A 57,671-nucleotide genomic window follows, 5' to 3' on the forward strand; every position below is an offset into this window, starting at 1 on the left:
CAGCTGAAGGACCTCACCGGCTACAGCATCGAGGAAGTGCTGGGAGGCACCGACGGCTGGAACCCCGTGAAGAACGGAAATGCGCTGGTGAGCGTGAAACGCTGATGCGTGGTGCATGGTATCAGGAATTGGAAAGGAGGGTGTGTCGTCATGAGCGATGCACCCTTTTTACATAAAAGGGCGGTATACATTTCGGACACACCCGCCAGACATTCGTGTTTGACTGGGCAAACACAAGTCTTTGACCGGGTAAACACAAGCGTTTGACTTGTCAAACTCATTAGTTTGATAGGGGTAAGTATCATACTTAGCTTGGAAAGGTATCATACTTAGCCTGGAAAGGTATTATACTTAGACCCCCTAAGTATAATACTTAGGCAGCCTAAGTATTATACTTTGGTCTATTAAACTACTATGTTTGTCAGGTCAAACGCTTGTGTTTGGCAAATCAAACACTTGTGTTTCATCCGTCGGACAATTGTGTTTGCCGGGGGAAAGTCATGTATGAAATTGAGCGAAAGATAATTCATAAATGAAGAATAAAGTGTAAGTTTGTCAATGTATAGACCTTTTCTCTAAATACGGAATGAAAACAACAGTTTAAAAGAACATATATGAACTATAAGCATTTATTATTGACCGTCGGCTTACTCCTGGGAGTCTGTTCCATGACCCGTGCCGGCAATTATGTCAAACAGGGCAATACGGTGACAGTGACCGTCACTTCCCCACAGGACAAGGGTGCCCGAAAGGTACGGCTTCAGGTGATTGGCGACAAGATTGTCCGGGTGGAAGCTACTCCGGAAGCAGACTTCCCGGTGAAGCAGAGCCTGATGGTCGTCAGTCAACCGGACTTCAATGATTTTCAGGTCACCGAGACCGAGGATGCCGTGCAAGTGAAGACACGTGCCGTCTGTGCTACCGTCAGTAAGACCGACGGACGGGTGGTGTTCCGTGACGGGAAAGGACATCTGCTGCTGGCAGAGACAGCCCGGGGAGGAAAAGTCTTCACGCCCTTCCGGGTACCGGAGCGGGAAATCGGAGTCGGCACGTTGACCGAACAGCAACGCAACGCCTGGTCGTGGCAGATGAAGTTTGACAGTCCCGTCGATGAGGCTTTCTACGGACTGGGACAACACCAGTCGGGAGAGCTGAACATGAAGGGAAAGAATGAAGACCTGTTCCAATATAACACGAAGGTGAGTGTACCGTTTGTGGTGAGCAACCGGGGCTACGGACTGCTCTGGGACAGCTATTCCTACTGTCGCTTCGGCAATCCGGAAGACTACCTGCAGCTGAACCGCGCCTTTACCTTATATGATAAGAACGGGCAGGAGGGAGCGTTGACAGGAACCTATACGGATAAGGCGGGACGGACGTTGGTACGTCGGGAAGACAGCCTCTATTTCGAATATGCTTGTCCGGAGACGTCGGAGCTGTGCCGGAAATACGACCGTGGCGGTCTTGCCAACCTGCCGCAAGGTTTCCAGCTGGACGGGGCAAAGGTCGTCTATGAAGGCTCGTTGCTGGCGGAGGGAGACAGTCCGTCCGCAACCTTTCACTTTATCCTTTATTATGCCGGTTACATAAAGGTGTTCGTCGATGGCAGGGAAGTGGTTCCGGAACGTTGGCGCACGGCGTGGAATCCCAATGCGTGGAAGTTCGCCTGCCGCCTGCGTACGGGAGTGAGAATCCCCGTCCGGATTGAATGGAGACCCGACGGCGGCGTCAGCTACTGCGGACTGCGTGTCGCACAGCCGCGCAGTGAGGAAGAACAAGGCAAGCTGAGCGTATGGAGTGAGATGAGCCGCGACATGGACTACTACTTCATAGCCGGCGATAACCTGGACGAGGTGATAGCAGGCTACCGTGCCCTGACGGGAAAGGCACAGGTGATGCCCCGCTGGGTCATGGGGTTCTGGCAGAGCCGGGAACGCTACAAGACAAGCGACGAGATTGTCCGTACCCTGGCAGAGTTCCGCCGCCGTCACATCCCGGTAGACAACATCGTGCAGGACTGGAACTACTGGCCCGAAGATGCATGGGGAAGCCATGAGTTCGAGTCCGTCCGTTACCCCGACCCACAGGCAATGCTCGACAGCGTGCATGCCCTGCACGGGCGCTTCATGATTTCCGTCTGGCCCAAGTTCTATTGTTCCACAAAGAATTACCAGGAGCTTGACGCTCACGGATGGATGTACCGTCAAGCCGTGACAGACTCCATCAAGGACTGGGTCGGACCGGGCTATGTAGGCTCGTTCTATGATGCCTATGCCGAAGGAGCGCGGAAGATGTTCTGGCAGCAGATGGATGAGAACCTCTATTCCAAGTACCAGCAAGGCATCGATGCCTGGTGGATGGATGCCTCGGAACCCAATGTCAGGGACTGCACGCCCATGTGGTATCGCAAGGCGTTGTGCGGACCGACGGCGTTAGGTTCTTCCACCGAATACTTCAATGCGTACAGCATCGTCAATGCCGATGCCATATACAACGGACAGCGTTCCGTGAATCCGGACCGACGGGTGTTCCTGCTCACACGCAGTGGCTTTGCCGGAGAACAGCGATACGGCACAGCCACCTGGAGCGGTGACATCGCGACCCGTTGGGAAGACATGCGTGCCCAGATGACTGCCGGCATGAACTTCTCGCTCGCCGGTATCCCGTTCTGGGGAATGGACCAGGGTGGCTTCTGTGTAGAGAAACGTTACGTGGCTGCTCAGAAACTGTTTGACTCGACCGGGCAGGAGAACGAGGACCTGAAGGAGTGGCGTGAGCTGCAGACCCGCTGGCATCAGTTCGGTTGCTTTGTCCCCTTGTTCCGTACACACGGACAGTGGCCCACGCGTGAAGTGTGGAACATTGCTCCCGAGGACCATCCCGCTTATCAGAGCATTGTCTGGTATGACCGTCTGCGCTACCGGCTGATGCCTTACCTCTACAGCCTGGCAGGAGCCGTCCACTTCAGGGACTATACGATGATGCGTGCCCTCGTGATGGATTTCAATGGCGATGCAAACGTCTATGACATCAAGGACCAGTGGATGTTCGGTCCGTCGTTGATGGCTTGTCCCGTCGGGTATTATCAGGCACGTTCCCGCCGCGTCTATCTGCCGGAGCAGTGTGGCTGGTATGATTTCTATACCGGACGTTACCATGCAGGCGGGCAGACCATTACGGCTGAGGCACCTTACGAGCGCATCCCGGTCTATGTCCCTGCCGGGAGCATCCTTCCTTTCGGTCCGGAGATGGAGTGGAGCGATGAGAAGCCTGCCGAGTTGATAAACCTGTATGTGTACACCGGACGTGACGCTTCGTTTACGCTTTATGAGGACGAGAATACGAACTACGGTTACGAGCGCGGACATTATGCGACCATCCGCTTCAGCTACAACGAGGCAACGGGGGAACTGACCATTGCTGACCGGAAGGGCCGTTTCGACGGCATGTTGCAACGGCGCCGCTTCAATGTGGCCGTGGTGAGTCCGGCAAAGGCACAGCCACTGGACCTCGATGCTCCCCAAGGCACGATGGTGGACTATGACGGAAAGGCCGTAACGGTGAAAATTGTAAAGTGAACCGATGATGAACACATGGAATCTTGGATTACGGAAGGCACTGCTGCTGATAGCCGCCTTCTGTTCGGTGGCGTGTCAGGCACGCGATGTCAGGCTCTTTGACGAAGGCTGGCTGTTCCTGTTGGGCGACGAGCCGGAGATGGCACAACCCGGTTATGACGACAGCCGGTGGCGTCAGTTGTCGCTGCCGCATGACTGGGCGATAGAGGGTGACTTCTCGGCAACGAACCCTTCGGGAGTGGGAGGCGGTGCCTTGCCCGGTGGCGTCGGGTGGTATCGCAAACATTTCAGGTTGCCTGCAACGGAAGGGGAGCGCCGTTACTATCTCGCGTTCGACGGGGTATACATGAACTCCACCGTGTATGTCAACGGACATGAGGTCGGTTCCCGTCCCTACGGTTACAGTTCGTTTGAGTATGACCTGACGCCCTACGTCCGTCGGGACAGCGACAACGTGGTGGCGGTCAGGGTGGATAACAGCGACCAGCCCAATTCCCGTTGGTACAGTGGCTGTGGCATTTACCGTCATGTCTGGCTGACGGCAACGAGTCCCTTGCACATTGCCCGCTGGGGTGTCCATGTGGTGACAGACGTCGGAGGTACCGTCGATGTGGAGCTTGCCGTTTCCGGCGATGCGGACGGTCAGCACCGGCCGGTGTTCCGTCATACCCTTCTTGCCCCTGACGGACGTACGGTCGCCGTGACGTCGGCAAAGTCGTTGCGGCAAAAGCTGCGTGTAAGGCATCCGTTACGGTGGTCGGTCGACAGCCCGCATCTCTATACCCTGAAGTCAGAGGTGCTGGTCGATGGAGAAGTTGTCGATGCCGTGACCACGCGGACCGGGTTCCGTGAGTTCCGCTTTGATGCCGCGACCGGTTTCTGGCTCAACGGACGCAATCTGAAAATCAATGGCGTGTGCCTGCATCATGACCTGGGCTGTCTGGGAGCGGCGGTGAATGAAGACGCGATGTGCCGTCAGCTGGTGAAATTGAAAGCGATGGGGTGCAATGCCATACGGTGCAGTCACAATCCTCCTGCGCCCGAACTGCTGGACCTGTGCGATGAGATGGGGTTCATCGTGATGGACGAGAGCTTTGACATGTGGCGTCGTCGGAAGACCCGGAATGACTACGCCCGTTTCTTTGACAAGTGGCACGAACGGGACCTGTCGGACCTGCTCCTGCGGGACCGTAACCATCCCTCTGTCCTGGTGTGGTCCATCGGAAACGAGGTACTGGAGCAGTGGAGCGGTGTCGGTGCCGATGAGCTGACGCTCGAACAGGCGAACCTCCTTCTGAACGCCGGACACGATGGCTCCACGCTGGCACACGGCGAGGAACTGACTCCCAACTCACTGCTGACCCTGCACCTGGCAGGGATTGTGCGGAAGTATGACCGTACACGTCCCGTCACGGCAGGATGCAATGAACCGTCTCCCGACAATCACCTCTTCAAGAGCGGTGCACTCGACCTCATTGGTTTCAATTACCATCGTGAGTGGATCAAAGATGTTCCGTGCAATTTCCCCGGCAAACCGTTCCTGCTCACCGAGAGTGTCTCTGCCCTGCAGACACGCGGCTATTACCGGATGCCGTCGGACAGCCTGTTCATCGCTCCGGAACGTTGGGACAAACCCTATACGGACCCGTCGATGATGTGCTCGTCCTATGACAACCAGCACGTCCCGTGGGGCTCGACCCACGAAGAGACCTGGGACATTGTCAAGCATACGCCCTATTGTGCCGGGCAATTCATCTGGACGGGCTTTGACTACCTTGGCGAGCCGACTCCTTACGGCTTTCCTGCCCGTAGCAGTTACTTTGGCATCATCGACCTGGCGGGCTTCCCCAAAGACATCTATTATATGTATCAGAGCGAATGGACCGACCGTCCCGTGCTGCACCTGTTCCCTCACTGGAACTGGACGGAAGGACAGACGGTGGACCTCTGGTGCTATTACAATGACGCCGATGAAGTGGAGCTGTTTGTCAATGGCAAGAGCCGGGGCGTACGCTCCAAAAAGGACAGCCATCAGTACCACGTAGCCTGGCGGGTCGCCTATGAGCCCGGTGAAGTGAAAGTGGTGGCGCGTAAAGGCGGACAGGAAGTGCGTTCCTCGTCCATCCGTACCGCAGGAGCACCTGCCCGCATCCGGCTTGAAGTGGACTATGAAGGCGAGACGACCGTCTTTGTCAATGCGTATGTCACGGACGAAGCCGGCAACCTCTGCCCCTGGGCGGAAGATGACTTGCGGTTCAGCGTATCCGGAGGGACTGTCATCGGTGTGGACAATGGCTCTCCGACCAGTATGGAACGTTTCAAGGCTGACCACCGCAAAGCCTTCTTCGGCAAGGCACTGGTGGTTATCCGGAAAGATAAAGATGCCGGACCAATCCGGCTGGAGGCTGTAAGTCCGATGCTTGCAGCCGGACAACTTGTAATCACGAACAATTAGCTATATGAGTACTATGAAACGATTGAAGATGATGGCAATGGCCCTAATGATGGGAGCCTCTGCCCTGGCGCAGGTCCCTGCGTATCTGGATGACTCACAACCGCTCGAAGTGAGGGTGCAGGATGCGCTGAGCCGCATGACGACACACGAGAAAATACAGCTTCTGCATGCACAGAGCAAATTCACTTCGGCAGGAGTGCCCCGTTTGGGTATCCGTCAGCTGAACATGGACGACGGACCTCACGGGGTACGTGAAGAGTTGGAATGGAACACGTGGAAGCCGGCGCGGTGGACCAATGACTCGGTGGTAGCGTTCCCGTCGCTGACGTGCCTCGCTGCCACATGGAACCCGGAGCTGTCGGCAGTCTATGGCAATGCAGTGAGCGAGGAGTTTGCCTTCCGGGGCAAGGACGTGATGCTGGGCCCCGGCGTGAACATGGCACGTACACCGCTCAACGGACGCAACTTTGAATACATGGGGGAGGACCCGTACCTGGCAGGACACATGATTGTGCCTTACATCCGGAGTGCGCAGGCAAACGGGGTAGCGTGCTGCCTCAAGCATTTCGCATTGAATAATCAGGAGATTGACCGCTTTGCCGTCAATGTCAATGTGGACGAGCGTACGCTGCATGAAATCTACCTGCCGGCATTCAAGGCTGCGGTGCAGGAAGGCGGCGTGTGGACGGTGATGCCGTCGTATCCTCTTTGGAACGGGATACATTGCTGTCAGAATGACTCGTTGCTGAACGGCATCCTGAAACGCGACTGGGGCTTTGACGGAGCAACCATCAGCGATTGGGGCGGCACGACGGACACCTGGCAGGCGGCTACCGGCGGACTGGACATCGAGATGGGAACCTTCACCGACGGGAAGGTGAAGGAGGCAGAGTTCGGTTACGACGACTATTACCTGGCAGACAAGTTCGAGAAGCTGATTGATGAAGGCAAGATACCGATGTCGGTACTTGACGACAAGGCTACGCGAGTCCTGCGTACGATTTTCCGAACGTCGATGAATCGACAGAAGGTCATTGGCTCACTGTGTTCCGAGGCGCACTATGATGCCTGTCTGCGGATTGGTGAGGAAGGTATCGTGTTGCTGAAAAATGCGGAGGACATGCTGCCCTTGGATTTCAATCGGTATGAGCGTATCCTGGTGGTGGGCGAGAATGCCGTGCGTTCCCTGACGAAGGGAGGCGGTTCTTCGGAACTGAAGACCCTGCACGACTGGTCTCCGTTGGAGAGTCTGCAAAAACGGTTTGGAGCAAAGATTGATTATGCCCAAGGCTACAGTTCGGGCAGAGCCATGTATGACAAGGTAGACCCGGTGGACCCGGCGTTGAGCCGTCAGCTGAAGGCAGAGGCGCTGGAGAAGGCCCGTCAGGCAGACCTCATCCTCTTCATTGGCGGCATGAACAAGAACTGCCGGCAGGATTGTGAAAACTCCGACCGGGAGAACTACCACCTGTCTTTCGGACAAGATGAGCTGATTCAGGAACTGGCAGCCATCCAGAAGAACATCATTGTATGTACCTTTGGCGGCAATGCATTTGCGACCCCTTGGATTGACGAGGTGAAAGGATTTGTCCATGCCTGGTACCTGGGTTCCATGGCAGGAGAAGCCCTGGTCCGTGTGCTCGATGGTACGGTGAACCCCAGTGGCAAACTGCCCGTCACTTTTGCCAGACGTCTCGAAGACTATCCTTTTATGGAATATGGAGCGGAAGCCTATCCGGGCGTAAATAAGCAGGTTTACTATAAGGAAGGCATCTTCATGGGTTACCGTCACTTTGACACTCGCAAGGTGAAACCGCAGTTCCCTTTCGGCTACGGATTGAGTTATACGACGTTTGAGTATGGCAAGTCACGCCTCTCCTCCAAGACCCTTTCGGATGGCAAGATTGTCCTGTCCGTGGACATCACCAATACAGGCAACCGTGCCGGTAAAGAGACGGTGCAGTTGTACATCGGACAGCGCAAACCCTCGGAAGTACGTCCTGTCAAAGAGCTGAAAGCCTTTGAGAAGGTCGAGTTGCAGCCCGGTGAGACGCGGACCGTCGAGTTCTCCATTGACCGGTCGATGCTGTCCTTCTTCTCGGCAAAGAGCCATGACTGGGTGGTAGAGCCTGGACGTTTCGATGCCTATGTCTGTGCTTCCTCAGCCGATGTACGCGGACAGGCGGACTTCCGGGTAGAGTAAGGTAACTTCCCAATCGCATCAGACTTCGGGAGTTCTGTGTTTGCAACCAGGCAGGACATCGAGTAGTCTGGTGCGATTTTGGGTTAAGAAGTCATTCGGAAAGCGAAAGACAGCGGAGAATTCAGGAGTGATACGGACGTGAAGAAAGCGGCGGTCCTGTTCCGGCAGATGTTTTTCGGGCTGTCTTACGAGCAAGCGTTCCTGAACGGTCGTTCAGAAGTGAATGCTTTTATCTTATCTTTGTGCGCATGGAGCAAAACTCTGCGACATGGATAAGGCTCAGCAACAACAGGGTCGCATCGTTCTTTTCAAGGAAGAAAAGGATGGTACAGCTATTAGAGATTAGGAAACACACCTGCCGGGTGTCGGTTATCGAAATATCCTACACCTAAAGGTGCATTTATTAATACATTATCGTCAATTATTAAAAATATAATCAAGCCGTGATATATAATAAATCTTTTACAGTCGTTTTAGATGATTTATCAGAGTATATAGATACCCATGATAAGCTTCTGCTCAAAGAAGATATGCTTCAATTAGCATATAAAAATTATATCATTGATGTTGGATTTTACTCTAAAGGATTTATTCTATATGTGATACAAGACCACAATTGGGATATCCCTATAAGAAAAGAGTTTATCCAAGAGAATGATATTATAAATAGAATAAACAAGGCTTGTATTGAAGTCTTATCTATTCGTAATGAACGATAACAAGGTCGAGATAACAGCTTAACGCTGTTCCTCCCCCAAACCATTAGCATTAATGTGCGACTTAAAAAAGTAAATATGAAGATAATAAATTGGACATTACTTTTTCTTGCAACGTTTTTTTGTTGCTTTGATAGCGTGAAAGCAAGCACATTGCTGCAAGATACTATACGGGATGTAACCTATCAACTTTATCCGTTGGGGGTTGCCTGCCGTGATAATGATATGGCAACCATAAAACGGTTGCTGGCAGCAAAAGATGAACCTATGGCAATGGGTAACGATTTTTATGAGTTTGACATATTCTATACGGCAATTTACTTTGACAAAGAGGATGTACTGACGTATGCTCTTACCAGGTATAAGGACATTAATAACAGATTATATAGTGACGAATACGGGCTGACGCTCCTGACATACGCCTGTAAATTGTCTAATGTGAAGTTAGCCCGCATATTGCTGGAGCATGGCATTGATGTAAACGGTTACCAAAGTCCATACGATATATACAACGTATATCCGATTATGGAAGCCATTGCCAATAATAACATTGAACTGGTAAAGTTGCTTTTAGAATATCATGCAGATCTTAATATAAAAGATAGTAACGGCAACACCCCTCTTGCTTTAGCTAAGGAAACAGGTGCTAAAGAGGTAGAAGATTTACTTTTACAATGGATGAAATTCCCAGGAAAATAAACTGAGCCCTCGCTTGGGAGGCTTATTGTCTGTTACAAAAAGAGCCTGAGTTTCTAAAACTCAGGCTCTTATCAGCGGAGAGACAGGGATTCGAACCCCGGGTACCTCTCGGTACAACGGTTTTCAAGACCGCCGCAATCGACCACTCTGCCACCTCTCCAAACTCCTTTGCAGAAGTACTTCCTTTCAAAAGCGTTGCAAAGGTAACGCTTTTTTTGAATACTGCAAAGGTTTGGCGTAAAAAATGTGCAAGGAAGTGCCTTTTTCCGTCAAAAGGCTTTATCTTTGTCATCATTCATAATCTCAAATACGATGAAAACAACGTTTCAGATTCATTATCGTACGGTCTGGGGAGAAAGCCTGAAGGTCGTTCTGCCTGACAGGAACGTCGACCTGCATACAGATGACGGTTCGCTTTGGACCGGGGATGCAGAGCTTCCGAAGGGAGGCAAGCCTATACCTTATTATTATTGTGTGTTTGCCGGCGGACATTGCACACGCCGGGAGTGGCATCTGGCGCCTCATTACCTGATGCCCGGTGTGGCAAAGACCTGCCGGGTGTTTGATGACTGGCGCGACATCCCGTCGGATGCCTATTTTTTCACCTCGGCATTCGTTGCCCGTCAGGGAGAGGTTGAGGAGAAAGTCATGCTTCCCGGTGGGACAAAGCAGGTGGTCTTCCGTGCCACTTGTCCCATGTTGCCGGCTCCCGGGTGGCGGATGAAACTGGTCGGTAGTCACCGAGTGCTGGGAGCCTGGGAGGTATGCCGTGCCGTGGAGATGCACCAGTTGGCCCCTCATCTGTGGGTGGCTGCTGTCCCGGCAGACGAACTGACCGTGCCTTTTGAGTACAAGTTCATTCTGGTCAGTCCGGAGGGCGAAGTGCATTGGGAGCAGGGCAACAATCATCAGTGGCAATATTTGCCGGGACAGGGGGAAGGCTTGGTCCTGCCCGAGTCCGAAATACCGTTCGACTTGCCGCTCCTCCGCCTGGCGGGAACGGCGATACCAGTCTTTTCACTCCGTTCGGAACAGAGCTTCGGAGTAGGGGACTTCGGCGATCTGAAACGTTTGGTCGATTGGGCGGTACTGACCCATCAGCAGGCCATCCAGATACTTCCTATCAATGACACCACCATGACTCACCGGTGGACAGACTCTTATCCTTACAAAGCCATTTCCATCTATGCGCTTCACCCGATGTTCATTGACCTGAATCAGCTGGGCAAGCTGGCGGATGCCGGAAAGAATGCCGGGTTCGAGCAGTTGCGTGTCGAGCTGAATGCATTGCCCGATGTGGACTACGAACGGGTAAACCAGGCGAAGTGGGAGTACGTTCGTCTGAAGTTTGCGGAAGAGGGGGCAGCGATCCTGAAGACAGAGGCTTACCGGAAGTTCTTTGCCGACAACGAAGACTGGTTGCGTCCCTATGCGGCATTCTGCTACCTGCGTGACAAGTTCGGGACGCCCGATTTCTCGGAATGGGGAGATTATGCCGTCTATAGTCGGAAAGCCATCGAGAAGTTGGCGGCTCCCGGCAGTGCCGCTCATGATGAGATTGCCCTCATTTACTACATGCAGTACCAGCTCCACTGCCAGTTGCTGAATGTGAGCGATTATGCACGTTCGCACGGTGTCATTCTGAAGGGCGACATTCCCATCGGAGTCAGCCGGGTCAGTGTGGAGGCATGGACGGAACCGCATTACTTCCACCTGAACGGACAGGCAGGTGCGCCGCCTGACCCCTTCTCGGTGAACGGACAGAACTGGGGACTCCCTACGTATGACTGGGAGCGGATGGCACAGGACGGCTATCGTTGGTGGGTGCGCCGGTTTAGCAAGATGGCGGAATACTTCACGGCATACCGCATCGACCACGTCCTGGGATTCTTCCGTATCTGGGAAATTCCTTCGCATGCCGTGCACGGGCTTTTGGGACACTTCGTCCCGGCACTCCCGCTTTCGCCGCAGGAGATTGAGAGCTTCGGACTGCCTTTCCGTGAAGACTTCTATACGAAACCTTACATCGACGACGAGCTGCTGAACCGGACGTTCGGCAATGATGCCGTCATCGTGAAGGAAGAGTTTGTCCATCCCAGCTGGGACGGGCGGTATGAGCTGTATCCCGAGTATGCCACCCAACGTCAGGTAGAGGCATATTTTGCCGGGAAGGAGGATGCCCGCAGTCTGCGTCTGCGTGACGGACTGTACGCCCTGATCAGCAACGTGCTTTTCATTCGCGACACGTACCAGCCGAACCGTTTCCATCCGCGCATCCAGGCACAGGACGACTATTTCTACAGCCGTCTCAACCGCTATGAGAAGGGCGCCTTTGCACGGCTGCACCATCATTTCTACTACGAACGTCACAACGACTTCTGGTATCACGAGGCGATGAAGAAGCTGCCGCTGCTGACACAGTGCACCCCGATGCTTTCCTGTGCGGAGGACTTGGGAATGATTCCGGCATGTGTGCCCTGGGTGATGGAGCAGCTGCGCATCTTGAGCCTGGAGATTGAACGGATGCCGAAGACTCCCGGCTTGGCCTTTGCCGATGTGCCGCATTATCCCTACAGCTCCGTCTGCACGGTGTCGACCCATGACATGACAACCTTGCGGGGGTGGTGGCGTGAGACGCCTGCCCTGACGGATGACTATTGGCACTGGGTGCTGCAACGTCAGGGCTCTGCCCCGTCGGATGTGGATGGGGCGACGTGCGAGGCTATCCTGAGACGTCAGCTGGCTTCCCCGTCGATGCTGTGCATCCTGAGCTGGCAGGACTGGATGTCGACCGACGAACAGTTGCGCTGTCCGGATGTGGAGCGCGAACGCATCAATGTGCCTGCCAACCCGCTCAACTACTGGCACTACCGCATGCACCTGACGTTGGAAGAGCTGATGCAGGCTGATGAGCTGAATGCACGCATCCGTCGGATGATCGACGAGTCGGGCAGAAGCTGCTGACGTGGAATAGGTCCGAGAGAGAGGACTACAGACTGAAGACGCCGGTAACACGCTTCCCTTTGCAAAGGCAATCGGATCGTGTTACCGGCGTCTTGTTGTATCCGGACGGTGTGTGCGGCAGTGGGTTACTTCAGTCCCAGTTCGTAGAGGCAGGCTTCCGTTTCCTGGTCGCTGCCCATGTGCTTGCCCAGGTCATCGGAGAGCTTGACACACTCTTTCCACGGCTGGTTGACATTCATCTTGCAGCGGGCGAGCTTCATCACGATGTTGGAAGGTTTGTAGCCCGTGTCGTTGGTGAGGTTGGTGCCGATGCCGAACGAGCAGCGTATCTTGCCGCGGCAGTAGTCCTGTATCTGGAGTGCCTTGTCAAAGTCGAGGGCGTTGCTGAAGATGATGGTCTTGGTCGTCGGGTCGACTCCCAGCTCGCGGTAACGGGCAATGAGGCGGTCGGTGAAGAGGAATTCGTCACCGGAATCGCAGCGGACGCCGTCGAAGAGCTTGGCCTGCTTGCGGCTGATGTTGCTCAGGAAGATGTCTGACGTATAGGTGTCCGACAGGGCAGTGCCCAGGTCGCCGTCGTAGACATTGACCCAGTTCTCGAGTGCCATGTAGTTGGCATGTTTGTAGCCGAACTGTGCGCCGTGGAACATGAACCATTCGTGGGGATGCGTCCCCAGCGGTTTCATGTTGTATTTCATGGCGAAGTAGCAGTTGGAGGTTCCGGCGCAGTAGTGCGCATTTTCGTTGAGGTAGCTGATGACGGCGTCCTGCACGTTGAAGGAGAAGCGACGCCGTGTCCCGAATTCCGAGAAGGTGAGTTTGTGCTCGTCCGAGAGCTGCACCTTTTCTGCCAGTTTGGAGCAGATTTGTTCCATGTTGGCTACGTTGCCGAAGAACCGGTTGCGCAGTTCGGAGATGATGGCGAGCAGAGGGACTTCATAGAGGGTTACCTTATACATGAAGTCGCTCACCTCTACGTGCAGGTGATGTTGCTCATCCCGTTCAATGCGGATTTTCTCCGGGTCGAAGTGGAACGACGAAAGCCATTCCCAGTAGAACGGGGGAAGGAAACGACAGGCGCCCGACATGAACCGGATTTCTCCGGTAGTGAGACGGAGGCTGCTCATGGCTTTCACTTCTTCCTTCAGGGCTTCGACGAATGCGTCGGGATATTCCGTTTCATCCCGGTCCTTGAACGTGAAGGTTCCCATGGCGTACGGGAACAGTTTGATATAAGCGTACGAGGTCGTAAACTTATACAGGTCGGTATCTAGTATACTCTTGATAATCATAGTCAGCGTGTTTGACAAATAGGATGTATGCGGACAAAATTACTGTTTGTTTTTCAAATGCTGACTGAAATGCGGGGCTTTTTCTGTTTTTCCGGCTGTTTTTGTCCGTGAAAGAAGACGGGAGACATCCGGGTACGGCTGGGAACGGAGGGATTCTCCGTCCTGTCTGTACGCGGGTGTCTCCCGGTTTTATGTTCAGCAGTTGTTGCGCTGACGGTAGGCAATCAGGTCGGCAATCGAGATGACTTTCAGGCCGAAGCGTCCGGCAATCTCCAGCAGCTGAGGCAGACGTGCCATGGTCCCGTCGGCGTTCATGACTTCAATCAGGGCTCCGGCAGGACGCAGACCGGCAAGGCGTGCCAGGTCGATGGCGGCTTCGGTGTGTCCGTCACGTCCCAACACACCCCGTTCGTTGGCATAGAGGGGGCAGATGTGTCCGGGACGTCCGAAATCATCCGCCTGAAAGGCAGGGTCGCTCAGGGCGCGGATGGTGGCTGCACGGTCGTGGGCAGAGACACCGGTCGTGCAGTCGTGTCCCAGCAAATCGGCGGTGACGGTAAACGGGGTACCCAGCAGCGAGGTGTTCCGTTGTGTCATGGGCTCCAGCTCCAGTTCGCGGCAACGTTCCTGGGTCAGAGGGGCGCAGAGCACACCGCGTCCCTGGGTGATCATGAAGTTGACGATTTCCGGTGTCACCTTCTCGGCTGCCACGATGAAGTCGCCTTCGTTCTCGCGGTCCTCGTCATCGACCACTATGATTACTTTTCCGGCCTTGATTTCCTCAATGCCTTCTTCAATTGTGCTTAGTCCAGTTTGTTTGTTCATCATCATTAAAAATAGAGTTCGGCACAAAGATACGCAGTTTTCCATGATATCCGCGAAGAAACGGACAGGCTTAGCATAATTATGTACAATAAATGTTACCGTCCGGTGCAGGGCGGTCCGTCCTTCGTCTGTCGGGACGACAAGAGGTTGTCGGTAAATCGAAAAGTGACGGATTGAAATGAAAGTTTGATTAAATGCTTTCTGTTTATCTTTAATAGATGCTTGTTTTGTGATGACTGTAAGAAGGTGCGCTTCGAACGGAATAAAAAGGGACTATCTGTATGACTTTCGGGAGAGGATACCTACTTTTGTAACCAAACGCAAGGAAACTGATGGACTTTACTTGCATATTGATGGATATGTCGGGGAAAGGATGACATCAGTGAATGTTTAACTCGAAAGAATGCAGACGTTATGAAAGTCAGATTTACGAAAATGCACGGCGCAGGAAACGACTATATCTATGTCAACACGATGAACTATCCGGTCGATGAACCCGGTAAATGGGCGGTGGAGTGGAGCCGTTTTCACACGGGCATCGGCAGCGACGGACTGGTGCTGATAGGCTCGTCGGAGAAAGGCGATTTCAGCATGCGTATCTTCAATGCCGACGGTTCGGAGGCGAAGATGTGTGGCAATGCCAGCCGTTGCATCGGCAAATACGTGTATGAAGCAGGATTGACGGCAAAGAGGGACATTGCACTCGATACGCTTTCCGGCATCCGTCGGCTCCATCTGGATGTCGATGCGGACAACCGTGTGAACCGGGTCACGGTGGACATGGGAGTACCTTCGGACATCCATCCGCTGACACTCGGTTGTGAGGCGCCGGCACACACGGGCATTGCCGTGTCGATGGGCAATCCGCATCTGGTGCTGTTTGTCGACAGGGTGATGGAGATTGATTTGGCAGCCGTGGGACCGCGGCTGGAACACCATCCGCATTTCCCCGACCGGGTGAATGTGGAGTTTGCACAGGTCATCGACGCACGACACATCCGGATGCGTGTCTGGGAACGTGGTTCCGGAGTGACCCAGGCCTGTGGCACCGGTGCTTGTGCCACGGCAGCTGCCGCCATCGCCTCGGGCTTGTGTGAACGGAAGGTGGAGGTGGAGATGGACGGCGGGACCCTGCAACTGGACTGGGACGCTTCCACCGGACACATCCTGATGACGGGACCGGCAACGAAGGTCTTTGACGGAGAAATTGATTGGAATGTATAGCGGAGGAGGAGCGTCGGCTGGAGAAAAGCCGTATCTTCGTCCGTTGACAAGCATAAGAACAAGAAAAAGCAATAACATACTATGGCACTGGTAAACGAACATTTTCTGAAACTTCCGGGAAGCTACCTGTTTTCCGACATTGCGAAGAAGATAAACTCTTTTAAAGTGACGCACCCGAAGGCGCAGCTGATTCGTCTGGGTATTGGCGATGTGACCCGTCCGCTGCCCAAAGCCTGCATCGAGGCCATGCATCGTGCGGTGGACGACATGGCGGAGGCTGCCACCTTTCATGGATATGGCCCCGAGCAGGGGTACGATTTCCTGATTGATGCCATCATCCGGCACGACTTCGCACCGCGCGGCATCAGTCTGAGCCCGTCGGAGGTGTTTATCAGCGACGGCGCGAAGAGCGACCTGGGCAACATCGGCGAACTGCTCCGCTGGGACAACAGCATGGCAATCACCGACCCGGTCTATCCGGTCTATGTCGACAGCAACATCATGTGCGGTCGTTCGGGGGTGCTCGATGAGCAGGGAAAGTGGAGCAACGTTACCTATCTGCCCTGTACGGCGGAAAACGGCTTTGTTCCCGAACTGCCCAAGCACCGCATCGACCTGATTTATCTGTGTTATCCGAACAACCCGACCGGCACCACGCTGACCCGTGAACAGCTGAAGCAGTGGGTCGATTATGCCTTGGCAAACGACACGCTCCTGATTTTTGATTCCGCCTACGAGGCCTATATCAGCGAGGACGACGTTCCGCACTCCATCTACGAGATACGCGGTGCGAAGAAGGTCGCTATCGAGATTCGCAGTTTCTCGAAGACAGCCGGCTTTACAGGCGTACGCTGTGGCTATACGGTGGTGCCCAAGGAGCTGACAGCCGCCAACTTCGAGGGGAAGCGCATCCCGCTCAATCCGCTTTGGAACCGCCGTCAGTGTACCAAGTTCAACGGGACGAGCTACATCACCCAGCGGGGCGCCGAGGCGGTCTATACACCGGAAGGTCAGGCACAGATACGGGAGACCATTGCCTACTACATGGAGAATGCACGCATCATGCGTGAGAGCCTTTCGGCGGCGGGCTTCCAGGTGTATGGAGGCGTGAATGCACCGTATGTATGGGTGCAGGCACCGGACGGGATGAGCTCGTGGAAGTTCTTCGACAAGTTGCTGTATGAGGCCCATGTGGTGACTACTCCCGGCATCGGCTTCGGACCGAGTGGGGAAGGGTATGTGCGCCTGACTGCCTTCGGCGAACGGGAGGACTGCGAGGAGGCGATGCGCCGCATCCGGAGATGAACGCCATCCGGACTGTTTGTCATAATGTCAAAATGTCAAATGAATCGCTCCGCAGTGCCCTTCGTTGCACCCGAATACGAGTTGGTGGCTGAAAAGGGCATTCTGGAGCGATTCGCAAAATACACCGTGTCAGGTGTAGAGTAGTATTTCCTTTCCTTTTGAACGCTTTCCGGGGGATTGTCTTCTTCCGAAGTGAGTTGTATCCTTTCTTATGTTCCCTTTTAATAGCTTCCGATTTGTTGACGCCGTTCATCTTCCAGCAAGCGAAACCTGCACTTTTTGCCTTTTAGTTTCCGAAGATTTGAGTTTTGCGGACGAAACAATATTGTTTGGAAGGTGAAACAATATTGTTTGACTCGTCAAACACTTGTGTTTCGCACGTGAAACAATATTGTTTGAGCCTCAAAATGTAAGTATTTCGAAAATGAAATGTATAGTTTTCTAAAATCAGAGGCTTTTTAAGCCGTTTTTGTTCACAGACGTTTGCTTTTGCTTGCTGGTTTGACGGAAATCTGCAAAGTATGCGTTAGCCGAAAAACGTGTTTTTGTCGGTTTTGTCAAGCGTCTGGTGTCTTTCCCTTTCTTTTTGCTTTCCGGGCACACTCGTTGCAAAGTCCCTTGATGACATAGTTTATGCTGTTCATGGAGAAACCTTCGGGCAGGGTGACCCGGGGAATGTGTATTTGCTTGAAGCAGAACGTCCGGTGGCACGCCTCACAGTAGAAATGGGTATGCAGGTCATCCACCTCGCAGTTGCAGTCGCTGCTGCAGAGGGCGTACTTCAGCGACCCCGAACCGTCGTCGATGGCGTGGATGAGGTGATGTCCGAGGAAGAGGGTAATGGTGCGGAAGATGGTCGACTTGTCCATCGTCACGAGGCGGTCTTCCAGGTCGAGCAGGGAGAAGGCACGGTCGGCAGCCAGCATCTCCCGCAGCACCAACAGGCGGTTGGCGGTAGGCTTGATGTCGCGCAGGGCGAGCAGTTTCAGATAGGTTTCTTCATTTGCCATGGTTTGATAGCGAGTTAGGGGCGTACCGGAAGGGGCGTTTCATACTTGCCCAGCTGGATGCGCAGCGCATTGCAGATGGCGAGCATCGCCACCCCGACGTCGGCAAAGACAGCTGCCCACAGGTTGGCAAAACCCAGTACGCCGAGCAGCAGGATGATGATTTTGATGCCCAGGGCAAAGGTGATGTTCTGCCAGATGATTTGCCGGGTCCGTCGTCCGATGCGGAGGGCGGTTGCCACTTTGCCCGGCTGGTCGGTCTGTATTACCACATCCGCCGTTTCGATGGCGGCGTCGCTGCCCAATCCGCCCATGGCGATGCCCACGTCGCTCAGTGCCAGCACCGGTGCATCGTTCATGCCGTCGCCCACGAAAGCCACGCGGTGTCCGTGGTCCTTGAGTTCCTTCAGGTGTGCCACTTTGCCTTCAGGCAGGAGGTTCCCGTATGCCCGGCGGACGCCCAATTGTCCGGCAAATTTAGAGACGATGCCCTGTTTGTCGCCCGAGAGCATCTGAATATTATCAATCTTTAAGTCTTTCAGGGCCTGGATGGCGGCTGCGCTGTCCGCTTTCACGGTGTCCGACAGCACGAGGTAGCCCTCATAGTGCCCGTTGATGGTGCAGAGGATGACGGTCTCCTCCATCTCGTCCACAGTTGCCGGATAGCTGATTCCTTCCTGACGGAGCAGCCGGCTGTTGCCTGCCAGGTAGGTGTGTCCGTTGGCGGAGGTGGTCCGGATGCCCAGTCCGCTCATTTCCTTCTCTTCGGGGAAGGTCCGCAGGGGTAGCCGACGTTCGTTTGCCGTCCGCACGATGGCCTGGGCGATGGGGTGGTTGCTGTGCTGTTCCATCGAGGCCACCAGTTCGAGCAGTCCTTCCTCGGAAAGCGTGGTGGCGTGGATTTCGCTCACTTCAAATTCCCCTTTCGTCAGCGTACCGGTCTTGTCGAAAACCACCGAGTCAATCCGGGTGATGGCATCCAGGTAGTTCCCTCCCTTGAACAGGATACCCTGTCGGGAGGCTGCACCGATACCTCCGAAATAGCCCAACGGGATGCTCACCACCAGGGCACAGGGGCAGGAGATGACCAGGAACACCAGTCCGCGGTAGAGCCAGTCGTCGAACACATACGTGAAGCCGGGGGCAAAGAGACTATATATATAAGGTAAGAGCACGACCAGGGCAGCCAGCAGGGTGACCGTCGGTGTGTAGACACGGGCAAAGCGTCGGATGAAGAGTTCGGCCGGTGCCTTTCGGGCGGACGCCTCTTCGACCAGCCGCAGGATGCGTGCCAGGGCACTCTCTCCGGCAGGACGGCTGACACGGAAGCGTGCAGGGGTGTCGGTGACAATCATGCCTGCCAGTACCTCGCCGTCGCGTTCGATGAGGCGAGGCATGCTCTCTCCCGTCAGGGCAGCCGTGTCGAAGGTGGCATGAGGCGTGAGCAGTACTCCGTCGAGCGGGACACGTTCACCGGGACGCACTTCCACTGTGTCGCCGGGGTGTACGGCTTCCGGATTCCGTTCGTCGGTCTGTCCGTCGGCAGAGACGACACGTGCGGTCTCCGGACGCACATCGAGCAGGGAACGGATGTGCCCGCGTGCCCGGCTGACGGCGCCATCCTGAAGCTTTTCGCCCACTGAATAGAAGAGCATGACTGCCACCCCTTCCGGGTATTCGCCGATGTAGAACGCTCCGATGGATGCCAGCACCATCAGGGTAAACTCGTTGAAGAACTCTTTTTCGCAGATACATTCCCAGGCCTCCTTCACCACGGGAACGCCGACCGGCAGGAAGGCAATCAGGAAGTAGAGCAGTTCCGCTCCCTGAAAGGGGAACAGGTCCGTTGCATGGCTGCGAAGCCAGATTCCCAGTGCAAGCAGCACGAAGGAGAGGATTTCCGGTATATATTTCTTCATAGCTGTGATGTGTTTTAGCGGTTTGACTGTTGCAAAGGTAAGAGAAAGCACTTGCAACTTGATTGCAAACAGAAATATTGTTCGTAATTTTGGGCGCTGAATCAAATAGAATACAAGAGTTATGGAAAAGACCATGGAGAAGCCCTACACTGTAGGAATTGACATTGGAGGTACGAACACCGTGTTCGGTGTGGTGGATGCACGTGCGAACATTCTTTCACACGACAGTATCAAGACAAAAGATTATCCGGATATCCATACTTACGTGAATACGCTGGCTGAACGTCTGATGGTGCTGATTGATGCCGCCGGAGGCATCGACACCATCAAGGGCGTAGGCGTGGGAGCACCCAACGGAAACTACTATACCGGGCAGATCGAGCAGGCTCCCAACCTGCCGTGGAAAGGCATTGTCCCCCTGGCACAGTTGCTGAAGGACCGTCTGGGTGTCCCGGTAGTCCTGACGAACGATGCCAATGCTGCCGCGTTGGGTGAGATGACCTACGGGGTGGCACGCGGCATGAAGGACTTCATCATGATTACGTTGGGAACCGGTGTCGGCAGCGGCGTCGTTGTCAATGGGCAGTTGGTCTACGGACACGACGGCTTTGCCGGAGAACTGGGACACGTCATTGTACGTCCCGGCGGACGCTTGTGCGGCTGCGGCCGTCACGGTTGCCTGGAGACCTATTGTTCCGCGACGGGCATTGTCCGCACGGTGCATGAGGTGCTGTCCTCGTCCGACGAACCCAGCCTGCTGCGCAACATTGCGCCGGAGAAGGTCACTTCAAAAGACATTTACGATGCTGCCGAGCAGGGCGACAAGCTTGCCCTGGAGATTTTCCGTTTCACCGGAACCATCCTGGGAGAGGCCTTCGCCAACTTCATCGCCTTCTCCAGTCCCGAAGCCATCGTGCTCTTCGGTGGTCTCGCCAAGGCAGGGCACTACATCATCGACCCCATCTGCGAGGCGATGGAGGCGAACGTGATGCCCATCTACAAAGGCAAGACCCGTCTGCTGGTTTCGGAACTGAAGGACTCGGATGCCGCAGTCCTGGGCGCCAGTGCGTTGGGCTGGGAGGCTTGACCGGGCAGGTTGGGGCGGGCGGACGTCTGCTCCAGCCCGACAAATGAACATACAACCTCAAAAACTTAAGAACTCAAACTATGAAATGGATAGGAGTAGGCTTGTGTCTCCTCTGTCTGCTCTTCCCCGCTGAAGTAGGGGCACAGGTGCAGGCGGCACTCGGCGAGGCACAACAGGCGACGGGATTTCACCAGGTGGTCAAGGAAAAGTTCATCGAAGGCAACGCGGGCTTCATGTCCCTGGTTGCCATCACGCTGGTGCTCGGTCTCGCCCTGTGCATCGAGCGCATCATCTACCTGAGCCTGGCGGACATTGATGCCAAGCGTCTGCTGACGGGCATCGACGATGCCTTGCAACAGGGGGATGTGGAACAGGCCAAGACCCTCTGCCGCGACACCCGGGGACCGGTAGCGTCCATCTGCTACCAGGGACTGATGCGTGCCGATGAGGACATCGAGGTGGTGGAACGCTCCATCGTGGCATACGGCACGGTGCAGGCGGGCTACCTGGAGAAAGGCTGTTCCTGGATTACCCTCTTCATCACTATCGCCCCTTCGCTCGGTTTCCTCGGGACGGTCATCGGCATGGTGATGGCATTTGACGACATCGAGCAGGCAGGCGAAATCTCCTCCGACATCGTGGCGGGAGGCATGAAGGTGGCACTCATCACGACCATCTTCGGACTGATTGTGGCACTCATCCTTCAGGTGTTCTACAACTACATCCTCTCCAAAATAGAGTCCATTACGGCGGATATGGAGGATGCCGCCATCTCGTTGCTCGACATGCTGTTGCAGTATAACTCCCGACGCGAAAAGAAGCAAGTCCCATGAAAGCCCGTTGTTTCTACAAGGTCTCCTATGCCGTGCTCTATGTGCTGTTGGCACTGGTGCTGGTGGCAGTCGCACTCTTCTTCGGGGTCGGCTATGACAATCCGGTCGGCGATTACAACCTGCCGCTGAACACCGACGTGCTGCTCTATGTGGTCTATGCCATGACGGTGCTGGCTGTCGGGGTGGCATTGGGTGCCGTTGCTCTCCGTTTTGCCCGTGTCTGGCGTCAGACACGCAGACGTGCCTACCGTCTGGTGGCGGGTACGGGGCTGTTCATCCTGCTGCTGGGGGTGACGTTGCTGTGTGCTTCGTCCCGTCCGATGCTGGTCAACGGGGAGTGGTTTGAAAGTGTGGTCTGGCTGCGTGTGACCGACATGCTGCTCTATGCCATCTATTTGTTGCTGGTCGTCGCCGTACTCTGTGCGGTCCTGTCCGTGACGGGCGTGTTCCGTCGTATCCATTTTAAACGCTGAAGTCTATGTTTGGGAAGCGCATCAAACGGAGAGTGCCTGAAATCAATGCTACGTCGACCGCCGACATGGCATTCATGCTGCTGGTGTTCTTCCTGCTCGCCACCTCCATGGGCGTGAAGAAGAGCATCCGTCGTGAGCTTCCCCCTTCGACCGACTCGGTGCGTGTGGAACCCTTGCGGGTGAAGGAGCGTGACCTGCTGGTGTTCCGTCTGGACGGAGAAGGCAGGCTGTTTGCAGGTTCCGAAGAAATCCCACTGACGGACGTCAAGGAGCGTGTGAAGCATTTCATTGCCAATCCGGACAATGAGGAGTCGTTGCCGGAGAAGCACTCGCGCGAAGTGCCGTTGCTGGGAACAGTGGAGGTGACGGATACCCATGTCATCGCGTTGCGTTATGACCCCCATACCGATTACCGGACCTATTTCGAGGTGCAGAACCTGTTGCTGGAGGCTTACTGCGAACTGCGCGATGCCGAGGCGGAGAAACGTTTCCATTGCACCTTTGACCGCGCCTCCTCCGAACAGCAGGAAGCCATCCGTGCCTGTTATCCGCAGCGCATTTCCGAGACGATGACCGCGGAGGAGAAAGGAGGGCGTGACTGATGGGAATGTTCATGCGCAGGAAACGTCGGCAGATTCCAGGACTGAACACAGCCTCGCTGCCCGACCTGATATTCACCATGCTGTTCTTCTTCATGATTGTGACCAACATGCGGGAATCTTCGCCTCATGTACCCTTGGAGTTGCCTGCCGGACAAGGGCTGGAGAAGGTGGGTGAGATGTCCGGTCTGCACTATATCTATATAGGTATGGAGCAAGGAAAGACTTATGTGCAGTGGGACGACGATGTGTTGCCTCTTGGACAGCTGGAACATCGGCTTCGTCTGTCGCAACAGTCGGTAGAGACCGACGGACCCCTTGAAATTGCCTTGGGGGTCGACGGACGGGTGGAGATGCAGCAAGTCGAAGAGGTGAAGCAGGTGCTGCGTCGCAATCGGGTGTCGGTGGTCTATTATCTGGGTGAGGAATCCCGTCCGGAACATTAAGACGAATCTTTACGTATTTAAGCTTTAAACGTTAAATGCGTCCCGAATCTTTAAAGAATGCCCCTGTCGGGACAGGTGATAAAATGTTCGGATTAATGACTGCATGGGCGGATTGTAACCCTTGTGGATGTCGGTTGAAAACCCTTGCTCTTTCTGTTTTGTTGTCAAAATGTTATTAAGGAGTGCTTCTGTTCCGCTTTTGGCTCCTTTCCTTCTTGTTTTTTTATTATCTGTTTTCACTATTTAGCATGTAAAATATTTGTATGTCTATGAAAAGGACTACTTTTGTTCGACAATCATTTAACTATTCAACGAACATGAAGAGAAAGTTACTTTTCCTGCCTCTGCTCTTCCTTTGTCTCTTGGGTTATGCCCAACAGATAAACTGGAACGAGGCATTGCCTGCCGACTCGAAAACGTTGGTGGGTAAATTGCCGAACGGCATGACCTATTATCTTCGTCACAATGAAGAACCTAAGGAGCGCGCCAGCTTCTACATCATCCGTAACGCCGGCGCCTTGCTGGAGAATGACGACCAGGACGGTTTGGCACACTTCCTGGAGCACATGGCATTCAACGGCAGTAAGAATTTCCCGGGCAACAGCATGATCTCCACCCTGGAGCGTCACGGTGTGTCATTCGGTGGTAACCTGAATGCCTACACAGCCCACAACGAGACGGTCTATAACATCAGCTCGGTGCCTGTGACCGATGAGGCTGTCATTGACACCTGTCTGCTGATTCTGCACGACTGGACCTATTACCTGACGCTCTCCGACAAGGATATCGACGAGGAGCGTGGTGTCATCACCGAAGAGTACCGTACCCGTAACACCAGTGCCGCCCGTCTGCAGAAACAGCAGCTGGCTGCCTTGCTGAAGGGGTCCCAGTATGTGGAGCGCGATGTCATCGGTGACTTGAACGTCATCCAGAACTTCAAGCCGCAGACCATCCGTGACTTCTATCACAAGTGGTACCGCACCGACTTGCAGGCCATCGCCATCGTGGGCGACTTTGACGTGGCAAAGATGGAACAGAAGATCAAGGATATCTTCACTTCCATTCCTGCCGTGAAGAATCCTGCCAAGCGTCCGTTCTATGAAATCCCGTCTCACGAAGAGACCTACTTCTGTCTGGCAACCGACAAGGAAGCCACCAGCTCACGGGTGGAACTGGTACGCATTTACCGCGATGAGGACAACACCGGCAAGGTGACTTATCAGGACATCAAGGACGGTCTGATGCAAAGCTTCTACAACACGATGCTGTCAAACCGTATTGCTGAAATCATCCAGCGTGGCAATGCTCCCTTCCTGGGTGCCTCCATAGGGGTAGGAGGTATGGTGCGCGGCTATGCAGGCTATTCGTTGTCTGCCACTGCCAAACCCAATCAGGAGAAGGAAGCCCTGGAGGCTGTCATCCGTGAGAACGAACGTGTCATCCAACACGGGTTTACCGAGTCCGAACTGGACCGTGTGAAGACCAACATGCTCACCAGCTTGCGCTCGATGCTGAAAGACGTCGACAAGACCAACAACGAACAATACATCCGCGACATGCAGGCCAACTTCCTGGAGAATGCCGGCATGATCAGTACGGAGGACTATGTGGCTGCTGCCGAGAAGGTCATTCCGACCATCACTGCCAAGGAGGTATCAGACCAGGTGAAGAAATGGTGGAAGGCTGACAACCGTGTCATCCTTATCTCCGGTCCGAGCGAGGGTGTGACCCACCTGACCGAGCAGGAAGCCCGTGACATCATCGCAGCTACTGAGGGCAAGCCCGTGGAGGCTTATACCGACAATGTGGTAAGCGGTAGCCTGATTGCCGAGGACCTGAAGGGTTCCAAGGTTGTGGCTACGAAGGAACTTCCGCAGTTTGAGGCTGTAGAATGGACGTTGGAGAACGGTGCCAAGGTGGTATTCCGCAAAGCTGACTTCGAGAAGGACAACGTGGCATTGAGCGCCTTCAGTGCTGGTGGTACTTCCATGTATGCCGACCTCGACCTGCTGCCTGCCGCCAGCAACGTGAGCGCCTTCGTGGCTGCTTATGGTCTGGGCGACTATGACGCCATCTCCCTGAGAAAAGTGCTGACCGGTAAGAAGGCAGGTACGGGCATCGGTATCGGCGGTCTGTATGAGAGCGTGAGCGGAAGTGCTACGCCGCAGGATTTCGAGACCATGATGCAGATGATTTACCTCCGCTTCCAGAAACCGCGCTTCGATGCCAAGGCACACGAGGTACTGCTCAGCCAGAACCGCATCCGCGTACAGCAGATGGAGGGACAACCGCAGAAGATGATGCAGGACTCTCTGAGCCTGATTTCGACTGACTACAATCCCCGTACCCTCCTCTTCAACGAGGCTTATCTGGACAAGATTACATTGGACCGTATCGAGAAAGTCTATCGTGACCGCATCTGCGATGCCAGCGACTTCACCTTCATCATTGTCGGTAATGTGGAGCAGGAAGTGGCAAAGGCAATGGTTGAGAAATACATCGGTTCCATCCCCTCGCTCAACCGTCATGAGAAATGGGTTGACCGGAAGGTGAGAGGTCCGAAGGGCAAGGTGGAGAAAGTACTCTACTTCCCGTTGCAGAACCCGAAGTCAACGGTACTCGTGTCGTTCACTCACGAAATGAAGTATACGTTGAAGGACGGTTACCTGATTGATATCCTTGCCAACATCCTGACCAACCGCTACACCAAGTCCATCCGCGAGGAGCAGGGTGGTACATACGGGGTAGGCGTGAGCGGAAACGTTTCGCGTGAACCGGTGAACAGCTACAACATCTCCATGCAGTTCGACTGCGACCCTGCAAAGGCTGCCGAACTGAAGCCGTTGCTCTATGCAGAGGTTGACAAAATCATCAAGGATGGTGTGACAACCGAAGAACTCGACAAGGTGGTGAAGAACGCCTTGAAGGAGAGCGAACAGAGCAAGAACCACAATGGCTACTGGATGTCTGTCCTGACCAGCTACTACCAGATGGGCATTGACTTGAACGACCCGAAGAACTACGAGGAAATCATGAAATCGTTGACTCCGAAGGATGTTCAGGACTTTACGAAGAGATTCTTCAAGAATGCCGATGTGCTTGACCTGATTCTTGCACCGGATTCTGCCAAGAAATAAGCGGCTTCCCATAAAGCCGGATTGAAAACTGCCGTCGTGAGCCGGGTGCTTGCGACGGCTATTTTTTTGTATGCCCGGAGGATTTACTCCGCTTCCTTGCGCTTATTTGGCTGAAAAGCACTAATTTTGCAGACCTTTTATCCCAAGTCGGTCATTAGACTTTGAGCATCTTGCTCTTTTGGAACAGTCAGGAACTTTGAGCGGTTTAATGACCGATTTGGGTTTAGGTTTTGAATTTGTCGGGTGATGTCGGTCCGGCTTTCGTGTAGACCGGAACAGCTTCCGACAATCCTCTTCTTTAATTTAAACGCATTGAAGGTGAAGAATATTAGACTGATTGTTTGGATAACAGCCTGTCTGCTGTCTGTGCAGTGCTTGTGGGCGCAGCCGGCAGTGAGCAGCGACTCGATAGTGAAACACTTCCTGATGGACTCCGGTGTCAAGGTGACCGAAGGCAATCAGGTGAAACTGCTGAAAAGCGGTAAGGACAAGTTTGCAGATTTGTTTGAAGAGGTGCGCCGTGCCCGGCATCATGTGCACCTGGAATATTTCAACTTCCGCAACGACTCCATTGCCAATGCGCTCTTTGCCCTGTTGGCGGAGAAAGTGAAGGAAGGCGTGGAGGTGCGTGCCCTGTTTGATGACTTCGGGAACATGTCCAACAACCAGCCGTTGAAGAACAGTCACCTGCGCAAGCTGCGCCGGTTGGGAATCCAGATTTATGCCTTCGACCCCATCCGCTTCCCTTACGTGAATCATGTCCTGAAGCGTGACCACCGGAAGATTGTGGTCATTGACGGACGCGTCGCCTACATGGGTGGCATGAATGTGGCGGACTATTACATCAACGGGACGGAAGTCGTGGGCAAGTGGCGCGACATGCACATGCGGGTGGAAGGTCCTGCCGTGGCGGAACTCCAACTGATTTTCATGGACATGTGGAAGCAGGTGACCCATGAAGACCTGGTTGCACAAGCCGCTTATTTCCCACAGCCCGAGGCAGTGACCGACAGTGTGGAGATGGCGATTGTAGACCGGTATCCCGGACGCACCCCGAAGTCGATACGTCGGGCTTATGTAGCATCCATCGACGCGGCACAGCGGAAAATCCAACTCATCAATCCATATTTTGTCCCGACCCATTCCATCAAGAAAGCCCTGAAGGACGCCATTGACCGTGGTATCGACGTGGAGATTATGATTTCCGCCAAGTCGGACATCCCCTTTACGCCCGACGCTTCCACTTATTTTGCCTATCAGCTTGCCAAACGGGGTGCAAGGGTCTATCTGTACAACGGCGGATTTCATCATTCCAAGATTATGATGGTCGACGACATCTTCTGCACGTTGGGTTCCGCCAACCTGAACAGCCGCAGCCTGCGCTACGATTATGAGGTGAATGCGTTCATGTTCAACCGGGATGTGACCGACGAGCTGATCCGTATGTTTGAGGACGACAAGCTCTCTTCCACGCCGCTGACACGGGAAGTCTGGATGCGCCGTACTCCCTGGAAACGCTTCGTCGGCTGGTTTGCCAACCTGTTCGCTCCTTTCCTGTGATGCCCTGAGTACATCCCGGAACTGACTTGCCTCTGCCCAATCAGAAAGACACCGATTCGTCCGGAATGCTTGACAGAATCAGCAAAATTCCTCTTTCCTGCTAACACGCCTTTTTCAAAAAGCAGTCCAACCGGAAGCCAACCGTGAATGAATGCAAATAAAAACGAGGGAAAAAGGCTTCCATTTTAGAAAACTATACATTCTATTTTCGAAAAACAGGCAAAACGTGCCCGGAACAATATTGTTTCGCGCGCCAAACAATATCGTTTGCCGCCTCAAACAATATAGTTTCACCTGCCAAACACGATTGTTTCGTGCCCGGAAGTCAAATCTTTGGAAAGTGAAAGCGAAAAATCCGGAGTTTCACTCTCCAGAAGGAGTGCCGTGTCAACAAATCGGAAGGTAGCAAAAAGGGATGGCTGTGGAGTGACGAGTGTCAGGAATGCCATGATGACCGTCACCCGGCTTTCTGGATGACACCGTCTGATGCCCAGATGCAGCAATGTGTATTTTGCGAATCGCCTGAGAAGGGCCTCGAAATCCACCAAATCGTATTTGGGTGCAAGGAAGGGCACTGTCGAGCGCTTCGTTTGACAAAATGACACATGAGGGCGCAAGTCCCGTCCGCCTCCCTTCCCTTCAGCAGGAAGGGGCGCTGCGGAGAGACTTGTTCCGAAACTTATTCCGTCAGGATAGCGGCAGGAAGATGCTTCTTCTGCCAGGTCGAATAGCCCGGTGTCAGGGCACGGGTAAAGCGGGTGGGGGAGGTCCCTTCGTCGGTAGACGTATCGGGATTCTCCGGGTTCTCAGGCTCCTCCGGAGTTTCAGGTTCCTCGGTCGACCCGGTGTTCTCGGCATTGGGCGGAATGTTGCCTTCTACCCACTCCAGGGTATTGGCGAGGAGCAGCTCGCGTTCGTCGCCCAGGTCATACCAGGGGAAATAGGACAGCTCATTGATGACATACCGGGGCTCGAAGCCGGAGGCATAGTCCGACTCGCCCTTGGCATTGTAGACGGTGGAAGTCACGGGGTAGATGACAAAGTCATACGGACTGTCGATGCGTGTCATGGCGACATTCTTGCCGGTGGTAGTTACGCCGATGAGGTTCACCTCCATGTAGGGGCGCAGGCAGTTGATCATCATTTCCGACGCCGATGCCGTGTAGAGACCCGAGATAATGAAGAGGCGTCCCAGGTTGAGGTTGTAGGAACTGTATTGAGGGTCGAGGTTCAGGGCGTAGTTCAGGTCCTGCCGTTTGTCGTTGAACTCGAAGTGGGCGAATTCCTCTCCCAGTGCACTGGAGGGAGCCAGCAGACTGCCCAGTTCCTGGGCGCTGGTCACATAGCCTCCCTGGTTGTAGCGCAGGTCGAGGATGAAGTCGTTGACGCCCGCCTGTCTGAATTGCTGGAAGACGGAGAGCATCTGCTGCATGTAGGCGACATCGTCCGTGTTGTTGTCGTCGCGTCCCCTCATGAACTCGTTGTAGACCAGATAGCCAATCTTCCGTCCGTTCCGTTCGATGACCTTCTGCACGAAGAAGGGATTGTTTTCCATTGCCACGGCAGCCGGTAGTGTCACCTCGCGTGTCTCAGGCATCCACACGATGTTTCCCGTTGTCGGGTCGGTCATGGGTGTCGAGAGAGTCAGGCTGACACCCGAGCCGGTCGTCAGCAGGTCGGCATTCGAGGAGCTGACGTTCTTGCCGTTGATGGCGGTGATGTAGTCGCCCCGTTTGATGCCTGCCTGTTCGGCTGGAGACCCCGGCAGGACAAGCAGGACACGTGCCGTCTGGTGGGTCGTTGTTCCCGTCGGGTCGTTGCTGACGACAACGTCCATGCCGTAAGTGACGGGTTGCAGGTAGTTGCGGGTCCGGCTCTCCTCCTTCATCTCCAGGTAAGAATAACGGTCGTGCGAAGCCAGCAGCATGGGGAAGAACTCATCCACGGGGTAGAAGTAGTTTTCCGATTTCAGCTCGGGAATCTCCTGGTAGTAGAGATAGACATCCTTCATCTGGTTGGCAATCCACTGGTCCTCCTCCGTCTTCTCGATATATTCGTGGGTGCGGTCTTCGCCACAGGAGCTCAGCAAGGAAGCGACGGTGAGCAGGAGACCGGTCAGGTAAATGTTTCGTTTCATGTCTGATAAGATTTTTTGTCGTTGCAAAAATAGCCGATTCCACGCACATACGGCAAGGAGTGAGCCTTTCTTTTCGGACTTTTTAGGAGCTTCGCCCAAGATTTTGTACTATATTTGCCTCTCGATATCCCTTGTGCGCAAGTTATGAAGAAATTCCTGAAGGTGGCGGGACTTGTGATAGCCATTCCCGTCGGCTTGTTTATCATATTGGCTGTCCTGCTCTATGTTCCTGCCATCCAGAACTTCGTGGTGGACAAGGTGACGGGCATCGCTTCCGAAAAGACCGGCATGCAGATTCGTGTGGACAATGTGCGTCTGGGTTTTCCGCTCAGCCTGCGTGTCAACGGGGTGGACATCCTGTCGCATCGTCAGGACACCCTGCTGTCTGCCGGACAGTTGCAGGTTGATGTCCAGTTGCTCCCGTTGCTCCGTAAGCAGATTGAGGTCGACGGCGTCAGTCTGAAAGACGTACGGATGAACACCGAGGACCTGATTCCGTCCGTTGCCCTCCAGGGGACGTTGGGCGAATTCTACCTCTCGTCGCACGGAGTGGCACTCGACCCCGAGATTGCCATTGTCAACAAGGCGCTGCTGCGCCGGACACACCTGACCGTCAGTCTGCGTGACACCACTACTACAGATACCACTGAAACCTCTTCCCCCACGTACTGGAAAATCTTGGTGAAAAGCCTCCAATGCGAAGACGTCGATGTCGCGTTACACCTGACCGATACCACACGGATGGCTGTCGGACTGGGCAACCTCGACCTGCAGGGAGGGGAAATCGACTTGCGACATGCTGCTTACAGCCTGCGTCGGCTGGTCGTGAAGGACGGCGCCTTCTCGATGGACAATGACACGTTGGAAGCCCTCCCGGGACTTGACCCTGCCCACCTGTCTTTCACACAGTGGAATGCCGAGATTGATTCGGCCTCTTATCAGGGACGGCGGATGGCGGCTGTCATCCGGAACTTTGCGTTGAACGAGCGTTCCGGTTTGCAGGTCCGTTCGTTCACCGGACGGCTGGATGCCGACGACGAAGCAATCCGTCTGCCGGAGCTTCGCCTGGAGACCTCCGACTCGTATGTGGAAACACGTGCCCGCATCGACTGGAAGGCACTGGAGGGAGGCGGCACTGCCGACATGAGCGTCCGTCTGCTTGCCGAACTGGGTAAGCAGGACCTGATGCTGCTGGCAGGTGGTATGCCGGAAGCCTTTGTGCGTGCCTACCCGAATGCGCCGCTCACCCTGCGTGTCGGGGTGGACGGCAACATGCAGCAACTGAAGCTCACCGGTCTGCAGTCCGAGCTGAAGGGTGTCTATGAGCTGAGTGCCAAGGGAGAGGTCTACGATGTGCTCGACAACAGGAAGCGTCGGGGCGAAGTAGTGCTGGATGCCGTGACGCATGACCTGGACTGTGTGGCAGCCCTGGCAGGTCTGGCGGACAGTACCCTGGTCATCCCGCGAGGCATCACTTTCAAGGGCAATGCCGGGGTTGCCGGTGAACAGTATACGGCGGACCTGGTGGTCACCGAGGGCACTGGTCGGGTGGAACTGCAAGCCGACTGCCGGACGGATACCGAGACGTATGACGTGACATTGGCGGTGGACAGCCTCTACGGACGGGACTTCCTGCCTCACGATTCCTTATATTATGTGTCGGCTACGCTGGCGGCTCACGGACGCGGGTTCGACCCCTACCATCCTGCCACGCATGCACAGGCAGACTTGTCGGTGGAACGTCTGCAATATGCAGCCTATGACCTGACGGACCTGAAGCTCCGTGCTTCCCTGGCAAAAGGCGATGCCCGTCTGGAGTTTGACAGCCGGAACCCGTTGCTGGCAATGACGACCACCCTGGATGCGCAGTTGCGCCGTCGGGGAGTGGGCGGACGGTTGCTGGTGGACCTGGCGGACGTCAACCTGCCGGAGTTGCAGGTCGCTTCATTCCCCTTCCATGTCGGGGCACTGTTCACACTCGATTTCCGTACGGACTTCCGCAAGACACACTGGTGCAAGGGAGCACTGGAGAACCTGAGCTTCCGTTCGGAAAAGAACAACTATAAGGCGAAGAACCTCTATTTCAACGTAGACCTGCGTCCGGACTCCACTTGCATCAATGCCGATGCCGGCGACTTGAACCTGCACCTGGACGGACGGCGCGACATTCAGTCCATCATCCGGTCACTCTCTACCTTTGGGACGGAGTTGGCTGCACAGGCCGAGGACAAGTGGCTCGACCAGAACAAGCTGAAGGCACTCCTGCCGGACCTGTGCCTGCGCCTGAAGGCAGGTACCGATAATCCCATATACAATTACCTGGCGATGAACGGCTTCAAGTACGACGAGCTGTTTGCCGACTTTGACACTTCGCCGTTGAGGGGCATCAACGGGACTTCCCACATCTACTGCTTGCGCACCGACAGCCTGCAACTGGACACCATCCGTCTCAACATGATGCAGGATTCGTTGGGCGTGAAGCTCTTTGCCGAGGTACGCAATGCCCCCACCAACCGCCAGTTCGTCTTCGATTCCCGGCTGAATGCGTTCATCCATCCGAAGGGGGCGGGGCTGGAGCTGAACTACTACGACAGCAAGGGCGAGCAGGGAGTCCATCTGGGACTGAATGCCACGATGGCAGACGACGGACTGCGCTTCAAGTTCTACCCCGAGCAACCCATCATTGCCTTCAGTCCCTACCGGCTGAACCGCGACAACTACATCTACCTGCATAAGAACGGCCATGTGGAGGCTGACCTCCGGCTGGATACCCATGACGGCGGACGTGCCTTCCAGCTCTATTCCGCTCCCGACACGGACGCCTGGCGCGACCTGACCGTATCGCTCCATCGGGTCGATATCGGCAAGCTGATGCAGGTGCTCCCTTACCTGCCCGACATCGAAGGCATCCTGGATGCGGAACTCCACTACATCCAGGCCGACAGGAACAGCCTGTCGGTGGCTTTCGAAACTGCCGTGGACTCGCTGGTGTACGAGCATACGCCGGTGGGCGACATCGCCTGTTCGGGTATTTACCTGCCCAAGGAGGACAACACCCACTTTGTCGACGCCCGCCTCTCCCTGGATGAAGAAGAAGTCGTGGCGCTCTCGGGTGACTACCACAATACCGGCGACGGACTGTTGGACATGACTTTGGGACTGAAACACTTCCCCCTGAAGCTTGCCAACGGCTTCATCCCGGACCGCATGGTGACGCTTTCAGGAGACCTCGACGGGGAGGTTGCCGTGAAAGGACGTACGGCTGCTCCAGTCATCGACGGACAGTTGGCACTCGACTCCGTCATGCTGGTGGCAGATGCCTACGGGGCACGTTTCCGGCTGGACAACCGTCCCGTGACCATCGAAGGCAGCAAGCTCAAGTTTGACAACTTCAGTGTGTACACCCGGGGCAGCAACCCGTTTGCACTGACGGGAACCGTAGACTTCTCCAACCTGACCAATACCCTGCTGGACCTCCGTATGGTGGCACGGAACTATGAGCTGATCAATGCGCCGCGGCAGAAGAACTCGGTGGTGTTCGGCAAGGTCTATGTCGACATCTTCTCGACGCTGAAAGGCGATATGAACAACCTGAAGATGCGGGGAAACATCAACGTGCAGGGCAACACCGACGTCACCTACATCCTGAAGGATTCGCCGCTGACGGTAGAGGACCGGCTGAGCGGGCTGGTGACCTTTGTGGACTTCCGCGACACGACGACCGTGCTGACTCCCGTGCAGCCGGTCTATACGGCTGGAGGAGTGGACATGCTGATGACCCTTCAGATCGATGAGGGGGCACAGGTGCGTGCCAACCTGAGTGAGGACGGCGAGAGCTACATCGCACTGAACGGAGGCGGTACGCTCTCGATGCAGTACACACCGCAAGGGGAGTTCCTCCTGTCCGGACGCTATACGGTGGTCGGCGGACAGATGAAGTATGCCTTGCCGGTCATCCCGCTGAAGACCTTTACGCTGAAGAACGGAAGCTATGTGGAGTTCAACGGCAACCCGATGAACCCTGTGATGAACATTGCCGCTACGGAGCGTGTCCGTACCACGGTGACGGAGAACGATGTGCCCCGTTCGGTGAACTTCGATGTGGGTGTCGCCATCACCAATTCGCTGGAAAACATGGGGCTGGAGTTCACCCTGGAAGCACCCGAGGATGCGGGTATCCAGAACCAGCTGGTATCCATGTCGAAGGAAGACCGGGGCAAGCTGGCAGTCGCCATGCTGGCTACGGGCATGTACCTGGGCGAAGGGGGAGGAAGCAAGTCCAACGGCTTCAGTGCGAACAGTGCGCTGAACTCGTTCCTCCAGAGCGAAATCACCAACATTGCCGGCAATGCCCTGAAGACGGTGGACATCACGGTCGGCATGGAAGATGCCACGTCGGCAGACGGGTCGCAACATACGGACTACTCCTTCCGCTTTGCCAAACGTTTCTGGAACAACCGCATCAGCATTGTCATCGGCGGACGCATCTCTACCGGTAACGACGACCCCAACAAGGGAGGCACGTCGGAATCCTTCATCGACGACATCTCGGTGGAATACCGGCTGGACAACAGCGGAACGCGCTACATCCGTGTGTTCCACAACACCAACTTCGACAGCATGCTCGACGGCGAGATTACCGAGACGGGTGCCGGTATCGTGCTGCGCAAGAAGGTGAGCAAGCTGAGCGAGCTTTTCATCTTCCGCAAACGGAAGCAACCCGACCGCAACGAACAACCAAGAACTGAAAAATGATGAGACGACACGATTACCTTTTCTATATAGGTATGCTGGCGCTGCTGTTGGCAGCCTGCTCCACCACCAGGAACCTCCCTGCCGACGAGGTGCTCTACATCGGTATCAAGGACACCGAAGTCGTGAACAAGGACAAGAGCGATGCCGGGAGCACCGCACTGGAGGAAGTGGAGGCAGCCTTGGCGTGTGCGCCCAACCATGCCCTGATGGGAAGCTCTTCCATCCGGGGACCGCTCCCCTATACGCTGTGGATATACAACAAGTATGTCAACAGCCAGTCGAAGTTCGGACGCTGGATGTTCGACAAGTTTGCCGCCACGCCGGTGTTCATCTCCACGGTCAATCCGGAACTGCGTGCCAAGGTGGCGACGAACGTCCTGCACAACTACGGTTATTTCCGGGGCAAGGTGGACTATGAAGTGCTGCCCGACGAGAAGAACCCCCGCAAGGCAAGAGTACGCTATGTGGTCGACATGCAGCAGCCCTACTACATCGATACCCTCGTGTATGAAGGCTTTCCCGCTCCGGCGGACAGCCTGATTCAGGCAAACCGGAAAGAAGGTCTGTTGCTCCCCGGCGACAACTTCAACGTGACCCAGCTGGAGGCGGAACGCAACCGCATCGCCACGCTCCTGCGCAACAACGGGTACTACTACTACCGTTCCAACTACATCACTTACCTGGCGGACACCGTGCAACATCGGGGACATGCCAGCCTCCGGATGCAGCCCGTGGCAGGCCTTCAGGCGCAGGTCAACCGTCAGTACACCGTGGGAGACCTGCGGCTGAACATGTACGACAACAATCGTTTCCGTGACTTCGAGCATTCCATTACCCGTCCGGGCATCTCCATCAACTACAACGGGGACAAGATACCGCTCCGTCCCGGAGTGCTGTTCAACAACTTCCGTTTCCGCCGCGGCGAGCTTTACTCTGCTCTGAAACAGCAGTACACCCAGGAGAACATCAACAGTATGGGGCTGTTCAGCTCCGTGGAGTTCCAGTATACACCCCGGGACACCACCGGACGCAACAACGTGCTCGATGTGGACATCAATACCCGCTTCGACAAGCTGCTCGACGGCGAGCTGGAGTTCGACTTCAAGTCGAAGAGCAACGACCAGATGGGACCCGGCGCCTCGTTTGCCGTGTCGAAACGCAATGCCTTCCGCGGGGGAGAGACCTTCTCGGTGCAGCTGGACGGGTCGTATGAGTGGCAGACCGGTTCCTCGGTCGAGGGCAACAGTGCGGTCATCAACTCCTACAGCTACGGCATCTCGATGGCTGTCGACTATCCGCGGCTGGTCATCCCCTTCTACCGTCCGCGCTGGTCGCCGTTCAAGCGGACGTCGCAGTTCAAGATTTACATGCAGAAGCTCAACCGTGCCGGCTATTACCGGATGCTTTCCTTCGGAGGAACGGCAACTTATACCGTGCAGACCTCTCCCGTGTCGCGCCACACGTTCACTCCCCTGCGACTGACCTTCAATGTGCTGCAAGGGACTACGGAGAAGTTCGACTCCATCCGCAATGCCAACCAGGCACTCTACATCAGTATGCAGAACCAGTTCATCCCCGCCATGAGCTACACCTATACCTACGACGACACCCCGTTCAAGCGCAAGCGTCACCACACCTGGTGGGAGACCTCGGTCACCTCGTCGGGCAATGTCACGTCGGGCATTTACGCAATCTTCGGAAACCGGTTCAATGAAAAGGACAAGATGTTGCTGGGTAACCCCTTTGCCCAGTTCCTGAAGGTGACTTCGGAGTTGCGGCGGACCTTCTCGTTGGGTGACAAGCTCTCACTGGCTACCCGTGTGTTCGGAGGAGTCATCTATGCATACGGCAACTCTTCCGTCGCTCCCTACAGCGAACAGTTCTACATCGGCGGCGCGAACAGCATCCGTGCCTTTACCGTCCGCTCCATCGGTCCCGGACGTTACCAGCCGCAGACGGGCATGTACTCCTACATCGACCAGACGGGAGACATCAAGCTGGAGGCGAATGTCGAACTCCGCTTCCCCATCTTCGGCGACCTCTACGGGGCGACCTTTCTCGATGCCGGCAACATCTGGCTGCTGCGCGAGGACGCACAACGTCCCGGCGCCAAGTTCTCGCTGAAGGACTTTGGCAAGCAGATTGCCCTGGGTACGGGTGTCGGCTTCCGCTATGACCTGGAATTCCTGGTGCTCCGCCTGGATGTCGGCATCGGCTTGCATGCCCCCTACGAGACTTCGCGCAAGGGGTATTACAATATCCCCAAGTTCTGGGACGGTCTGGGCTGGCACTTTGCCATCGGCTATCCCTTCTAATTCCTTTTTCCCTTTACAAGCTGACTGTCATATCCCCTCCAGCGTATGAAACGAAACAGACCTTCAGACAAAACAGTGCTCATCGTCATAGCCGTGGTGATTGTCTTTGCCTTCAAGCTATGTCGACGGGAGCATACGGAACCAGCCGACAGGTGGGAGGACGGCTCCCGCATCTCTTTGCCCGTCTTCTCGGGAAGCCATGTCTCCGCTCCGTCTTCAGACACCCTGCAGAATGCGTCCGGTGGAACGGAACCCTCCCGACAGCGTCCGTCGAACCGACAAGAGCGTGACTTGTGGAACCGCCGGAACATGACGATGGACGGCGACGGGGATATCAATCCTGCCGATGTAGACCCGACGGAATATGACCTGATGCAGGAAGACCCCGACCTGTATGATTTCAATGCAGATTGACAGCCGTCTCTGTCGCCGGATGCGGTGCCCGGCAGCCTCCACCCTGTCCGTCTGCTTTCTCTGACCGATGGGGCGGTCGGGGGACAAATGACCGATTCGGATTGAAAAAAGACGAAAGAACAGTACAACGCATTCTTCGATTTTCCCTAGCTTTGCAACGCGTTAAGGAGAAGGCACATCGCCCCCCCCCTTGACCATTGTCAAATTTAAAATCGCAGTATAGAAATGAAACCTACATTGTTTGTGCTGGCTGCCGGTATGGGCAGCCGTTACGGTGGTTTGAAGCAACTTGACGGGCTGGGTCCCAACGGGGAAACCATTATGGACTATTCTATCTTCGATGCCATCCGGGGTGGCTTTGGTAAGATTGTGTTTGTCATTCGTAAGGATTTTGAGAAAGACTTCCGTGAAAAGATATTGAGCAAATATGAGAACCACATCCCTGTGGAGCTCGTGTTCCAGTCTGTTGACAAGCTGCCCGCCGGCTTCACCTGTCCCGAAGGACGTGTCAAGCCGTGGGGAACGAACCATGCCGTACTGATGGGAAAAGAGGTCATCAACGAGCCGTTTGCGGTGATCAATGCCGATGACTTCTACGGACGGGACAGCTTTGCTGTTCTGGGACGCTGGCTGAGCGAACTGCCCGAAGGCGCGAAGAACCGCTATTGCATGGTGGGCTTCCGCGTCGGCAACACCCTCTCGGAGAGTGGTACCGTGGCACGTGGCATCTGTTCCACCAACGACGAAGGTTGTCTGACCACCGTCGTGGAACGTACCGAAATCATGCGTGTGGACGGAAAGGTATGCTACAAGGACGAACAGGGCGCATGGGTTGCCGTGGACGACAATACCCCCGTCTCCATGAACATGTGGGGCTTCACTCCCGACTATTTCAAGTATTCCGAAGACTACTTCATCGACTTCCTCAAGAACAACCTCGACAACCTGAAGGCCGAGTACTTCATCCCCTTGATGGTCAACAAGCTCATCAACGAAGGAACGGCTACGGTGAAAGTGCTCGACACCACGAGCAAATGGTTCGGCGTGACCTATGCAGCCGACCGTCAGGGTGTGGTCGACAAGATTCAGTCGCTGGTTGATGCCGGTGAATATCCCTCTAAATTGTTTGAATGAAATCCATCCGAGAAATCTATCGCATCGGTCAAGGACCTTCGAGCAGCCACACCATGGGACCCCGTAAGGCTGCCGAAGCTTTCCTTGCCCGTCATCCGGAAGCCACCTCGTTCGAAGTGACCCTGTACGGCAGTCTGGCTGCCACCGGCAAGGGACACATGACCGACGTGGCAATCATGAATGCCTTCGCTGACCATGCGCCTGTCCGCATCCTCTGGGAACCGAAGATATTCCTGCCTTTCCATCCCAACGGCATGCTGTTCAAGGCGATGGACGCCAACGGGAACATCACCGAACACTGGACCGTCTACAGCATCGGCGGAGGGGCACTGGCCGAGGAAGGCAAGACGTTGGCAGAAGGTGAGGACATCTATGCCATGGACAGCCTGGTGGACATCATGCACTGGTGTGAACGTACCGGCCGGAGCTACTGGGAGTACGTCCAGATGTGTGAGGACTCCTCGCTGTGGGACTATCTGTCGGAAGTATGGAAAACGATGGAGGCTGCCGTCGTGCGCGGTCTCGACCAGGAAGGCGTCCTGCCCGGTCCGCTCAACCTGCGGCGCAAGGCGGCTTCTTACTACATCAAGGCATTGGGCTACAAGGATTCGCTCCGTTCGCGCGGACTGGTATTCGCCTACGCCCTTGCCGTCAGTGAAGAGAATGCTTCCGGCGGATGCATCGTCACCGCACCCACCTGCGGGTCATGCGGGGTGATTCCCGCCGTGCTGTATCACCTGCAACAGAACCGTTCGTTCAGCGAGATGCGTATCCTGCGGGCACTTGCCACGGCAGGACTCATCGGGAACATCGCCCGTACGAAGGCATCCATCTCAGGAGCGGAGGTAGGCTGTCAGGGAGAAGTCGGTGTGGCGTGTGCCATGGCTTCGGCGGCAGCTACCCAACTGTTCGGCGGCAGTCCGGCACAAATCGAGTATGCGGCGGAGATGGGGCTGGAACACCACCTGGGCATGACGTGCGACCCTGTCTGCGGTCTGGTGCAGATACCCTGCATCGAGCGGAATGCCTACGCTGCCGCCCGTGCCCTGGATGCCAACATCTACTCCACGTTCACCGACGGTTCGCACCGGGTGTCGTTCGACAAGGTGGTCGAGGTGATGAAACAGACAGGGCATGACCTTCCTTCGCTCTACAAGGAGACGGGAGAGGGCGGTCTTGCCAAGGATTACCGTCCGATGGACGAATAAGCCCTTCTGAAGACGACGGGCGGATGAGCCGCTTGTCAAAGGTCAACATGTTAAACGAATCGCCTGAGAAGGACCTTCCTCTCACCAACATACAAGCTGGTGGCGGAAGGGGCTTCTCAGGCGATTTGCTATCAGTCAAGTCGGTTATTGGATACCTAAGGATAAGGTTCGATTGGAATTCAAATACCGTTTGAAGGCTTCTCAAAGTGCGTTCATCTTGACTTTCCTCCTTCGTCCTCCTCATAGACAGCTTGCAGCAACCTTTCGCCGAGGATGGGACGGTAATGTCCGCGTTCGTAGTAGTTGTGGTAGTCGGCGGTGTAGGCGTTGATGCCGCTGAAGTCGAAGACGACACCCCTGCCGAAGAGGTGGTCAAGGGCAGCCTTGTCGGCAGGATTCAGCTTGAGCTGGTCGTAGTCGGGACTGATAATCAGACGCACCTTCGTACGGTGGCGGTGCAGGAGGGCAGCTATCTGTCGCAGGAGCTGTGCCTGTTCGTCGCCGATGACCGGTGCCGCCACCACTTCCTGTTCCGGGCGGGGAGGGAACTCCTTGGGACGGTCGCGCCAGTAGGCTTCCTGCTGCTCGTCGATGAGGCGTTCCCGGGGATTGAGCGCGTCGTTGTTCTGCGGATTGCGTATCCGTCCGTAGGGATTCATGTATTTCATCGAGGAGGAGATGGTGCCCGTCATCCTGTAGCGGAGGTAAGCGAAGAGGAAGTTCGGAAGGGCAAAGGTCTGGAGCAGCTTCAGCTGTACGCCGACAAGGCTCTGTCCCGACACCTCGGGAGGGAGGAGGAAGCTGTAGCCCGACTGGACCTGACTGCGCGACAACGAAGTGCCGTCGAGCACCAGCAGTACGTTCTTCAGCTCGGCACTGTCACGTTCGAGGGCTTGCAGCTTCAGGTAGATGGCACGCATGCTCTCGCCGTTGCCGAAGAGGCGGATGGCACGGTCGCCCGGGGCAAGGTGCTGTTCCCACATCCGGCAGGGGAATGCCATGGTGCACGAGTTGCCTAGGATGAAGGAGTTGAAGGGGATGCTGTCGCGGTTGTTCCGGTAGATGTTCCATCCCACCATCTCTTCGTTGAGCATCACGGCGGAGTCGTAGACGGGGTAACGGCGGAGCGTCATGAAGGGGTCGTCGTGGAAATAGAGCACGACGATGCCGGCGAAGGGGAGGAGCAGGAGGAGTGCTTTCAGGACAAGCTTCCGTGCGGCGGAGCCTGACTGGAGGGGAGGGGTATTCGGTTGTTTCATCAGAATTGCAGGTAAATGAAGTTTTCCGTCCCGAACTTGCCGTAGGCGAAGAGGACGAAGACAAACAGGTAATAGAGCGCCCAGCGCAGGGCGGCAGGCTGACGTTCCAGCCGTTGCAGCACGTCGCCCCGTGCCATGAAGTGCTCATAGACCAGCAGGAGCAGCAGGGTGGCTCCGGCGACGATGCAGCTGCGGTCGGGGATGCCGATGGAGACTTCCTTCCAGCTGCTGTGCACGCGGAAGGACAGGTGGCCGATGTAGTAGAAGGCTTCCTCCAGCGTCTGTGCCTTGAAGAAGATGAGCGACAGGGCGAAGACCAGGTAGGTGCGCACCTGGGAGAGGAGGGTGAAGAGGCGGTTGCCGAGGCGGTCGCGCAGGGTGTTGCGGGCTTTTGCCGTCCGCTGTTCCCACACGATGACGATGCCCTGGATGAGTCCGTAGACTACAAACGTCCATCCTGCCCCGTGCCACACGCCGAGGGCGACGAAGGTGACCAGCAGGCTGCCGGCGATGCCCCACTGTCCCCATCCGCGGACGACGGACGCCAGCGGGAGGTAGAGGTAGTCGCGTACCCACGACGAGAGCGAGATGTGCCAGCGCCGCCAGAACTCTGCCGTGGTCTGCGACGTGAAGGGGCGGTCGAAGTTGGGCGACAGCCGCAGTCCGAAGAGCAGGGCGCCGCCGACTGCCATGTCCGTGTAGCCCGAGAAGTCGGCATACAGTTCCACGGGATAGAGCAGCGCCGCCATGAGCAGCTGCACGCCCGATGCCTCGTGGACCGACGCGAACACATGGTCGATGTAAGGGCCCAGGTGGTCGGCAATCATCAGCTTCTTGATGAGTCCCACGAGGATGAGCTTGGCGCCGTAGGTCATCATGGGATAGGTGGCGGGGCGCAGTTCCTTCACCTGGGCGAGCAGGTTGCCCGGACGCTCGATGGGACCGGAGAGGAACTTCAGGAAGAGGAGCATGTAGAGCAGGAAGTCCGTCACGTTCCGTTCTGCCTTCTCCTCACCCCAGTAGACCTCCGTCAGGTAGGCGAGTGCCTGAAAGGTGTAGAAGGAGATGCCCAGGGGGAAGAGGACGGAGGTCCCCGTCAGCTTCCCGGCATAGCGGAAGCCCGTCCAGCAGAGCACCAGGCAGAGGCAGGCGCCCCAGAAAGCCACCTGCTGGCGTCCCGGGCGGTCTGCCGTCTTCTCGATGAGGATGCCTGCCCCGTAGGCGAACAGGGCGACAGCCACCGCCACCAGGAGAAACCCCACGTGGAAGTAGCCGATGAAGATGCAGCTCGATGCGAGCAGGACAGCTTTCCGGAAACGTTGCCCCACGAGGTAGCAGACGGCGAAGCACAGCACGAAGAGGCAGGCAAATTCAGTGGATATGAATGACATGGGCTACGGCTTCATCTTGTTGGCAATGGCGGCGCAGAGGTCGCCCACGTTCTTCATCTTGACGATTTCGCGGAAGTTGAAGCGGACGCCGAAGGCCTTCTCCACTTCGCTGATGAGCAGCATGTTGGTCAGGGAGTCCCACCCGTCGACGTCGTGGGCGGTGGTCGTTTCGGTCAGGTTCAGACTTTCGTTCTTCAATACGTGTCGGAAGATCCCGTTGAGGGCTTCCAGGATTTCAGCAGTTGTTTTCATTCGGTTGTGGTTTGAGTGTGTACAAGTGAATCAGTGAAATGCGGCGGGGCGGTCGGACTACCCGATCAGTTGCCTGATGCGCGGACGGTCGGTCTTGTTGCTCTTGTTCAGCGGGAAGACCGGCAGGAAATGGATGCGCTTGGGCAGCATGTAGGCAGGCAGACGGCTTTGCAGGTGCTGCATCAGCGCGGCGGTGTCCTCGGGGGCATGTTCCACCACGAGGTGCAGTTCGCAGCCGCCTTCTCCCTGCAGGGCGAGTACGACCGCATTGCACCGGTGGGCATAGAACTCCTTGGCGCAGTGCTCGATTTCGCCCAGCTCGATGCGGAAACCCTGAATCTTCACCTGGTTGTCCTTCCGTCCGCAGTAGATGAGGTCTCCGTCCGCATCGTGCCGGCACAGGTCTCCCGTCCGGTAGTAGAGCCTGCCGTCCCGACGGACGAAGCATTGTGCCGTCAGCTCCGGCTGCTGCCAGTAGCCTGTCATGAGTTGCGGTCCGCTGAGCCACAGCTCGCCGGTGGTGTCTGTGGGGAGGGGTTGTCCGTCCTCACCGACGATGACTGCCTTCATCCCGGCAAAGGTCTTCCCGATGGCGACCATGCCGTTGTGCTGCTTGCAGCCGTGTGCAGGCACGGTGTAACGGGTACAGTAGATGGTGGCTTCGGTCGGTCCGTAGAGGTTGATAATCTCGGCATGGGGGATACACGGACGGAACGCCTCGAGCAGGTCGGCGTCCGAGGCTTCGGCGGTGACCACGAGATAGCGCAGGTCCGGGAAGCTGAGTTCGTGGAAGTAGGGGCGTGCCAGCCGCAGGACGGAGGGAGCCACGGCGGCGAAGGTCAGGCGGTGCCGTTCCATGAGGTCGAGCACCTGGAGGTACTTCATCCCTTCCTGCGGCACGGTGTAGACGCAGGCGCCCAGCGTGAGCGGGTAGAAGAACGACACCACCGAGACGTCGAACGTCAGCTCGAACATCTGCAACAGGCGGTCGTTCTCATTGAGCTTCCAGCCCAGCGAACGGTAGGCGGCATAGAAGGCGTCGAGGTTGGCATGACTGATGGGGACGCCCTTCGGCGTCCCGGTGCTGCCTGACGTGAAGATGATGTACGCCGTCGTGTCCGCGAGGAACGTGTCAGGCGGAAGGTCGGGACACCCTTCGTCAGCGGTCGCCCCTTCGGCTGTGCAGCAACGGGGGAGGGACAGGTCGTCCGGGAGGATGTCCTGCCGGGCATACAGCACCAGCTCGATGCCGGCTTGTCCCACAATCTGCCGGTTGCGCTCGGCAGGGTAGTCGGGGTGGAGGATGACGTACGCTTTCCCCGTGAACCAGGCGGCGAGCAGGGAGGCATACGTCTCCAGGGCGTTCTCGCCCGTCACGCCGACGACATTCCCGGCGTATCCTTCCAGCCGACGGCAGATGACGGCAACCTGCCGGAACAGTTGCGCATACGTGTATATCTTCTCTTCAATCACCAGGGCAGGACGCTCGGCATGTCTCAGGGCGGCAGTCCGGATGGTCGCCAGCAGATGCCGGCGGTTTGCTTCGATATGAATCATAATTCTTGTGTTGTTTTCCCCGAAGACTGCCTTTTGCCGGAATACTACTATTCCCGGATGCCTAAAAAGTGTGAAAAGACGGAAGATTCCCTTCGTGGAAGACAGGTCCGGTTGGGATGAAGCCTGGGCTTGTACCTTCTGCCAAGCAGGCTTGTATGTCGACTATACCGGGGATAGACGGACCAAAGTATAATACTTAGGCACCCTAAGTATTATACTTAGCCAGCCTAAGTATTATACTTTGGTCCGTACGGGTGCGGGGTTAGTCACGTCTGTCCCTGACTTGGTGAGGCTCTAGGCGCGTCCTTTCTTTCCGAACTCCGGGTCTATCTTCAGCAGGGCGGTCACGGCGAAGGTTGCCACGCAGCAGACCATGACCCAGATGAAGAAGTGTTCGTAGCCCATGAGCTCCTGCAGTTTGCCGGCTACCATGCCGGGCAGCATCATGCCCAGTGCCATGAAGGCGGTGCAGATGGCATAGTGCGCCGTCCGCTGTTCACCCTGCGAATAATATATAAGGTAAAGCATGTAGGCGGTGAAGCCGAATCCGTAGCCCAGCTGCTCCACGAAGATACATGAGGAGATGACCCACAGGCTGTCCGGTTGGGCATAGCTGAGGTAGACGTAGACCAGGTCGGGGAGGGAGATGGCCCACACCATCGGCCACAGCCAGTGCTTCAGCCCGTGACGGGAAGCCGCTATTCCGCCGATGATGCCGCCCAGGAGCAGACCGATGACGCCGACGGTGCCCTGCACGAAGCCCACTTCCTGCGTCGTCAGTCCCAACCCTCCTTCCGACACGGCGTCGATGAGGAAGAGGTTCGAGAGCTTGGCGAGCTGGGCTTCCGGCAAGCGGTAGAGGAGCATGAAGAGGACGGCTGCCCAGGCACGCGGCTTGGTGAAGAAGCTGACGATGGTCTGCCCGAAGCCCAGCCAGATGTTCCGTCCCTGCATGCCGGACGGGATGCGGTCGGCTGTCGGACGGGGCAGGATGTACAGGTGGTAGAGATAGAGGGCGATGAACAGTCCCCCCATCAGGAAGAAGGTGAGGGTCCAGGCGTAGGAGATGCGTCCGGTGGTGCTCTCCAGCCACCCCGCCAGCATGATGAGCAGCCCCTGTCCGGCAATGGTCGCGATGCGGTAGAACGTACTGCGGATGCCCACGTAGAGCGACTGTTCGTGGGGCGTGAGGGCGAGCATGTAGAAGCCGTCGGCTGCGATGTCATGGGTCGCGGAACTGAAAGCCATCAGCCAGAACAGGGCGAGCGAGGCACGGAAGAACCCGTCGAGCGGCAACGTCAGGGCAACCCCGGCGAGCGAGGCGCCGATGAGCAGCTGCATGGTGGTAATCCACCAGCGTTTGGTCTTCATCAGGTCGATGAAGGGACTCCAGAATGGCTTGATGACCCAGGGCAGGTAGAGCCAGCTGGTGTAGAGGGCAATGTCGGTGTTGGAGATGCCGAGCTGCTTGTACATCACCGTGGAGATGGTCATCACGGCAACGTAAGGCAAGGCTTCGGCGAAGTAGAGTGTGGGAACCCAGCCCCACGGAGCGTATTTCGTTGTTTTCATGTCAGTAGCGTGTTTCAATCGCGGTGTGCGGATAGTAGTGATGGAGGATGGCGTCGTACGTGTAGCCCCGTTCGCCCATGACGGCTGCACCTATCTGGCACAGACCCACGCCGTGTCCCCATCCGGCCCCGAGGAGGGTGAAGCGGGCAGGCGGAAGCGACCGGTCACAGTCGACCACAAAGGCGGAGCTGAACAGGTGAAACCGGGAGAGCGCCCGGCGGATTTCCAGTTCCTTGCCCAGCGTGAACGTCCGGCTGGTGCCCTCGATGCGCAGGCGGCAGATGCGTCCCGACGGACCCCGTTGCAGCGGGACCAGCCGGAGGATGTCGCCAAAGTCGATGCCCGTCCGTTCGCGGAGGAGCGTCGCCAGTTCTGCCTGGGTGTAGGTCACCCTCCAGCGGTAGAAGTCGGTGGTCTCGCGGTCGTAGGTGTTGAGCACCTGACGGAGGATGCGGGCGTCCGAGGTGTGGCAGAACGCGTCGGGAGCTGAGCGTATCCACCGTTCTGCCTCTTCCTCCCGGGTGAGGTCGGGCAGGGGTGCCGTCGTCCCGGCTTGGTCACGGACGGGTTGCAGGTAGGCGTAGTCGGTGTCGTCCCAGCAGGTGGAGAAACGTTCGGTGATGCCGCCGCAACATTTCGAGAAGCGGGCGTCACAGATGCGTCCGTCTGCCACCAGCACCTGTCCGGCAGTCTCGCGCACGGCACGGAGCACGTTGGGGTTGTCCGCACGGGTCACGCCCTGGTAACGTTGGCAATGGTCGTCGGCACAGACATCGAAGCGTGTGTGGTCCTCGCGGTCATACCAGCGGATGAGGCTGTCGTCCGTCTGTACGGCCGACGGGGCGTTGTGGAGGTGACGCTTCTCCATCTGGACCAGCAGCCAGCTGCGGGAGATGACGGCATGCGCCTTGAGGAACTCCGGCGAGGAGGTCGCTTTCATTTCCGAGGAGATGACGCTCACCAGGTAGTCCTCCACCGGCAGGCGGTTGATGGCGAGGAGGCGTCCGTCAGCGACAAGGAGATGCAGCTCTCCGCGGAACGTCTGTGTCTCCCGACGCTCCCAGTGAAAGCCCACGCCGATGGTGACATCCCGGAGCGAGAACGAGGCGTCGGTGTCACAGGGGCGGAAGAGGAATGCCGCCTGCTGCACGCCGTCGATGCAGACCTGTCCTTCCCGGACGGTGGCTTGCCGGATGCCCGGCATGACGGGAGTGCCGTTGGCGGTGTAGCCTCCGTGCAGCTCGAAGGAAAGACGGTCGGCTTGCAGGATGCCGACCTGTACGAAGGGTTCGCTCATGACAGACAGCTTTTGAGGGTTTCGACCATGCGCCGGCAGTCGGCTTCCGGGATGCCCACTTCGGCAATCAGGGCAGCGGCGGTGGCTGCCGTCAGCCGTTCGAAGTCCTCCCGTCGGGGAGTGATGATGAGTCCGCCCATGTCGAGTGCGCCCGGACTGACGAGCGGTGAAGGGTAGGAGGCAGGGCGGTGCTTGCTCCGGGGCAGGACCACGACGACGGTGGCGTCCGCCTCCTGCCATGCCAGCAGGTTGATGCCCGGTTCGGGTACGACGGACAAGCCCGGACAGGCAGCCAGGCAGGTGTGGAACACCCTTTCGGCTTCTGCATCGTTCCCCCGGCAGAAGAGCACCCAGCCGGGACAGGCATAGCCCTCCAGCGTGTAGGCGGAGAGGCTTCCGTCAGCCGACTGAAGGAAAGGCTCGGCACTGAGCCAGCGGTGCAGGTCCCGTTCCAGGGGGACGACTCCCCGGCTGCCTGCCTGGAAGTGCAGATGGTCGGGAGCAGAGGCGCCGCAGCGCGGTCCGTTGTAGAACACGAGATGCCCCGTCAGGCTGCGTGCCATTCGGAGCAGGTCGGTGAAGTGTCCGCGGATGCGTTGCGGGGTGTGCACGAGGCAGGGCAGGGTGAAGTGCCGGGGCAAGATGGGATAGGGGTTGACGAGCAGTTCATAGTGGTCGAAGCACGGGCGGTGCAGCTGTTCCTGCGGACGTTGCGGCAGGCAGAGGAAACACGGGCGCTGTGCCAGTGTCTCCCGGTCCATCTTTGCCCCGGTGGACACGATGCGTGCCGGGTTGTGCTGCAACACCAGTCCGTTCTCCAGGGTGCGCTGCTCCACGTGTGCCAGTTCGTCGTAGCGTCGGCGTGTGTCGTGCCAGACTTCCAGCTGACGGCGGAAGTAGCTGTCGGCTTCGGCTTCGTCGGGGCAGCAGGCACGCCGGTCGCGGTTGTGGCGGATGCGTGCCTCCACCTCGAGGGTACGCAGACGGTCCTTATAGAGGTTGTTGGCATTGATGCGCTCGATGCTGAGGGCGGCGTCGGAGTTCCCTTCCCAGCGGCGGCAGAGGTAGACCACGTCGTACACCCTGCCGATGCGGTAACGGCGGGAGAGCGTCAGTCCTGCCGCATAGTCCTCGCCGTAACTGGTGTTGGGCAGGAGATGTTGCCGCAGCAGGGGTGTATGGAAGGCACGCGGCGCTCCCAGCCCGTTGATGCGCAAGGCGTTGTTCCTGCCGTTGTCGGGCGTCCACTCGCGGTGGTCGATGATGCCCGGCGGAAGGGTGTTCAGGGCAAAGTCCGTCATGCGGTAGGTGCCGATGACCATGCCGCACCGTTGGGTGTAGAAGGCATCGACCAAGGTCTGGAGCGTGTGCTCGTCGCTGTACAGGTCGTCGCTGTCGAGCTGGACGGCAAACTTTCCGCAAGCCGGATGGAGGATGCCGGTGTTCCAGCAACCACCGATACCCAGGTCGTCCCGCTGCGGGATGAGATGCACGACGCGCGGGTCGTCGGCATACCGCTGGATGACCTCCGTGGTGCCGTCGGTAGAGTGGTTGTCGATGATGATGAGGTTGAAGGCGAACGAGGTCTGTTGCCGCAACACCGAACGGATGGCATCTTCAATGGTACGGACTCGGTTCCGGACAGGGATGATGACCGATGCCTCGACGGGGAAGGATGCCGCATACAGGTCGATTCCCTCCCAGTCGTCCGGTTCCAGCCAGGCACCGAGCTGCTTCAGGTGGTCGGTGCAGATGCGTTCCATCTCCAGCTGTACGGCGCGGTTCCTGGGGTCCACGTAGTCGAACTGCTTCTCGCCCGAACGGCGGTTGTCCGTCTCCACTTCCGCATACAGGAATTCATTCAGGTGGACGATGCGCTCCGTTCCTTGTGCCGCCAGCCACAGCCGGAAGTGGTATAGTCCGGCATACGTGCAGTCCGGCACTTCTCCCTCGAAACAACGCCGGAAGTCATTGCCGTCGACCAGCCACAGGGCGCCGAAGTCAAAGTCGTCGCGCAGGCTGCCCCGTTGGTAGTCGATGGTGGGGTGGGGCGTCCGTGTGCCGTCAGCCTTCACCTCGTAACGGTCGGTGTAGACCAGTCCGGCTCCCGTCTGTCGTGCCACTTGCAGCAGACGTTCCAAGGCATGAAAGCCCAGTTGTACCGTCACCGGACGGGTGCAGAAGAGCAGGTATTCGGCATCCCCGGACGCCTGAGCCAGCTGTTTCAGTCCGTCGGTGGAAACAAAAGACGCCCCCGGCAGGAGCGTACATCCGGCAGGAGCTTCCGGTAGTCCTGAAGTGCCGGTCAGCAGGAAGATGGAAGAAGGCTGTCTGTCAGTCTGCAAGTCGCGGAGCAATGCCTGCATCGGTTCCGGGTCGGCATAAGGCAGAAAACAGCAGAGTGTGGTTGTCATAAGCTTCGTGTTTTTGAGTATGTCCAAGTGCTTCGACCGCCGCGAGCCCACGTTGTCGCTCAGAGGAGGTCAGAGCCTGTACGATTTGGGGCTGAAAGGTCTGTCAGACCGGTGAAAGTTCAGCCGTCTACGTGATAAAGTGGCGCAAATATAAGGAATATCGTCGTTTTTTCTTTTACCTTTGTCTCGATAAAATGAAGACAAATTCAAAGAAATGGAGAATCAGAAACAACCTCTGCTGGGAATGACCTTGTTTGAGTTGCAAGGTGTGGCGGCAGAATTGGGCATGCCCAAGTTCGCAGCCAAGCAGTTGGCATCCTGGCTTTACGATAAGAAGGTGACGAGCATCGACGAGATGACGAATCTCTCGCTCCGCCACCGCGAACTGTTGAAAGAACGCTATGAAGTGGGCGCTTCCGCTCCGGTTGAGGCGGTGCGCTCGGTCGACGGGACGGTGAAGTACCTGTTCAAGACCCCTGAAGGACGTTTCATCGAGTCGGTCTATATCCCCGACGAAGACCGTGCCACCCTCTGCGTGTCCTCGCAGGTGGGCTGCAAGATGAACTGCCTCTTCTGCATGACGGGCAAGCAGGGCTTTTCTGCCAACCTGACCGTCAACCAGATACTGAACCAGATTTATTCCATCCCCGAACGGGACACGTTGACCAATGTGGTCTTCATGGGTATGGGCGAACCGCTGGACAACCTGGACAATGTGCTGGGAGCCCTCACCATCCTCACGGCAGACTATGGTTACAAGTGGAGTCCGAAGCGCATCACCGTCTCCACGGTCGGCTTGCGGAAGGGGTTGCGCCGCTTCATCGAGGAGAGCGACTGCCACCTTGCCATCAGCCTCCATTCCCCGTTTCCCGAACAGCGCAGCATGCTGATGCCTGCCGAGAAGTCCTTCTCCATCACGGAGGTGGTGGACCTGTTGCAGGACTATGATTTCAGCAAGCAACGCCGGTTGTCGTTCGAGTACATCATGTTCAAGGGAGTCAACGATTCGCAGATTTATGCCAAGGAGCTGGTGCGTCTGCTCCGCGGGGTGGACTGCCGCATCAACCTCATCCGCTTCCATGCCATTCCCGGGGTCGACCTGGAAGGCAGCAGCATGGAGCACATGACGGCTTTCCGCGATTACCTGACGAACCACGGCGTGTTTACCACCATCCGTGCTTCACGCGGAGAAGACATCTTTGCCGCCTGTGGCATGCTCTCGACCAAACGGATGCAAAACAAGGAGTAAGGCTTGGAACCGTCCAAGTCCCGGAATCTCAAGAAACAGAAACCTCACAAATTCAATCAATATGGAAAGAAACAAGATAAGAGTAGGAATAACGCAAGGTGACATTAACGGTGTGGGCTACGAAGTGATTTTCAAGACCTTCTCAGACCCTGCCATGCTGGAGCTTTGTACACCTATTATATATGGCTCGCCCAAGGTGGCGGCCTATCACCGCAAAGCCATGGAGCTGCAGGCGAACTTCAGCATCGTCAACTCGGCCTCGGAAGCCTCCCACGGGAAGCTCAGCGTAGTCAACTGCGCCAACGACGAAGTGAAGGTGGAGTTTGCCAAGCCGGCGGAGGAGTCCGGGCGTGCCGCCCTGGATGCACTGGAACGTGCCCTGACAGAGTACCGTGCCGGATTAATCGACGTACTGGTCACGGCTCCCATCAACAAGGCGACCATCCAGTCGGAGACCTTTCATTTCCCTGGACATACGGAGTACATCGAGGAACGTGCCGGCAAGGGGAACAAGGCACTGATGATTCTCATGAAGGACGACTTCCGCGTGGCACTCGTCACCGGACACATCCCCGTGAAGGACATCGCCTCCACCCTGACGCAGGAGCTGATTGAGGAAAAGCTCTCCATCTTCAACCGTTCGTTGAAAGTGGACTTCAACATCGACTGTCCGCGCATTGCCGTACTCGCCCTGAACCCCCATGCCGGAGACAATGGACTGCTGGGGACGGAAGAGAAGGAAATCATCATCCCCGCCATGGAGGCGGCATCGGCAAAAGGAATCCGTTGCTTCGGCCCTTACGCTGCCGACGGTTTCATGGGCTCCGACCAGCTGACGGCATTTGATGGTGTCCTGGCCATGTACCACGACCAGGGGCTGGCTCCTTTCAAGGCACTGGCGATGGAGGAAGGAGTCAACTTCACAGCCGGACTTCCCATCATACGCACTTCGCCCGACCACGGTACGGCATACGACATTGCCGGCAAAGGCATCGCTTCGGAAGCTTCCTTCCGCCAAGCCGTTTACGTGGCGATTGATGTCTTCCGCAACCGTCAGATTGACCGCGAGATTCATGCCAACCCGTTGCGCAAGCAGTACTATGACAAGCGCGACGACAGCGACAAGCTGAAGCTGGATGCGGTGGAGGAAGACACGTTGTAATCGGGTTAAAATGACACCCGACTGCTAAAAACTGCCAAAATTGCAGGCCTTATTGCGGTGTTCTTCGTACTTTTGTCTGCTAAACAGATAAGAGACTATGGTCACATCCGAAATACAACAAGTAAAGCTGAAGTTTGGTATCATAGGCAATTCGGAAGGGTTGAACCGCGCGATAGACATTGCTATCCAGGTAGCCCCGACCGATTTGTCTGTGCTCATCACCGGTGAGAGTGGTGTCGGTAAAGAACATTTCCCGAAGATAATCCATCAGAACAGCAGTCGCAAGCATGGGCAATACATTGCTGTCAACTGCGGTGCCATCCCTGAAGGCACGATAGACTCCGAGCTCTTCGGGCACGAGAAGGGTGCGTTCACCGGTGCCATCGGCGAACGCAAAGGCTACTTTGGAGAAGCCAACGGCGGCACCATCTTCCTCGACGAGGTCGGCGAGCTGCCCCTGTCCACCCAGGCCCGTCTGCTCCGTGTGCTGGAGACGGGGGAATTCATCAAGGTCGGTTCGTCAAAGGTCGAGAAGACCAACGTGCGCATCGTGGCAGCCACCAATGTCAACTTGACCCAGGCGATTGTCGACGGACGCTTCCGGGAAGACCTCTACTACCGTCTGAACACCGTGCCCATCAAGATACCGCCCTTGCGTGAACGGCAGGAGGACATCTACCTGCTCTTCCGCAAGTTCGCTTCCGACTTTGCCGAGAACTACCACATGCCTCCCATCCAGCTGACCGACGAGGCACGCAAGGTGTTGACCGCCTATCCCTGGCCCGGCAACATCCGTGAGCTGAAGAATATCACCGAGCAGATTTCCATCATCGAGAAGAAGCGGGAGATTGATGCCACGACCCTGCAGACCTACATCCCGCTCCATCAGGAGAGACGCATCCCCATGCTGGCAGGCGGACGGGGGACGTCGTCGGGTGCCAGCTTCGAGAGCGAACGGGAGATTCTCTACAAGATTCTCTTTGACCTCCGTTCCGACGTCACCGAGCTGAAGAAGCTGGTGCACGACATCATGAACGAACGTCAGCCGGGGACTGTCCCTGCGGCTTCCACGCCGTCGGTGCCTTACTATCCCGGACACCCCGACGTGCAGCTGATGCCTGCCCCGATCAACCAGATGCCTACCATCAGCATCCCCTCCACATCGCCCCATCCGTCCGCTGAAGAACAGGATGCGGCGGAATATGTCGAAGAGTCGCTGTCGCTCGATGATGTGGAACGCGAACTCATCAAGAAGGCACTGGAGAAGAACCACGGTAAGCGCAAGAGTGCTGCCAAAGACTTGAACATCTCAGAACGAACCCTATACAGAAAACTGAAAGAATATGGCTTGGAATAAACTCATCCGGAAAGGCATCCCCCTTGCCTTCGTCCTGTTGACCCTGTTGTCATGCACCATCTCCTACCGTTTCAACGGTGCGTCCATCAACTATGACAAGGTGAAGACCATCACCCTGAACAACTTCGAGAACCGTGCCCTCTATCAGTACGGTCCGTTGGCACCGCTGTTCAACAACAAGTTGCAGGACGCCTATGCCCAGCAGACGAAGTTGCAGTTCGTCAAGCGGGGAGGAGACCTGGAACTGTCGGGTGAGATTACCGGATACGATGTCTACAACAAGGCGGTAGCTGCCGATGGCTATTCTGCCCAGGTGGAGCTGCGCCTGACGGTCAACGTGCGTTTCGTGAACAACACCAACCACTCCGAGGACTTCGAACAACGGTTTACCGCGTCGCAGACTTATGACTCCACGCTCCAGCTCACGGCTGTACAGGACGGGCTGATTGAAGAGATGACCAAGGAGATTGTCGACCAGATATTCAACGCCACGGTGGCGAATTGGTAACCCCTTTCATAACCCCCTTTGTCTCATGACCGACTTGCAAACTTGGATAGAGCACCCCGACCGTCTGGACCACGACTCGCTCGACGTGCTGGGACGGCTGGTGGAGCGTTATCCCTACTATCAGACAGCCCGTCTGCTCTACCTGAAGAATCTTTACTTGTTGCACGACCCAGCCTTCACCGGAGAGCTGCATCGTGCCATCATTTATATCACCCATCGTGCCTCCCTCTGCCGTTTCATCGAGGGAGACCGTTCTCCACTGACGAAGGAGAAGCCCGGCGAGGCGGCTCCGGACGAAAGTTCCGACCGCACCCTGGCGCTCATCAATGCCTTTCTCTCGTCCGTTCCCGAAGAATCATCCTATGCCGCCATCGGCAATGGGATTGCGACGGACTATGCCGCCTACCTGCTGAAAGAGGAGGAACAGACGGACGAGAAGCCGGAAACCGAGGTGGCACCCATGCGCGGACAAGCCCTCATCGACCAATTCATCGAACAGGCGGATGAAGGCTTCTCTTTCCAGCGGAAGGATGAAGAAGCCGGATTCTCTACTGACGGAGCAGCCGTTGACGAACGTCCGTCGGTGGACATCGACGAGGATGCTGACATCGACGACAGCTACTTCACCGAGACATTGGCAAAAATATACATCAAGCAGCAGCGATATGCTAAGGCTCTTGAAATAATTAAAAAGCTTAGTTTGAAATATCCAAAAAAAAGCACTTACTTTGCAGACCAAATAAAGTACTTAGAGAATTTGATTATTAACGCTAAATCAAAAAAATAAAATGACTGTATTTGTGATATTAGTTTGCCTCATCGTAGTGGCAGCAATTTTGATGTGCTTCATCGTTTTGATTCAAAATTCAAAAGGTGGCGGCTTGGCAGCCGGTTTTGCTTCATCCAACCAGATCATGGGTGTCCGTAAGACGACCGACGTACTTGAAAAAGCCACTTGGGGCTTGGCAATCTTTATGGTTGTGGTGAGCGTCATCTCGGCATACGCCCTTCCGACTGCCGGTCAACAGGACTCTGTCTTGCTGCAAGAGGCTCAACGTGAGAGTCAGACTAATCCGCAAGGCATTCCCGGTTTCGACGCTTCCAAGGTTAACCCGGCAGAGCAACAGGCTCCTGCACAGGGTGAAGCACCTGCCGCAGCCACAGAAGGCAATGCTGCCGAACAACCGGCTGCTCCTGCCCAAGGCGAATAAAGCCTCAGACATTTTCCCCGTACAATCTCTCAAATCGTTTATATGAGTCCGTTGCTCTTTCCGACAGGGCAACGGATTTTTTTTTGTACCTTTTCATTTGGGTGGTATCTTCTTGTCCATCTCCTTTCCGGTGATTCGGGTTGAAGCGTCTGCTTGAAGCTCCAGTCTGTACGGTTACAACCCTGGAATTTGGAAACATGAGAGTACCAGATTGCATTCCAGCCTTTGGTACTCTGAGTTCCAGCCTTTGGGACTGCGAGTTCCAGGCTTTGGGACTGCGAGTCCCAGGCTTTGGAACTGCGAGTTCCACGGCGTGGGACTGTGAGTTCCATGGCGTGGTACTGTGATTCCCACGGCGTGGAACTGCCATTCCCATGTGCTGGTCCTCCGATTCTCTTGCTCATCACCGGCTTCCTCACCTCCTGAAAGACTCGTTTTACAGTCCGTAAACCTTCCCTGAATACTCCTGCTTGAGGACTCCCGCACCAACCTTTTTTTAAGTTTCTGGAAAAAAGTCGTAAAAATGGTGCCCGAAATTTTTTCTGAAACGTATTATATATAGAGAAGAAAAACAGGAATATTAACCAAATCAAGTTTCATTATGGAGAAATGCAGATTTTTAAGCTTCGTGATGTTGCTTTGTTGTCTGTTGCTCACACCACCGGTGCAGGCACAGAATGACGATGGGAAGCGCATCACGATGGAGTTGAAAGGAGAGACCCTGTCAGCTGCTTTGAAGAAGCTGGAAGGGTTGTCCGGTTACCGGATTTTGTTTTCGTATGATGACGTCAGCGACTATCAGGTGAGCGGGCAAGTGAAGAATGCGACCGTTGAGGCTGCCTTGAAGATGATTTTGAAGGGGAAACCTTTCGAATACATTATCGATGGACAATTTATCAACGTCAGCCATCTGAATAAGGGTAAGAAAAAACCGACGGGAGGGGATAAAAAGATTACCGGCACGGTGCTGTCCAAAGAGGACGGACTCCCGGTAATCGGAGCCTCGGTTCGTATTGCCGGGACGGAGCAGGGGGCTGCCACCGACCTCAACGGACAATTCACTTTAGATGTTAAGCCGGGAACAACCCTGCAGGTTTCATACATCGGCATGAAGACACAGACCCTGCAGGCCATGCCGGGGATGGAGATCATCCTGGAGTCGGATGCCAAGACCCTGAATGATGTGGTGGTGACGGGAATCTTCCGTAAAGCCAAGGAGAGCTATACGGGAGCGGCGACAAAGATAGGCGGGGAGAAACTGAAGATGTACAAAGGCCAGAACCTGCTTCAGACCCTGCGCAACGCCGACGCCTCACTGAATATCCCGATGAACAACATGATGGGTAGCGACCCGAACTCCCTGCCGCAGATGAACATCCGTGGCACATCCTCGTTGCCGCTCAGCATCAAGGAGCTGAATGAAACCACGAAACAAAACGTCAACACGCCGCTCATCATCATGAATGGTTTTGAAATCAGCCTGACCAAGCTGATGGACTACAACGATGAAGAAATCGAGTCGATTACCATCCTGAAGGATGCTTCCGCTACCGCCATCTACGGTTCACGCGGTGCCAACGGCGTCATTGTGGTGGAGACCAAACAGCCCGAACCCGGCAAGCTGAAGATGACAGCCATCGCCGGTCTGAGTCTGGAAATCCCCGACCTGACGTCTTATGACCTGCTGAATGCCCGCGACAAGCTGGAGCTGGAACGTCTGGTGGGACTGTATGAGTCGGAAGGAAAGCCTTCGCAGACATTGGAGTATCAGAAAGACTATCAGAAACGCTTGAAAGATATATTGTCTGGTGTAGACACGGATTGGCTGAATAAGCCCTTACGAACAGGAATTGGACAGAACTACAATCTACGCTTAGAGGGTGGTCGCGAGGAATTCCGTTGGGGAACTTCACTCTCTTGGAGAGATACGCAAGGTGCCATGAAGGGTTCATCCCGTCGGGTGTTCAATGGTGATATTACCCTGATGTACACGTATAAAGATTTGATATTCCGCAACTATACGAATATCGGGAACACATTGAGCGATAATAGCCCGTATGGCTCTTTTAGTACCTATGTGGAGATGCAACCCTATTATCGCCCCTATGATGATGATGATCGACTGATCCGTTATTTTCCAGGCCTTCACAAGACCTC

Annotated in this window: 39 protein-coding genes, 1 tRNA gene and 2 pseudogenes (2 of these 42 cut by a window edge); 29 read left to right on the top strand and 13 right to left on the bottom strand. The window is 56.0% G+C overall.

Annotated elements, in window-relative coordinates:
• The 7 genes and pseudogenes from C8275_RS06885 to C8275_RS06915 form a co-directional block, all read left to right on the top strand.
• Positions 1–105: the 3' portion of a pectinesterase family protein gene (locus C8275_RS06885; RefSeq protein ID WP_106484589.1), read on the top strand. It extends 1,623 nt beyond the left edge of the window; 105 of the gene's 1,728 nt are visible here — the last part of the coding sequence; its start codon lies off the left edge, out of view; its stop codon occupies positions 103–105.
• Positions 106–614: 509 nt separating this feature from the next.
• The gene (locus C8275_RS06890) at positions 615–3,578 is read left to right on the top strand and encodes a glycoside hydrolase family 31 protein (protein ID WP_234395721.1); all 2,964 of its coding nucleotides are present in this window, start codon (positions 615–617) and stop codon (positions 3,576–3,578) included.
• Positions 3,579–3,585: 7 nt separating this feature from the next.
• Complete coding sequence (locus C8275_RS06895; RefSeq protein WP_106625760.1) at positions 3,586–6,033, top strand: glycoside hydrolase family 2 TIM barrel-domain containing protein; 2,448 nt, start codon at positions 3,586–3,588, stop codon at positions 6,031–6,033.
• Between the two features lie 13 nt (positions 6,034–6,046).
• On the top strand, positions 6,047–8,236 hold the full coding sequence (locus C8275_RS06900) for a glycoside hydrolase family 3 C-terminal domain-containing protein (protein ID WP_369861209.1): 2,190 nt from the start codon (positions 6,047–6,049) through the stop codon (positions 8,234–8,236).
• A gap of 87 nt (positions 8,237–8,323) precedes the next feature.
• Positions 8,324–8,512 (top strand): annotated as a pseudogene (locus C8275_RS06905) (TetR/AcrR family transcriptional regulator); the annotation flags it as partial.
• Positions 8,513–8,679: 167 nt separating this feature from the next.
• Positions 8,680–8,955 carry a hypothetical protein gene (locus C8275_RS06910; RefSeq protein WP_106484591.1) on the top strand — a complete coding sequence of 92 codons (276 nt, stop codon included), beginning with the start codon at positions 8,680–8,682 and terminating at the stop codon, positions 8,953–8,955.
• A gap of 75 nt (positions 8,956–9,030) precedes the next feature.
• Positions 9,031–9,651, top strand: coding sequence for an ankyrin repeat domain-containing protein (locus tag C8275_RS06915; protein ID WP_106484592.1), 621 nt, complete (start codon positions 9,031–9,033; stop codon positions 9,649–9,651).
• A 75-nt stretch (positions 9,652–9,726) separates the two neighbouring features.
• Here the strand turns inward: C8275_RS06915 and C8275_RS06920 are convergent.
• Positions 9,727–9,811 (bottom strand) — tRNA-Ser (locus C8275_RS06920).
• A gap of 152 nt (positions 9,812–9,963) precedes the next feature.
• On the opposite strand from C8275_RS06920, the gene C8275_RS06925 reads away from it, so the two are divergent.
• Positions 9,964–12,615 carry a 4-alpha-glucanotransferase gene (locus C8275_RS06925; RefSeq protein WP_106484593.1) on the top strand — a complete coding sequence of 884 codons (2,652 nt, stop codon included), beginning with the start codon at positions 9,964–9,966 and terminating at the stop codon, positions 12,613–12,615.
• A 125-nt stretch (positions 12,616–12,740) separates the two neighbouring features.
• Here the strand turns inward: C8275_RS06925 and pncB are convergent, their stop codons facing one another.
• Together pncB and ribB are read right to left on the bottom strand one after the other, a co-directional pair.
• Positions 12,741–13,907 (bottom strand): nicotinate phosphoribosyltransferase, encoded by a 1,167-nt coding sequence (pncB, locus tag C8275_RS06930; RefSeq protein ID WP_022383329.1) that lies wholly within the window; start codon positions 13,905–13,907, stop codon positions 12,741–12,743.
• A 207-nt stretch (positions 13,908–14,114) separates the two neighbouring features.
• Positions 14,115–14,732 (bottom strand): annotated as a pseudogene (gene ribB, locus C8275_RS06935) (3,4-dihydroxy-2-butanone-4-phosphate synthase); the annotation flags it as partial.
• A gap of 414 nt (positions 14,733–15,146) precedes the next feature.
• On the opposite strand from ribB, the gene dapF reads away from it, so the two are divergent.
• Entirely contained in the window at positions 15,147–15,956 is an 810-nt protein-coding gene (gene dapF / locus C8275_RS06940; RefSeq protein WP_106484594.1) for a diaminopimelate epimerase, read from the top strand.
• Between the two features lie 81 nt (positions 15,957–16,037).
• The gene (locus C8275_RS06945; RefSeq protein ID WP_022383326.1) at positions 16,038–17,261 is read left to right on the top strand and encodes an LL-diaminopimelate aminotransferase; all 1,224 of its coding nucleotides are present in this window, start codon (positions 16,038–16,040) and stop codon (positions 17,259–17,261) included.
• A gap of 557 nt (positions 17,262–17,818) precedes the next feature.
• Here the strand turns inward: C8275_RS06945 and C8275_RS06950 are convergent.
• Together C8275_RS06950 and C8275_RS06955 are read right to left on the bottom strand one after the other, a co-directional pair.
• Complete coding sequence (locus C8275_RS06950) at positions 17,819–18,271, bottom strand: Fur family transcriptional regulator (RefSeq protein WP_022383324.1); 453 nt, start codon at positions 18,269–18,271, stop codon at positions 17,819–17,821.
• Positions 18,272–18,285: 14 nt separating this feature from the next.
• Positions 18,286–20,187 carry a heavy metal translocating P-type ATPase gene (locus C8275_RS06955; protein ID WP_106484595.1) on the bottom strand — a complete coding sequence of 634 codons (1,902 nt, stop codon included), beginning with the start codon at positions 20,185–20,187 and terminating at the stop codon, positions 18,286–18,288.
• A gap of 121 nt (positions 20,188–20,308) precedes the next feature.
• Between C8275_RS06955 and C8275_RS06960 the strand changes: the two genes are divergently transcribed.
• The 7 genes from C8275_RS06960 to cls all read left to right on the top strand — a co-directional run bounded on the left by C8275_RS06960 (position 20,309) and on the right by cls (position 28,322).
• Positions 20,309–21,274, top strand: coding sequence for an ROK family protein (locus C8275_RS06960; RefSeq protein ID WP_106484596.1), 966 nt, complete (start codon positions 20,309–20,311; stop codon positions 21,272–21,274).
• 80 nt (positions 21,275–21,354) lie between these two features.
• Positions 21,355–22,107 (top strand): MotA/TolQ/ExbB proton channel family protein, encoded by a 753-nt coding sequence (locus tag C8275_RS06965; protein WP_106484597.1) that lies wholly within the window; start codon positions 21,355–21,357, stop codon positions 22,105–22,107.
• On the top strand, positions 22,104–22,580 hold the full coding sequence (locus C8275_RS06970; RefSeq protein WP_106484598.1) for a hypothetical protein: 477 nt from the start codon (positions 22,104–22,106) through the stop codon (positions 22,578–22,580). The genes C8275_RS06965 and C8275_RS06970 overlap by 4 nt, the downstream gene beginning before the upstream one ends.
• Before the next feature lie 5 nt (positions 22,581–22,585).
• Entirely contained in the window at positions 22,586–23,182 is a 597-nt protein-coding gene (locus C8275_RS06975; RefSeq protein ID WP_106484599.1) for a biopolymer transporter ExbD, read from the top strand.
• Entirely contained in the window at positions 23,182–23,625 is a 444-nt protein-coding gene (locus C8275_RS06980) for a biopolymer transporter ExbD (RefSeq protein ID WP_106484600.1), read from the top strand. Before C8275_RS06975 ends, C8275_RS06980 begins: the two co-directional genes overlap by 1 nt.
• 317 nt (positions 23,626–23,942) lie before the next feature.
• Complete coding sequence (locus C8275_RS06985; RefSeq protein WP_106484601.1) at positions 23,943–26,762, top strand: pitrilysin family protein; 2,820 nt, start codon at positions 23,943–23,945, stop codon at positions 26,760–26,762.
• 327 nt (positions 26,763–27,089) lie between these two features.
• Positions 27,090–28,322, top strand: coding sequence for a cardiolipin synthase (gene cls / locus C8275_RS06990; protein ID WP_369861210.1), 1,233 nt, complete (start codon positions 27,090–27,092; stop codon positions 28,320–28,322).
• Between the two features lie 679 nt (positions 28,323–29,001).
• Here cls and C8275_RS06995 read toward each other — a convergent pair.
• On the bottom strand, positions 29,002–30,459 hold the full coding sequence (locus tag C8275_RS06995; protein WP_106484603.1) for a S41 family peptidase: 1,458 nt from the start codon (positions 30,457–30,459) through the stop codon (positions 29,002–29,004).
• 144 nt (positions 30,460–30,603) lie between these two features.
• On the opposite strand from C8275_RS06995, the gene C8275_RS07000 reads away from it, so the two are divergent.
• From C8275_RS07000 to C8275_RS07020, 5 genes are all read left to right on the top strand, one after another.
• A complete protein-coding gene (locus C8275_RS07000; protein WP_106484604.1) occupies positions 30,604–35,214 on the top strand; it encodes a translocation/assembly module TamB domain-containing protein in 4,611 nt (1,536 codons plus the stop codon).
• Positions 35,211–37,529, top strand: a complete 2,319-nt coding sequence (locus C8275_RS07005) for a BamA/TamA family outer membrane protein (RefSeq protein WP_199881893.1) — start codon at positions 35,211–35,213, stop codon at positions 37,527–37,529. The genes C8275_RS07000 and C8275_RS07005 overlap by 4 nt, the downstream gene beginning before the upstream one ends.
• A 45-nt stretch (positions 37,530–37,574) precedes the next feature.
• Positions 37,575–37,943: a hypothetical protein gene (locus tag C8275_RS07010; protein ID WP_157948204.1), complete on the top strand. Its 369-nt coding sequence runs from the start codon at positions 37,575–37,577 to the stop codon at positions 37,941–37,943.
• 225 nt (positions 37,944–38,168) lie between these two features.
• A complete protein-coding gene (locus tag C8275_RS07015) occupies positions 38,169–39,077 on the top strand; it encodes a hypothetical protein (RefSeq protein ID WP_022385190.1) in 909 nt (302 codons plus the stop codon).
• A complete protein-coding gene (locus C8275_RS07020; protein ID WP_106484607.1) occupies positions 39,074–40,285 on the top strand; it encodes an L-serine ammonia-lyase, iron-sulfur-dependent, subunit alpha in 1,212 nt (403 codons plus the stop codon). Before C8275_RS07015 ends, C8275_RS07020 begins: the two co-directional genes overlap by 4 nt.
• A 212-nt stretch (positions 40,286–40,497) precedes the next feature.
• Here the strand turns inward: C8275_RS07020 and C8275_RS07025 are convergent, their stop codons facing one another.
• The 7 genes from C8275_RS07025 to C8275_RS07055 form a co-directional block, all read right to left on the bottom strand.
• On the bottom strand, positions 40,498–41,544 hold the full coding sequence (locus tag C8275_RS07025) for a histidine kinase (protein WP_106484608.1): 1,047 nt from the start codon (positions 41,542–41,544) through the stop codon (positions 40,498–40,500).
• Positions 41,544–42,935 (bottom strand): MBOAT family protein, encoded by a 1,392-nt coding sequence (locus tag C8275_RS07030; protein ID WP_106484609.1) that lies wholly within the window; start codon positions 42,933–42,935, stop codon positions 41,544–41,546. The genes C8275_RS07025 and C8275_RS07030 overlap by 1 nt, the downstream gene beginning before the upstream one ends.
• 3 nt (positions 42,936–42,938) lie before the next feature.
• Positions 42,939–43,187 (bottom strand): acyl carrier protein, encoded by a 249-nt coding sequence (locus C8275_RS07035; RefSeq protein ID WP_022385194.1) that lies wholly within the window; start codon positions 43,185–43,187, stop codon positions 42,939–42,941.
• A gap of 57 nt (positions 43,188–43,244) precedes the next feature.
• On the bottom strand, positions 43,245–44,744 hold the full coding sequence (locus C8275_RS07040; protein ID WP_106484610.1) for an amino acid adenylation domain-containing protein: 1,500 nt from the start codon (positions 44,742–44,744) through the stop codon (positions 43,245–43,247).
• 294 nt (positions 44,745–45,038) lie between these two features.
• On the bottom strand, positions 45,039–46,316 hold the full coding sequence (locus C8275_RS07045) for an MFS transporter (RefSeq protein ID WP_106484611.1): 1,278 nt from the start codon (positions 46,314–46,316) through the stop codon (positions 45,039–45,041).
• A 1-nt stretch (position 46,317) separates the two neighbouring features.
• A complete protein-coding gene (locus C8275_RS07050) occupies positions 46,318–47,613 on the bottom strand; it encodes a SpoIID/LytB domain-containing protein (RefSeq protein WP_106484612.1) in 1,296 nt (431 codons plus the stop codon).
• The gene (locus C8275_RS07055; RefSeq protein ID WP_106484613.1) at positions 47,610–50,027 is read right to left on the bottom strand and encodes a DUF4922 domain-containing protein; all 2,418 of its coding nucleotides are present in this window, start codon (positions 50,025–50,027) and stop codon (positions 47,610–47,612) included. The genes C8275_RS07050 and C8275_RS07055 overlap by 4 nt, the downstream gene beginning before the upstream one ends.
• 214 nt (positions 50,028–50,241) lie before the next feature.
• Here C8275_RS07055 and rlmN point away from each other — a divergent pair, with 214 nt between their 5' ends.
• The 7 genes from rlmN to C8275_RS07090 form a co-directional block, all read left to right on the top strand.
• Complete coding sequence (gene rlmN, locus C8275_RS07060; RefSeq protein WP_106484614.1) at positions 50,242–51,276, top strand: 23S rRNA (adenine(2503)-C(2))-methyltransferase RlmN; 1,035 nt, start codon at positions 50,242–50,244, stop codon at positions 51,274–51,276.
• Between the two features lie 61 nt (positions 51,277–51,337).
• Entirely contained in the window at positions 51,338–52,438 is a 1,101-nt protein-coding gene (gene pdxA / locus C8275_RS07065) for a 4-hydroxythreonine-4-phosphate dehydrogenase PdxA (RefSeq protein ID WP_106484615.1), read from the top strand.
• A 97-nt stretch (positions 52,439–52,535) separates the two neighbouring features.
• The gene (locus C8275_RS07070; protein ID WP_106484616.1) at positions 52,536–53,795 is read left to right on the top strand and encodes a sigma-54-dependent Fis family transcriptional regulator; all 1,260 of its coding nucleotides are present in this window, start codon (positions 52,536–52,538) and stop codon (positions 53,793–53,795) included.
• Positions 53,782–54,303 carry an LptE family protein gene (lptE, locus tag C8275_RS07075; protein WP_022385202.1) on the top strand — a complete coding sequence of 174 codons (522 nt, stop codon included), beginning with the start codon at positions 53,782–53,784 and terminating at the stop codon, positions 54,301–54,303. The genes C8275_RS07070 and lptE overlap by 14 nt, the downstream gene beginning before the upstream one ends.
• 25 nt (positions 54,304–54,328) lie before the next feature.
• Positions 54,329–55,090 (top strand): hypothetical protein, encoded by a 762-nt coding sequence (locus C8275_RS07080; protein ID WP_106484617.1) that lies wholly within the window; start codon positions 54,329–54,331, stop codon positions 55,088–55,090.
• A 1-nt stretch (position 55,091) separates the two neighbouring features.
• Positions 55,092–55,514, top strand: coding sequence for a preprotein translocase subunit SecG (secG, locus tag C8275_RS07085; RefSeq protein ID WP_106484618.1), 423 nt, complete (start codon positions 55,092–55,094; stop codon positions 55,512–55,514).
• Positions 55,515–56,115: 601 nt separating this feature from the next.
• Positions 56,116–57,671, top strand: partial view of a SusC/RagA family TonB-linked outer membrane protein gene (locus tag C8275_RS07090; protein ID WP_106484619.1) — the beginning only. It continues 1,798 nt past the right edge of the window; 1,556 of the gene's 3,354 nt are visible here — the first part of the coding sequence; it begins with the start codon at positions 56,116–56,118; its stop codon lies beyond the right edge, outside the window.

Source organism: Bacteroides sp. Marseille-P3684, assembly GCF_900291465.1.
In the GTDB taxonomy this organism is placed as follows: Bacteria; Bacteroidota; Bacteroidia; order Bacteroidales; family Bacteroidaceae; genus Phocaeicola_A.

What these genes read in the sequence shown, in the direction of transcription:
- C8275_RS07000 (WP_106484604.1), top strand. Translation starts at nt 30,604, where the DNA reads ATGAAGAAATTCCTGAAGGTGGCGGGACTTGTGATAGCCATTCCCGTC.
- secG (WP_106484618.1), top strand. Translation starts at nt 55,092, where the DNA reads ATGACTGTATTTGTGATATTAGTTTGCCTCATCGTAGTGGCAGCAATT.
- lptE (WP_022385202.1), top strand. Translation starts at nt 53,782, where the DNA reads ATGGCTTGGAATAAACTCATCCGGAAAGGCATCCCCCTTGCCTTCGTC.
- C8275_RS06980 (WP_106484600.1), top strand. Translation starts at nt 23,182, where the DNA reads ATGGGAATGTTCATGCGCAGGAAACGTCGGCAGATTCCAGGACTGAAC.
- C8275_RS07015 (WP_022385190.1), top strand. Translation starts at nt 38,169, where the DNA reads ATGAAACCTACATTGTTTGTGCTGGCTGCCGGTATGGGCAGCCGTTAC.
- C8275_RS07080 (WP_106484617.1), top strand. Translation starts at nt 54,329, where the DNA reads ATGACCGACTTGCAAACTTGGATAGAGCACCCCGACCGTCTGGACCAC.
- C8275_RS06995 (WP_106484603.1), bottom strand. Translation starts at nt 30,459, where the DNA reads ATGAAACGAAACATTTACCTGACCGGTCTCCTGCTCACCGTCGCTTCC.
- C8275_RS06955 (WP_106484595.1), bottom strand. Translation starts at nt 20,187, where the DNA reads ATGAAGAAATATATACCGGAAATCCTCTCCTTCGTGCTGCTTGCACTG.
- C8275_RS06925 (WP_106484593.1), top strand. Translation starts at nt 9,964, where the DNA reads ATGAAAACAACGTTTCAGATTCATTATCGTACGGTCTGGGGAGAAAGC.
- C8275_RS07070 (WP_106484616.1), top strand. Translation starts at nt 52,536, where the DNA reads ATGGTCACATCCGAAATACAACAAGTAAAGCTGAAGTTTGGTATCATA.
- C8275_RS06965 (WP_106484597.1), top strand. Translation starts at nt 21,355, where the DNA reads ATGAAATGGATAGGAGTAGGCTTGTGTCTCCTCTGTCTGCTCTTCCCC.
- C8275_RS07035 (WP_022385194.1), bottom strand. Translation starts at nt 43,187, where the DNA reads ATGAAAACAACTGCTGAAATCCTGGAAGCCCTCAACGGGATCTTCCGA.
- C8275_RS07055 (WP_106484613.1), bottom strand. Translation starts at nt 50,027, where the DNA reads ATGACAACCACACTCTGCTGTTTTCTGCCTTATGCCGACCCGGAACCG.
- C8275_RS06915 (WP_106484592.1), top strand. Translation starts at nt 9,031, where the DNA reads ATGAAGATAATAAATTGGACATTACTTTTTCTTGCAACGTTTTTTTGT.
- C8275_RS06895 (WP_106625760.1), top strand. Translation starts at nt 3,586, where the DNA reads ATGAACACATGGAATCTTGGATTACGGAAGGCACTGCTGCTGATAGCC.
- C8275_RS06970 (WP_106484598.1), top strand. Translation starts at nt 22,104, where the DNA reads ATGAAAGCCCGTTGTTTCTACAAGGTCTCCTATGCCGTGCTCTATGTG.
- C8275_RS06900 (WP_369861209.1), top strand. Translation starts at nt 6,047, where the DNA reads ATGAAACGATTGAAGATGATGGCAATGGCCCTAATGATGGGAGCCTCT.
- rlmN (WP_106484614.1), top strand. Translation starts at nt 50,242, where the DNA reads ATGGAGAATCAGAAACAACCTCTGCTGGGAATGACCTTGTTTGAGTTG.
- C8275_RS07010 (WP_157948204.1), top strand. Translation starts at nt 37,575, where the DNA reads ATGAAACGAAACAGACCTTCAGACAAAACAGTGCTCATCGTCATAGCC.
- pncB (WP_022383329.1), bottom strand. Translation starts at nt 13,907, where the DNA reads ATGATTATCAAGAGTATACTAGATACCGACCTGTATAAGTTTACGACC.
- C8275_RS07005 (WP_199881893.1), top strand. Translation starts at nt 35,211, where the DNA reads ATGATGAGACGACACGATTACCTTTTCTATATAGGTATGCTGGCGCTG.
- C8275_RS06945 (WP_022383326.1), top strand. Translation starts at nt 16,038, where the DNA reads ATGGCACTGGTAAACGAACATTTTCTGAAACTTCCGGGAAGCTACCTG.
- C8275_RS07040 (WP_106484610.1), bottom strand. Translation starts at nt 44,744, where the DNA reads ATGATTCATATCGAAGCAAACCGCCGGCATCTGCTGGCGACCATCCGG.
- pdxA (WP_106484615.1), top strand. Translation starts at nt 51,338, where the DNA reads ATGGAAAGAAACAAGATAAGAGTAGGAATAACGCAAGGTGACATTAAC.
- C8275_RS06960 (WP_106484596.1), top strand. Translation starts at nt 20,309, where the DNA reads ATGGAAAAGACCATGGAGAAGCCCTACACTGTAGGAATTGACATTGGA.
- C8275_RS07045 (WP_106484611.1), bottom strand. Translation starts at nt 46,316, where the DNA reads ATGAAAACAACGAAATACGCTCCGTGGGGCTGGGTTCCCACACTCTAC.
- C8275_RS07050 (WP_106484612.1), bottom strand. Translation starts at nt 47,613, where the DNA reads ATGAGCGAACCCTTCGTACAGGTCGGCATCCTGCAAGCCGACCGTCTT.
- C8275_RS06985 (WP_106484601.1), top strand. Translation starts at nt 23,943, where the DNA reads ATGAAGAGAAAGTTACTTTTCCTGCCTCTGCTCTTCCTTTGTCTCTTG.
- C8275_RS06975 (WP_106484599.1), top strand. Translation starts at nt 22,586, where the DNA reads ATGTTTGGGAAGCGCATCAAACGGAGAGTGCCTGAAATCAATGCTACG.
- C8275_RS06890 (WP_234395721.1), top strand. Translation starts at nt 615, where the DNA reads ATGAACTATAAGCATTTATTATTGACCGTCGGCTTACTCCTGGGAGTC.
- C8275_RS07030 (WP_106484609.1), bottom strand. Translation starts at nt 42,935, where the DNA reads ATGTCATTCATATCCACTGAATTTGCCTGCCTCTTCGTGCTGTGCTTC.
- dapF (WP_106484594.1), top strand. Translation starts at nt 15,147, where the DNA reads ATGAAAGTCAGATTTACGAAAATGCACGGCGCAGGAAACGACTATATC.
- C8275_RS06950 (WP_022383324.1), bottom strand. Translation starts at nt 18,271, where the DNA reads ATGGCAAATGAAGAAACCTATCTGAAACTGCTCGCCCTGCGCGACATC.
- C8275_RS07025 (WP_106484608.1), bottom strand. Translation starts at nt 41,544, where the DNA reads ATGAAACAACCGAATACCCCTCCCCTCCAGTCAGGCTCCGCCGCACGG.
- C8275_RS07020 (WP_106484607.1), top strand. Translation starts at nt 39,074, where the DNA reads ATGAAATCCATCCGAGAAATCTATCGCATCGGTCAAGGACCTTCGAGC.